This window comes from Streptomyces sp. NPDC088747, assembly GCF_044751025.1.
Lineage (GTDB): Bacteria > Actinomycetota > Actinomycetes > Streptomycetales > Streptomycetaceae > Streptomyces.
The window spans coordinates 114,578-171,156 of the sequence record NZ_JBIVKZ010000023.1 but is presented as its reverse complement, the minus strand read 5'-3'; the positions used below and the strand labels follow the sequence as shown (position 1 = coordinate 171,156).

General features: G+C 71.6%; 51 protein-coding genes and 2 pseudogenes (2 of these 53 running past the window's edge). 36 read left to right on the top strand and 17 right to left on the bottom strand.

The window, feature by feature from the left end:
- The 5 genes from ACIP79_RS38430 to ACIP79_RS38410 form a co-directional block, all read left to right on the top strand.
- A protein-coding gene (locus ACIP79_RS38430) for a hypothetical protein (protein WP_401231535.1) crosses the window boundary here: on the top strand, positions 1-119 show its final stretch. The gene continues 187 nt to the left of window position 1, outside the view; 119 of the gene's 306 nt are visible here — the last part of the coding sequence; its start codon lies beyond the left edge, outside the window; it ends in the stop codon at positions 117-119.
- Between the two features lie 7 nt (positions 120-126).
- Positions 127-942: a TlyA family RNA methyltransferase gene (locus ACIP79_RS38425; protein ID WP_401231532.1), complete on the top strand. Its 816-nt coding sequence runs from the start codon at positions 127-129 to the stop codon at positions 940-942.
- Positions 939-1,844, top strand: a complete 906-nt coding sequence (locus ACIP79_RS38420) for an NAD kinase (RefSeq protein ID WP_383682880.1) — start codon at positions 939-941, stop codon at positions 1,842-1,844. The genes ACIP79_RS38425 and ACIP79_RS38420 overlap by 4 nt, the downstream gene beginning before the upstream one ends.
- Positions 1,845-2,019: 175 nt before the next feature.
- Complete coding sequence (gene recN, locus ACIP79_RS38415) at positions 2,020-3,762, top strand: DNA repair protein RecN (protein WP_401231529.1); 1,743 nt, start codon at positions 2,020-2,022, stop codon at positions 3,760-3,762.
- Between the two features lie 589 nt (positions 3,763-4,351).
- A complete protein-coding gene (locus tag ACIP79_RS38410; RefSeq protein ID WP_401231526.1) occupies positions 4,352-5,488 on the top strand; it encodes a glycosyltransferase family 4 protein in 1,137 nt (378 codons plus the stop codon).
- Between the two features lie 7 nt (positions 5,489-5,495).
- On the opposite strand, the gene ACIP79_RS38405 is transcribed toward ACIP79_RS38410, so the two are convergent.
- The 4 genes from ACIP79_RS38405 to ACIP79_RS38390 form a co-directional block, all read right to left on the bottom strand.
- Positions 5,496-7,124, bottom strand: a complete 1,629-nt coding sequence (locus ACIP79_RS38405) for a PucR family transcriptional regulator (RefSeq protein ID WP_401231525.1) — start codon at positions 7,122-7,124, stop codon at positions 5,496-5,498.
- An 80-nt stretch (positions 7,125-7,204) separates the two neighbouring features.
- A complete protein-coding gene (locus ACIP79_RS38400; protein WP_401231522.1) occupies positions 7,205-8,593 on the bottom strand; it encodes an FAD-binding oxidoreductase in 1,389 nt (462 codons plus the stop codon).
- Between the two features lie 266 nt (positions 8,594-8,859).
- Positions 8,860-9,102, bottom strand: coding sequence for a DUF6243 family protein (locus ACIP79_RS38395; RefSeq protein ID WP_401231520.1), 243 nt, complete (start codon positions 9,100-9,102; stop codon positions 8,860-8,862).
- 233 nt (positions 9,103-9,335) lie between these two features.
- Positions 9,336-11,144, bottom strand: a complete 1,809-nt coding sequence (locus tag ACIP79_RS38390) for a glycoside hydrolase family 15 protein (RefSeq protein ID WP_387187864.1) — start codon at positions 11,142-11,144, stop codon at positions 9,336-9,338.
- A gap of 466 nt (positions 11,145-11,610) precedes the next feature.
- On the opposite strand from ACIP79_RS38390, the gene ACIP79_RS38385 reads away from it, so the two are divergent.
- The 13 genes from ACIP79_RS38385 (at position 11,611) to ACIP79_RS38325 (ending at position 26,385) form a co-directional block, all read left to right on the top strand.
- Positions 11,611-13,287, top strand: a complete 1,677-nt coding sequence (locus tag ACIP79_RS38385) for a CTP synthase (protein ID WP_401231517.1) — start codon at positions 11,611-11,613, stop codon at positions 13,285-13,287.
- Between the two features lie 122 nt (positions 13,288-13,409).
- Entirely contained in the window at positions 13,410-14,036 is a 627-nt protein-coding gene (locus tag ACIP79_RS38380; protein ID WP_401231514.1) for an NUDIX domain-containing protein, read from the top strand.
- A 182-nt stretch (positions 14,037-14,218) separates the two neighbouring features.
- Positions 14,219-16,300 carry a tetratricopeptide repeat protein gene (locus tag ACIP79_RS38375; RefSeq protein WP_401231511.1) on the top strand — a complete coding sequence of 694 codons (2,082 nt, stop codon included), beginning with the start codon at positions 14,219-14,221 and terminating at the stop codon, positions 16,298-16,300.
- A 173-nt stretch (positions 16,301-16,473) separates the two neighbouring features.
- A complete protein-coding gene (ald, locus tag ACIP79_RS38370) occupies positions 16,474-17,589 on the top strand; it encodes an alanine dehydrogenase (protein ID WP_387187866.1) in 1,116 nt (371 codons plus the stop codon).
- A gap of 389 nt (positions 17,590-17,978) precedes the next feature.
- On the top strand, positions 17,979-19,106 hold the full coding sequence (locus tag ACIP79_RS38365; protein WP_401231508.1) for a ParA family protein: 1,128 nt from the start codon (positions 17,979-17,981) through the stop codon (positions 19,104-19,106).
- Positions 19,091-19,660 carry a hypothetical protein gene (locus tag ACIP79_RS38360; protein WP_401231505.1) on the top strand — a complete coding sequence of 190 codons (570 nt, stop codon included), beginning with the start codon at positions 19,091-19,093 and terminating at the stop codon, positions 19,658-19,660. Before ACIP79_RS38365 ends, ACIP79_RS38360 begins: the two co-directional genes overlap by 16 nt.
- 19 nt (positions 19,661-19,679) lie before the next feature.
- A complete protein-coding gene (locus ACIP79_RS38355; RefSeq protein WP_401231502.1) occupies positions 19,680-20,816 on the top strand; it encodes a segregation/condensation protein A in 1,137 nt (378 codons plus the stop codon).
- Entirely contained in the window at positions 20,813-21,469 is a 657-nt protein-coding gene (scpB, locus tag ACIP79_RS38350) for an SMC-Scp complex subunit ScpB (RefSeq protein WP_401231499.1), read from the top strand. The genes ACIP79_RS38355 and scpB overlap by 4 nt, the downstream gene beginning before the upstream one ends.
- On the top strand, positions 21,469-22,725 hold the full coding sequence (locus tag ACIP79_RS38345; RefSeq protein WP_401231496.1) for a pseudouridine synthase: 1,257 nt from the start codon (positions 21,469-21,471) through the stop codon (positions 22,723-22,725). Before scpB ends, ACIP79_RS38345 begins: the two co-directional genes overlap by 1 nt.
- A gap of 353 nt (positions 22,726-23,078) precedes the next feature.
- On the top strand, positions 23,079-23,678 hold the full coding sequence (locus ACIP79_RS38340; RefSeq protein WP_401231493.1) for a TIGR03086 family metal-binding protein: 600 nt from the start codon (positions 23,079-23,081) through the stop codon (positions 23,676-23,678).
- A 176-nt stretch (positions 23,679-23,854) separates the two neighbouring features.
- Entirely contained in the window at positions 23,855-24,613 is a 759-nt protein-coding gene (locus ACIP79_RS38335) for an NUDIX hydrolase (RefSeq protein ID WP_401231490.1), read from the top strand.
- On the top strand, positions 24,610-25,632 hold the full coding sequence (locus tag ACIP79_RS38330; protein ID WP_401231487.1) for an ADP-ribosylglycohydrolase family protein: 1,023 nt from the start codon (positions 24,610-24,612) through the stop codon (positions 25,630-25,632). Before ACIP79_RS38335 ends, ACIP79_RS38330 begins: the two co-directional genes overlap by 4 nt.
- Before the next feature lie 3 nt (positions 25,633-25,635).
- Positions 25,636-26,385 (top strand): DNA polymerase beta superfamily protein, encoded by a 750-nt coding sequence (locus tag ACIP79_RS38325; protein WP_401231485.1) that lies wholly within the window; start codon positions 25,636-25,638, stop codon positions 26,383-26,385.
- On the opposite strand, the gene ACIP79_RS38320 is transcribed toward ACIP79_RS38325, so the two are convergent.
- The 4 genes from ACIP79_RS38320 to ACIP79_RS38305 are packed head-to-tail and all read right to left on the bottom strand — an operon-like array spanning position 26,311 to position 28,808.
- The gene (locus tag ACIP79_RS38320; RefSeq protein ID WP_401231483.1) at positions 26,311-27,054 is read right to left on the bottom strand and encodes a DNA polymerase beta superfamily protein; all 744 of its coding nucleotides are present in this window, start codon (positions 27,052-27,054) and stop codon (positions 26,311-26,313) included. The genes ACIP79_RS38325 and ACIP79_RS38320 overlap by 75 nt on opposite strands.
- A 22-nt stretch (positions 27,055-27,076) precedes the next feature.
- Positions 27,077-27,481 carry a Rieske (2Fe-2S) protein gene (locus tag ACIP79_RS38315; protein ID WP_401231480.1) on the bottom strand — a complete coding sequence of 135 codons (405 nt, stop codon included), beginning with the start codon at positions 27,479-27,481 and terminating at the stop codon, positions 27,077-27,079.
- Positions 27,478-28,059: a DUF6529 family protein gene (locus ACIP79_RS38310; RefSeq protein ID WP_401231478.1), complete on the bottom strand. Its 582-nt coding sequence runs from the start codon at positions 28,057-28,059 to the stop codon at positions 27,478-27,480. Before ACIP79_RS38310 ends, ACIP79_RS38315 begins: the two co-directional genes overlap by 4 nt.
- A gap of 50 nt (positions 28,060-28,109) precedes the next feature.
- Complete coding sequence (locus tag ACIP79_RS38305; protein ID WP_401231475.1) at positions 28,110-28,808, bottom strand: hypothetical protein; 699 nt, start codon at positions 28,806-28,808, stop codon at positions 28,110-28,112.
- Positions 28,809-28,996: 188 nt separating this feature from the next.
- On the opposite strand from ACIP79_RS38305, the gene ACIP79_RS38300 reads away from it, so the two are divergent.
- The 6 genes from ACIP79_RS38300 (at position 28,997) to der (ending at position 34,093) form a co-directional block, all read left to right on the top strand.
- Positions 28,997-29,461: a YidB family protein gene (locus ACIP79_RS38300; RefSeq protein WP_401231472.1), complete on the top strand. Its 465-nt coding sequence runs from the start codon at positions 28,997-28,999 to the stop codon at positions 29,459-29,461.
- 117 nt (positions 29,462-29,578) lie between these two features.
- Complete coding sequence (aroH, locus tag ACIP79_RS38295) at positions 29,579-29,941, top strand: chorismate mutase (RefSeq protein ID WP_383689019.1); 363 nt, start codon at positions 29,579-29,581, stop codon at positions 29,939-29,941.
- Positions 29,938-31,023 carry a prephenate dehydrogenase gene (locus ACIP79_RS38290; RefSeq protein WP_401231469.1) on the top strand — a complete coding sequence of 362 codons (1,086 nt, stop codon included), beginning with the start codon at positions 29,938-29,940 and terminating at the stop codon, positions 31,021-31,023. The genes aroH and ACIP79_RS38290 overlap by 4 nt, the downstream gene beginning before the upstream one ends.
- A gap of 148 nt (positions 31,024-31,171) precedes the next feature.
- Positions 31,172-31,867, top strand: a complete 696-nt coding sequence (cmk, locus tag ACIP79_RS38285; protein WP_401231466.1) for a (d)CMP kinase — start codon at positions 31,172-31,174, stop codon at positions 31,865-31,867.
- The gene (locus ACIP79_RS38280) at positions 31,864-32,556 is read left to right on the top strand and encodes a lysophospholipid acyltransferase family protein (protein ID WP_401231464.1); all 693 of its coding nucleotides are present in this window, start codon (positions 31,864-31,866) and stop codon (positions 32,554-32,556) included. Before cmk ends, ACIP79_RS38280 begins: the two co-directional genes overlap by 4 nt.
- Before the next feature lie 61 nt (positions 32,557-32,617).
- Positions 32,618-34,093 carry a ribosome biogenesis GTPase Der gene (der, locus tag ACIP79_RS38275; protein WP_401231461.1) on the top strand — a complete coding sequence of 492 codons (1,476 nt, stop codon included), beginning with the start codon at positions 32,618-32,620 and terminating at the stop codon, positions 34,091-34,093.
- Positions 34,094-34,179: 86 nt separating this feature from the next.
- Here der and ACIP79_RS38270 read toward each other — a convergent pair whose 3' ends face one another.
- A complete protein-coding gene (locus ACIP79_RS38270) occupies positions 34,180-34,563 on the bottom strand; it encodes a hypothetical protein (protein ID WP_401231565.1) in 384 nt (127 codons plus the stop codon).
- Between the two features lie 170 nt (positions 34,564-34,733).
- Positions 34,734-35,507, bottom strand: coding sequence for a hypothetical protein (locus ACIP79_RS38265; protein ID WP_401231458.1), 774 nt, complete (start codon positions 35,505-35,507; stop codon positions 34,734-34,736).
- A gap of 533 nt (positions 35,508-36,040) precedes the next feature.
- Here ACIP79_RS38265 and ACIP79_RS38260 point away from each other — a divergent pair.
- Together ACIP79_RS38260 and ACIP79_RS38255 are read left to right on the top strand one after the other, a co-directional pair.
- On the top strand, positions 36,041-36,715 hold the full coding sequence (locus tag ACIP79_RS38260) for a transglycosylase family protein (protein ID WP_401231456.1): 675 nt from the start codon (positions 36,041-36,043) through the stop codon (positions 36,713-36,715).
- A gap of 161 nt (positions 36,716-36,876) precedes the next feature.
- Positions 36,877-37,383, top strand: a pseudogene (locus ACIP79_RS38255) (transglycosylase family protein); the annotation flags it as partial.
- A 52-nt stretch (positions 37,384-37,435) separates the two neighbouring features.
- On the opposite strand, the gene ACIP79_RS38250 reads toward ACIP79_RS38255, so the two are convergent.
- The 3 genes and pseudogenes from ACIP79_RS38250 to ACIP79_RS38240 all read right to left on the bottom strand — a co-directional run bounded on the left by ACIP79_RS38250 (position 37,436) and on the right by ACIP79_RS38240 (position 41,926).
- Positions 37,436-38,200 carry an ATP-binding cassette domain-containing protein gene (locus ACIP79_RS38250; RefSeq protein ID WP_401231453.1) on the bottom strand — a complete coding sequence of 255 codons (765 nt, stop codon included), beginning with the start codon at positions 38,198-38,200 and terminating at the stop codon, positions 37,436-37,438.
- A pseudogene (locus ACIP79_RS38245) lies at positions 38,197-41,444 on the bottom strand (ATP-binding cassette domain-containing protein). Before ACIP79_RS38245 ends, ACIP79_RS38250 begins: the two are co-directional and overlap by 4 nt.
- Positions 41,444-41,926 (bottom strand): hypothetical protein, encoded by a 483-nt coding sequence (locus tag ACIP79_RS38240; RefSeq protein WP_401231450.1) that lies wholly within the window; start codon positions 41,924-41,926, stop codon positions 41,444-41,446. The pseudogene ACIP79_RS38245 and the gene ACIP79_RS38240 overlap by 1 nt, the downstream one beginning before the upstream one ends.
- A gap of 136 nt (positions 41,927-42,062) precedes the next feature.
- On the opposite strand from ACIP79_RS38240, the gene ACIP79_RS38235 reads away from it, so the two are divergent.
- From ACIP79_RS38235 to ACIP79_RS38220, 4 genes are all read left to right on the top strand, one after another.
- A complete protein-coding gene (locus ACIP79_RS38235) occupies positions 42,063-42,605 on the top strand; it encodes a hypothetical protein (protein ID WP_401231448.1) in 543 nt (180 codons plus the stop codon).
- A complete protein-coding gene (locus ACIP79_RS38230; RefSeq protein WP_401231445.1) occupies positions 42,580-43,866 on the top strand; it encodes an ABC transporter substrate-binding protein in 1,287 nt (428 codons plus the stop codon). Before ACIP79_RS38235 ends, ACIP79_RS38230 begins: the two co-directional genes overlap by 26 nt.
- 252 nt (positions 43,867-44,118) lie before the next feature.
- Positions 44,119-45,120, top strand: a complete 1,002-nt coding sequence (locus ACIP79_RS38225) for a helix-turn-helix transcriptional regulator (protein WP_401231443.1) — start codon at positions 44,119-44,121, stop codon at positions 45,118-45,120.
- Positions 45,121-45,465: 345 nt separating this feature from the next.
- On the top strand, positions 45,466-45,681 hold the full coding sequence (locus tag ACIP79_RS38220) for an I78 family peptidase inhibitor (RefSeq protein WP_401231440.1): 216 nt from the start codon (positions 45,466-45,468) through the stop codon (positions 45,679-45,681).
- A 106-nt stretch (positions 45,682-45,787) separates the two neighbouring features.
- Here ACIP79_RS38220 and ACIP79_RS38215 read toward each other — a convergent pair whose 3' ends face one another.
- Positions 45,788-46,825, bottom strand: a complete 1,038-nt coding sequence (locus tag ACIP79_RS38215) for a phosphatase PAP2 family protein (protein WP_401231437.1) — start codon at positions 46,823-46,825, stop codon at positions 45,788-45,790.
- Between the two features lie 376 nt (positions 46,826-47,201).
- Between ACIP79_RS38215 and ACIP79_RS38210 the strand changes: the two genes are divergently transcribed.
- The gene (locus tag ACIP79_RS38210) at positions 47,202-48,077 is read left to right on the top strand and encodes a helix-turn-helix domain-containing protein (protein WP_401231434.1); all 876 of its coding nucleotides are present in this window, start codon (positions 47,202-47,204) and stop codon (positions 48,075-48,077) included.
- A 138-nt stretch (positions 48,078-48,215) separates the two neighbouring features.
- Here ACIP79_RS38210 and ACIP79_RS38205 read toward each other — a convergent pair whose 3' ends face one another.
- Positions 48,216-48,608, bottom strand: a complete 393-nt coding sequence (locus ACIP79_RS38205) for a hypothetical protein (RefSeq protein WP_383683532.1) — start codon at positions 48,606-48,608, stop codon at positions 48,216-48,218.
- A gap of 416 nt (positions 48,609-49,024) precedes the next feature.
- Between ACIP79_RS38205 and ACIP79_RS38200 the strand changes: the two genes are divergently transcribed.
- Both ACIP79_RS38200 and ACIP79_RS38195 read left to right on the top strand, forming a co-directional pair.
- Positions 49,025-50,632 (top strand): MFS transporter, encoded by a 1,608-nt coding sequence (locus ACIP79_RS38200; protein WP_401231431.1) that lies wholly within the window; start codon positions 49,025-49,027, stop codon positions 50,630-50,632.
- A gap of 214 nt (positions 50,633-50,846) precedes the next feature.
- Positions 50,847-52,037, top strand: coding sequence for an acyl-CoA dehydrogenase family protein (locus ACIP79_RS38195; protein WP_401231430.1), 1,191 nt, complete (start codon positions 50,847-50,849; stop codon positions 52,035-52,037).
- A 47-nt stretch (positions 52,038-52,084) separates the two neighbouring features.
- Here the strand turns inward: ACIP79_RS38195 and ACIP79_RS38190 are convergent, their stop codons facing one another.
- Complete coding sequence (locus tag ACIP79_RS38190; protein WP_383683526.1) at positions 52,085-52,525, bottom strand: cell division protein SepF; 441 nt, start codon at positions 52,523-52,525, stop codon at positions 52,085-52,087.
- A gap of 290 nt (positions 52,526-52,815) precedes the next feature.
- On the opposite strand from ACIP79_RS38190, the gene ACIP79_RS38185 reads away from it, so the two are divergent.
- Entirely contained in the window at positions 52,816-54,000 is a 1,185-nt protein-coding gene (locus tag ACIP79_RS38185) for a DUF5685 family protein (RefSeq protein WP_401231426.1), read from the top strand.
- Between the two features lie 91 nt (positions 54,001-54,091).
- On the opposite strand, the gene ACIP79_RS38180 is transcribed toward ACIP79_RS38185, so the two are convergent.
- Complete coding sequence (locus ACIP79_RS38180; RefSeq protein ID WP_401231424.1) at positions 54,092-55,054, bottom strand: ABC transporter substrate-binding protein; 963 nt, start codon at positions 55,052-55,054, stop codon at positions 54,092-54,094.
- A gap of 537 nt (positions 55,055-55,591) precedes the next feature.
- On the opposite strand from ACIP79_RS38180, the gene ACIP79_RS38175 reads away from it, so the two are divergent.
- Both ACIP79_RS38175 and ACIP79_RS38170 read left to right on the top strand, forming a co-directional pair.
- Positions 55,592-56,437, top strand: coding sequence for an amino acid ABC transporter permease (locus ACIP79_RS38175; RefSeq protein ID WP_401231421.1), 846 nt, complete (start codon positions 55,592-55,594; stop codon positions 56,435-56,437).
- A protein-coding gene (locus ACIP79_RS38170) for an FAD/NAD(P)-binding protein (protein ID WP_401231418.1) crosses the window boundary here: on the top strand, positions 56,434-56,579 show its beginning. It continues 1,681 nt past the right edge of the window; the window shows 146 of its 1,827 coding nt (coding positions 1-146); its start codon is at positions 56,434-56,436; its stop codon lies beyond the right edge, outside the window. The genes ACIP79_RS38175 and ACIP79_RS38170 overlap by 4 nt, the downstream gene beginning before the upstream one ends.

Sequence of the window (56,579 nt, the reverse complement as noted above, 5' to 3'; positions counted from 1 at the left end):
CGGACGGACACGTCGAGGTGTACGAGGATGTACACCGGGGGCTGCGCGACGCGCTCACCGCGCTCGACGTCCGCCCGGGACCCCCGGCGCCCCCATCGCCGTACGACCGCAGGAGCTGAACCGAACGTGGCAGGAGTGGCACGCCGCCGCCTGGACGCCGAGTTGGTCCGCCGCAAGCTCGCCCGCTCGCGTGAGCACGCCGGACAGCTGATCGCCGCGGGGAGGGTCTCCGTCGGCAAGACCCTCGCGGTCAAGCCCGCCACGCAGGTGGAGACGGCGGCCGCGATCGTGGTGACACGGGACGACAACGACCCCGACTACGTCTCGCGCGGCGGGCACAAGCTCGCCGGCGCGCTGGAGGCCTTCGTCCCTCAGGGGCTCAAGATCGAGGGCCGGCGGGCGCTGGACGCCGGAGCGTCCACCGGCGGCTTCACCGACGTACTGCTGCGCGCGGGCGCCGCTCATGTGGTCGCCGTCGATGTCGGCTACGGTCAACTCGCCTGGTCTCTGCAGAGCGATGAACGCGTCACCGTCAAGGACCGTACGAACGTACGCGAGTTGACGTTGGAGGCGATCGATGGGGAGCCCGTGGATCTTGTTGTCGGGGATCTGTCCTTCATCCCGCTCGGCCTGGTGCTGCCCGCCCTCGCGCGGTGCACGGCGCCCGACGCCGATCTGGTGATGATGGTCAAGCCACAGTTCGAGGTGGGGAAGGAACGGCTGGGCAGCGGCGGTGTCGTGCGCAGCCCGGAGCTGAGGGCGGAGACCGTGCGCGCGGTGGCCGAGCGTGCCTGGGGACTCGGGCTCGGGGTGCGGGGGGTCACGGCCAGTCCGCTGCCGGGGCCTTCCGGCAATGTCGAGTATTTTCTGTGGCTGCGTGCCGGAGCACCCGAACTCGACCCGGCAGACGTTGACCGTGCAGTGGCGGAGGGGCCGCGTTGACACAGACCCGAGCTCGTACAGTTTTCCTGCTCGCCCACACCGGGCGGCCCGCTGCGATCCGCAGCGCCGAACTCGTCGTTGAGGGGCTGTTGCGCTCCGGGATCGGCGTGCGGGTGCTGGAGGCGGAGGCGGCCGACCTGCCTCTGCCGTCGGCCGTGGAGCTGGTGAAGGAGGCCACACCGCAGTGCCTCGACGGCTGCGAGCTGCTGATCGTGCTCGGCGGTGACGGGACGCTGCTGCGCGGCGCCGAGTTCGCCCGCGCGTCCGGGGTGCCGATGCTCGGCGTCAACCTCGGCCGCGTCGGCTTCCTCGCGGAGGCCGAGCGCGACGACCTCGACAAGGTCGTCGACCGGGTGGTGACCAAGGCGTACGAGGTCGAGGAGCGGATGACCGTCGACGTCGTCGTGCACCAGAACGGCAACATCGTGCACACCGACTGGGCGCTCAACGAGGCCGCCGTGCAGAAGGTGTCCGCCGAGAAGCTCCTCGAAGTGGTGCTGGAGATCGACGGACGGCCGGTGACCGGCTTCGGCTGCGACGGGATCGTCTGCGCGACGCCGACCGGCTCGACGGCGTACGCGTTCTCCGCGGGCGGGCCCGTGGTGTGGCCGGAGGTCGAGGCGCTCCTGATGGTGCCGATCAGCGCGCACGCGCTGTTCGCGAAGCCGCTGGTGACCTCGCCCGACTCGGTGCTCGCCGTGGAGGTGCTGCCGCACATTCCGCCGGGGGTGCTGTGGTGCGACGGCCGGCGCACGGTGGAGCTGCCGCCCGGCGCCCGGGTGGAGGTCCGGCGCGGAGCCGTGCCGGTGCGGCTGGCGAGGCTGCACCACGCCTCGTTCACCGACCGGCTGGTGGCGAAGTTCGCGCTGCCGGTCTCCGGGTGGCGTGGGGCGCCGCACTGAGGGTCGGCGGGGGCCACCCCCGTGTGCGCGGGGAGCAGAGTATCCGGAACTCGTCCAGGACGGAGACGACCGGATCATCCCCACGTGCGTGGGGAGCCGCGCTGTCAACGAGTGCTGCATCCAGGAGTGACGCCCCGGGGTGGGGTCGCGTCGCGCCGGGCGGGGAAAACCTCGTATGGTCGGGGGCGTGTTGGAGGAGATGCGGATACGGTCGCTCGGAGTCATCGACGACGCGGTGGTCGAGCTGTCGCCAGGCTTCACCGCCGTGACCGGTGAGACCGGTGCGGGCAAGACGATGGTGGTCACCAGCCTTGGGCTGCTGCTGGGCGGTCGCGCCGACCCCGCCCTGGTGCGGATCGGCGCCAAGAACGCGGTCGTGGAGGGGCGGATCACCCTGCCCGTCGGCGGCACGGCGGTCGTACGGGCAGAGGAGGCCGGGGCCGAACTCGACGACGGGGCGCTGCTGATCAGCCGTACCGTTTCCGCCGAGGGGCGCTCACGGGCCCACCTGGGCGGGCGCTCGGTGCCCGTGGGGGTGCTCGCCGAGCTCGCCGACGAACTCGTCGCCGTGCACGGCCAGACCGACCAGCAGGGGCTGCTCAAGCTGTCCCGGCAGCGGCAGGCGCTCGACCGGTACGCGGGGGACGCGGTCGCCGTGCCGCTCGCCAAGTACGCGGGCGCCTACCGACGGTTGCGCGCCATCTCGGCCGAGCTGGACGAGATCACCACTCGCGCCCGTGAACGGGCCCAGGAAGCCGACCTGCTGCGCTTCGGGCTCGACGAGATCGCGGGAGTCGAGCCGCGCGAGGGCGAGGACGTGGAGCTGGCCGCCGAGGCCGAGCGGCTCGGCCACGCGGAGGCGCTGGCGTCGGCCGCCACGGTCGCGCACGCGGCGCTCGCCGGAAACCCGGAGGATCCCGAGGGCATCGACGCGGCGACACTCGTCGCGGGGGCGCACCGGGCGCTGGAGGCCGTACGTTCGCACGACTCCTCGCTCGCCGCGCTGTCCGGGCGGATCGGGGAGATCGGGATCCTGCTGGGCGATGTGGCGGGCGAACTGGCCGGTTACGCCGACGACCTGGACGCCGACCCGCTGCGGCTCGCGGCGGTCGAGGAGCGCCGGGCCTCGCTCACCCAGCTCACCCGGAAATACGGCGAGGACATCAACGCCGTGCTGGCGTACGCCCAGCGGGGCGCCGCGCGACTGCTCGAACTCGACGGCGACGACGAGCGGATCGGCGAACTGACCGGCGAGCGGGACGCCCTGCGCGCCGAACTGGGCGGACTGGCCCAGGGGTTGACGGAAGCCCGTACGGAAGCCGCGGAGCGGTTCGCCGCCGCGGTGACCGCCGAACTCGCCTCCCTCGCCATGCCGCACGCGCGCGTGTCGTTCGAGATCCGGCAGACCGACGACCCCGAGGGCGTGCAGCTCGACGGACGGACGGTCGCGTACGGTCCCGCGGGCGTCGACGAGGTCGAGCTGCTGCTCGCCCCGCACCCCGGCGCGCCGCCGCGGCCCATCGCCAAGGGCGCCTCCGGCGGTGAGCTCTCGCGCGTGATGCTCGCGGTGGAGGTCGTCTTCGCGGGTACGGACCCCGTGCCCACGTATCTGTTCGACGAGGTCGACGCGGGCGTCGGCGGCAAGGCCGCGGTCGAGATCGGCAGGCGGCTCGCCCGCCTCGCCAGGACGGCGCAGGTCGTCGTCGTCACGCACCTCCCGCAGGTCGCCGCCTTCGCCGACCGGCAGTTGCTGGTGGAGAAGACCAACGACGGGTCCGTGACCCGGTCCGGCGTCAAGGTTCTGGAGGGCGAGGACCGCATCCGCGAGCTCTCCCGGATGCTGGCCGGCCAGGAGGACTCGGAGACGGCACGGGCACACGCGGAGGAGTTGCTGGCCACGGCTCGGGCGGACGGCTGACTCTCGGGGCGTGCCGGTGATCGGGCCGGTGACCGGGCCGATCACCGCGCTGGGGGCGCGGTCGGGGGCTCGCGGGAGGGGGCGCGTGCCGGTTTCACGCCGGTGCGCGGATCTCCCCGGTGGCGTCGATCTCACGCCGGTGGCGGCGGTGGTGCCGATGCCACGCCGTGGTGCCGGTCTCAGGCGGGTGGCGGCGGTGGTGCCGATGCCACGCCGTGGCGCTGAGCTCACACGGGTGGCGCCGGTGATGCCGGTCGGCCTGCGGGTCGCGCGGGTGATGCCGATCCCACGCCGGTGCTGCCGATTCCACGACGGTGGCGCCGGTGTCGGCCATCCGGCGGTCCGGACGGACGTGATCGTGTGCCGGGGGCGGCGCCTGTCACTCGTGTGAGTGACTCCGACCAACTAGTTGGGCCCGAAGCCGTGTCCTCGACCGGGCGGTGGTGCCGGAACGGGTGTGCGGCCTGGCATCCTTGGCGTTGGACGCGGAGCGCGATGTGCGGTACACCCCCTCTGTACGTTTCTCCGCACGATCCTTCTGTCCGTTTCCTCGTGACCGTCCGACGCCGAAACCAGGAGCCCCGGCCACGTGAGCCACGTGAGCAGCCACTCACCGCACGGCCAGTCGCCGCTGCGCACCGTGCAGGTGCTCGGCGGCGGGAGCGCGCGCAGCGGCGCGCATGTGCGGTCGCTGACCTCCGGGCTCGTCGCCCGGGGCGTGCGGGTCACCGTGTGCGCCCCCAGTGATGCCGACCGCGCCTACGGGTTCACCGGCGTGGGCGCGCGGCACGTCCCCGTGCCGCGCAGCAACGACCCGGCTTCGGTGGCCGCGCTGCGGACGGCCTGCGCGGACGCCGACCTGGTGCACGCGCACGGGCTGCACGCCGCGCTGCGGGCCACGTTGGCGCTGAGCGGCCGGCACACCCCGCTCGTCGTCACCTGGCACACGCGTCCGCACGCCGAGGGTGCGCGGGCGCGTCTGCTGCGGCTGCTGGAGCGGCGGGTCGCCAAGGCCGCCGCCGTCGTTCTCGGCACGTCCTCCGACCTGGTGGACCGGGCCCGTGACAGGGGCGCTCGCGACGCGCGGCTCTCCGCCGTCGCGTCTCCGGTGCCGCGCGGTGTCGTCGAGCACGGGGACCCCGACCTGCTACGGCACAAGGCGCGGGCCGAACTCGGTGCCACCGGCAGGCCGTTGCTGATGGCGGTCGGCTCGCTGGACCCGCACCGCGGATACGGGACGCTGCTGGACGCCGCGCGCGTGTGGCGCGACCTCGATCCCCTGCCGCTGCTCGTGGTCGCGGGGGAGGGGCCGCTCAGGGCGGTCCTTCAGCGCCGCATCGAGGACGAAGGGCTGCCCGTCCGGCTGATCGGGCGGCGCGAGGACATCACGGAGCTTCTGGTCGCGGCCGATCTCGCGCTGCTGCCCAGCAGTTGGGAGTCGCGGTCCGTGCTCGCGCAGGAGGCACTCCACGCGCGCGTGCCGCTCGTCGCGACCGCGGTCGGCGGAATCCCCGAGCTGGTCGGCGACGCGGCGGAACTCGTCCCGTACGGAGACGCGAAGGCGCTCGCCGAAACCGTCGTTGCCCTGCTCGACGACCCCGCGCGCCGGGAACTCCTCAAGGACAGGGGCTCCCACCAGGCCGCCACCTGGCCGACCGAGGACGACACGGTGGCCCAAGTGCTCAGTGTCTACGACGAGTTGACCGAAGCGCGACCGCTGCCCTGAGCGAGCCCTACGGCGCATGCCTTCGCGCGCGCAGCGCCAGGCTCAACGCCAGTACCGTCTGCGGGTCGTCAAGATCCGTGCCCAGCAACTCCCCGATCCTGGCGAGTCGGTTGTAGAGCGTCTGACGGTTGAGGTGCAGCTCGCGGGCCGTCTCCGCCTTGCGGCCCGCGTGCGCCAAGTAGGTCTCCAGGGTGGGGAGGAGCGGCGGTCGTGAGCGGTTGTCGTGCTCCCGGAGGGGGCCGATGGCGCGGTCGACGAAGGCCGCCAGGTCCGGGTGCTCGCGAAGCCGCCACAGGAGCAGGTCGATGTCCAGGCGCCGGGCGTCGTACCAGGGCCGGTCGGTCAGACCCTGTGCGGCCGTCGCCGTCTCCGCCGCGTGCCGCAGACCCGCCGAGGCCGCCGCCCAGCCGCCCGCGACGCCGACGACCACCACCGGCGGCAGCGCGCCGGGTCGCTGCATGCCCGCCCGCTCCACGCCCGCCCGCAGCGCCGCCGCGACCCGGTCGGCGACCGCCGCGCGTTCGGACTCCGAGCGCAGGCCCAGCAGCAGCGGGACACGGCCCTCGACCGGACGTACGCCGAGCAGGACGGGCACTCCGACGGAGGCGAGCTCCTCGGCGACCGCGCGGGCCAGCACCGCCCAGCCGCCGCCGGGGGAGAGGCCGTCGGCGAGCCGCATCACGACCGGCAGGAGTGGGCCGCCGCCGGGCTTGAAGCCGAGCACCCGGGCCTGCGCCGGAGCGTCCTCGGCCTCGATACGGCCCTCGGCGAGGTCGGTGAGGAAGTCACCGCGTCCGCGCGCCGCGAGCTCCTCCTCCTGGCGGGCCTGCATCAGCACGACGGCCAGGATGCCGGCGGCCCGCTCCGCCGCGAGCCGGTGCACCGGGGCGACCGGGGAGCTGACGGGCAGCAGGACCAGCCGCGCCCGTACCGAACCGGTGCCGGGGCCGCCCCCCGGCACGTCCACGAGGGTCGTCCCCGTCGGCGGCTCCTCCTTGTGCTGGCCGCGCAGCCCCTCCCACACCTGGAGCGGATCGGCGCCCGGTCCGCCGGACCCGGCGGCGTACAGCAACTGCCCCTCAGCCGTCTCCAGGAACACCGGATTGCCGCTGAAGTCGGCGAGGATTCCGAGGACCTGGGGCACTCCGCCGCCGCCGAGCAGCGCCTCGGTACAGCGTCTGTGCACCTCCTCGGCCCGCTGGAGGAGGGCGTAGTGGCCGTTGACGATCTCGGTGTGGATCTCCTCCGTGACGGCCACGAAGGGCACCTCGCGGTGCAGCTGGACGAGCGGGAGACCGGCGGACCTGGCCGTCTCGACGAGGGCCGCGGGCAGCCTGGTGAAGCGCGGGCCGAGCTCCACCACGAGGGCCGCGATGCCGCGCTCGGCCAGTGTGCGGACGAACGCACGCTGTTCGGCGGGGCGGGTGCCGAGACCGTATCCCGTGGTCAGGAGCAGTTCGCCGCCCTTGAGGAGCGAGGCGATGTTCGGGACCTCGCCCGCGTGCACCCAGCGCACTGTGCGCTGCAGCCGGTCGGCGCCCGCGAGGATCTCCGGCAGCCCGCCGCGCAGTCCGGGCAGCTCCAGCGCCCGCTGCACGGTGATTCCGGCGCCCTGGGTGTCGTAACGGCTGTCCATGGTTGCGGACGCTACCCGCCCGCACGGTCCGGAACATCTCCGGCCCGTCGGGGGAGCGGGCACGGGAGCGGCCGGCGCGCTCAGCCGGGCACGGGAGGGATGTTGTGGTTGAAGCGGAAGACGTTGTCGGGGTCGTACGACGCCTTCACCGCGGCCAGTCGCCGGGTGTGCTCGGTGCCGAGGCCCGCCACCACCCGGTCGCCGCCCTCGTCGCCGATGAAGTTGAGGTAGACCGCGCCGGTGCTCCACGGCTGGACCGCGGCGCGGACGCCCTTGACCCACTGGACGCAGCGTTCGTCGTCCGCCGGGTCCTCCCAGACGCCGAAGGGGTGGACGGCCCACGGGGCGTTGCGGTAGGGCACCGGGTACTCGGCGGGTCCTTCGGCGATCGCGCCGCCCTGCGGGAAGAGGACGTGCTGGGTGCCCGTGGGCACGGGCATCGTGTCTCCGAGGGCGCAGTAGACGTCCACGAGGTCGTCGGGCAGGCCCGTGAGGTACTCGGCGGACCAGTGGTTCCGCAGGCCGGGCGGGTCGTCGAGCATGCACTGGAAGTCGGCGTAGGGGAGGGCGGCGACCATCTCCACCTCGTGCGGTACGGCGAGCAGCGGCTCGGCGAGTTCGCGCAGGCCCTCCTCGCCGCCCGCGTACGTGAGGAGAACGCCGCACACCCGTTGGCCGACCACGTGCTCGGGGACGAACTCCTCGGGCGGAGCGGTCAGGTGGATGACGGCGCCGCTCGCCTCGGGCGGTCCCGTCGCGATGATGTCGCGGTAGCGACGGACCGCCTCCGGGCCGTTCTCCGGGGGATACATCAGCAGGGCCATCGAGAACTCGGGCAGTTCGTGCAGCCTCAGGGTCAGCGCGGTGGCGATGCCGAAGTTCCCGCCGCCGCCGTGCAGGGCCCAGAACAGCTCCGGGTTCTCCTCGGCGGTGGCCCGGACCGTCGTGCCGTCCGCGGTCACCAGCTCGACGCCGAGCAGGTTGTCGACCGCCAGGCCGAACCGCCGGTCGAGCCAGCCGCTGCCACCGCCCAGCACGAAGCCGCCGACACCGGTCGTCGAGACCCGGCCGCCGGTGGTCGCCAGTCCGTACGGCTGGGCGGCACGGTCGAGATGGCTCATGAGCGCGCCGCCCTGGACCCGTACCGACCGGGATCCGGGGTCGACCGTCACCTCGTGCATCCGGCGCAGGTCGACGACCAGACCACCATCGTTCAGGGCCATGCCTGCCACGCTGTGGCCGCCGCCGCGCACCGCGATCGGCAGGTCGAGCTCCCGCCCGAAACGCACGGAACGGATGACGTCGGCCTCGTCGGCGCACTGGGCGATCACCGCCGGGCGCCGGTCGATCATGCCGTTGTGGACCTTCCGGGCCTCGTCGTAACCCGGGTCCTCGGGAGCGAACGCGTCGCCGGCCAGATCCGCGCGGAACGCGGCGAGAGCCGCGCCCGCCTTGGAGAAGGGAGCCATGGCAGCCGCCCCTTTCAGCAGGGGACAGGACTGCTTCCAGCCTAGGCGGGCAGGGCGGATCGGGCGCGTTCAGGTGTAATCAGGCCCGTTCGGACTTTTTCGGCCGTATTTCAGCCGACTTGGGCAGGATTCGGCCTGGCAAAGCCGCCTGGCAAAGCCGCCGATTCGGCGGTGACTGCCCCCGGGTGGTCAGCCGAGGCGAGCGCGAAGGGGGGCAGAGAGCTGAGCGGGACCGGCCGCGTGCGGTGCCGTCCGGCGGCGGTGCGTCAGTTCTGTGCGGCGTCGTCGGCCGTCGTCTGGGCGGTCTGGGCGTCCTCGGCCTGTCCGGTGCCCTCGGTCGTGCCGGTCTTCTCGCGCATCTTGCGCACCAGCTCCGCCTTCAGGTCGGCCGCGCCCTGGCGGTCGAGGTTGCGGTGCGGACCGTGGTTCTGCCGTTCGGCGCGGGACTGCTTCTTGCGCTGGCCGCCGCCCATGCCCACAGGGTTGTTGATGTTCTTGCTCACGGTCACGGGTTCTCCCGGTAATGATGCGAAGTGATCTGCGGACTCATTGGTGGGGGACGGGCGGCGATGTCGAAGGACGTCGGCGGGGGCCCGTCACGCCTCACTCGTGAATCGGCGTCTGGAAGAACATGACAAAGACGTTACCCGGTTCCGTCGGCCCCGCGCACCAGCCCCTTCGCCGCCCCGGCGGGAAGAGGACACGGGATCCGGGAATCGAGGTCCGGATCCCGCGCTCCCGTTCAGCCGCCGTACGCGCCCGAAGCGGTCAGCCTCAGTGCCGTGTCGATCAGCGGAACGTGACTGAAGGCCTGCGGGAAGTTCCCGACCTGGCGCTTGAGCCGGGGGTCCCACTCCTCGGCGAGCAGGCCCAGGTCGTTGCGGAGGGCGAGCAGCCTCTCGAAGAGCTTGCGGGCCTCGTCGACCCGCCCGATCATCGCCAGGTCGTCCGCCATCCAGAACGAGCAGGCGAGGAAGGCGCCCTCGTCACCCTCCAGGCCGTCCACGCCCGCGTCCTCGCCGCTGGTGGGGTAGCGCAGGATGAAGCCGTCCGAGGTCGACAGCTCGCGCTGGATGGCCTCGATGGTGCCGATCACGCGCTTGTCGTCCGGCGGCAGGAAGCCCATCTGGGGGATGAGCAGCAGCGAGGCGTCCAGCTCCTTGGAGCCGTACGACTGCGTGAACGTGTTGCGCTCCTTGTCGTAGCCCTTCTCGCACACGTCCCGGTGGATGTCGTCGCGCAGCTCGCGCCACTTCTCCAGCGGACCGTCCGCGTCACCGGACTCGATGAGCTTGATCGTGCGGTCGACCGCGACCCAGGCCATCACCTTGGAGTGCACGAAGTGGCGGCGCGGGCCGCGGACTTCCCAGATGCCCTCGTCCGGCTGGTCCCAGTGGTCCTCCAGGTAGCGGATCAGCTTGAGCTGGAGGAGCGAGGCGTAGTCGTTGCGGGACAGGCCCGTCATGTGGGCGAGGTGCAGGGCCTCGGTGACCTCGCCGTAGACGTCGAGCTGGAGTTGGCCCGCGGCGCCGTTGCCGACGCGGACGGGTCCCGAATTCTCGTACCCGGGAAGCCAGTGGAGCTCCGCCTCGCCCAACTCCCGTTCGCCGGCGATGCCGTACATGATCTGGAGGTTCTCCGGGTCGCCGGCGACCGCGCGCAGCAGCCACTCGCGCCAGGCGCGCGCCTCCTCGCGGTAGCCGGTGCGCAGCAGCGACGACAGGGTGATCGCCGCGTCACGCAGCCAGGTGTAGCGGTAGTCCCAGTTGCGTACGCCGCCGATCTCCTCCGGGAGCGAGGTCGTGGGCGCGGCGACGATGCCGCCGGTGGGCGCGTACGTCAGGGCCTTGAGGGTGATCAGCGAGCGTACGACGGCCTCGCGGTAGGGGCCGTGGTACGTGCACTGGCCGACCCAGTCCCGCCAGAACTCCTCGGTCGCCTCCAGCGACTGCTCGGGCTCCGGCAGCGCGGGCGGCACCTTGTGCGAGGGCTCCCACGAGATGGTGAACGCGATCCGGTCACCGGGCGCCACCGTGAAGTCGGCGTACGTGGTCAGTGCCTTGCCGTAGGTCTCGCAGGCGGTGTCGAACCACACCGAGTCGGGGCCGGCGACGGCGACCGTCCGCCCCTCGTGCTTGTGCACCCAGGGCACGACCCGGCCGTAGCTGAAACGCATCCGCAGCGCGGAGCGCATCGGGACCCGGCCCGTGACGCCCTCCACGATGCGGATCAGCTGCGGCGCGCCGTCGCGCGGGGGCATGAAATCGGTCACGCGGACCGTGCCGCGTGGGGTGTCCCACTCGGATTCCAGGATCAGCGAGTCGCCGCGGTAGGTACGGCGCGCCGCCGTCGGCGGTGGGGCGTCGGCCGCGTGCGCCGGCCCCAGCCGCCAGAATCCGTGTTCCTCCGTGCCGAGCAGTCCTGCGAAGACGGCGTGGGAGTCGAAGCGGGGCAGGCACAGCCAGTCGACCGTGCCGTCCCGGCAGACCAGCGCGGCTGTCTGCATGTCTCCGATGAGTGCGTAGTCCTCGATGCGCCCGGCCACGTGCATCTCCAGTCGAACGGCCACGTCGCCCCCGGAGGGGCGGTCGCTCTTGCGGTCAAGGGAACGTTGGTATTGCGTCGCTACGAAACGTCAATAGTCGGTGCGATTGTCGTTGCGAAACGAACTGACGAGCTCTCGTGTTCCGGGATACGGACGGGGATGGTGCCGTGTGTCGGCCGGGCTCGGCAGCAAGTGTCCGAGCAGGATACGACGCACCTGGAAGATCCGCGTGCCGGTCCCGGTAACCCGGCTCCGCCGATCGAGTGAGACTCCAGTGTGTGGCGTGTGGGGTACGTGTCGACGTGTGTGCGGAGCGTGGCCGGAAGCAGCCTCCCTGAGGCGCTGATACCCTGGTAGCCCGTGGACCGGTGGGAGAAAAACCCCCGAACCGCAGCGACGGCACCTCCGGAGAACTCCGGACCCCACGCCGGTACGCACCCCAGACCGCGACCACGGGAGCCCCCTCTTGGCCATGACGCCCGCTGCTTTCCGAAACAGCACAGCCACGACGACCAAGCACATCTTCGTCACCGGGGGTGTCGCCTCCTCCCTCGGCAAGGGCCTCACGGCCTCCAGTCTGGGTATGTTGCTCAAGGCGCGGGGCCTGAGAGTCACGATGCAGAAGCTCGACCCGTACCTGAACGTCGACCCGGGCACCATGAACCCGTTCCAGCACGGTGAGGTGTTCGTCACCAACGACGGCGCCGAGACCGACCTGGACATCGGCCACTACGAGCGCTTCCTCGACGTGGATCTGGACGGCTCGGCCAACGTCACCACCGGCCAGGTGTACTCGACGGTCATCGCCAAGGAGCGGCGCGGCGAGTACCTGGGCGACACCGTGCAGGTCATCCCGCACATCACCAACGAGATCAAGCACCGCATCCGCCGGATGGCCACCGACGACGTCGACGTGGTCATCACGGAGGTCGGCGGCACGGTCGGCGACATCGAGTCGCTGCCCTTCCTGGAGACGGTCCGTCAGGTCCGTCACGAGGTCGGCCGCGACAACGTGTTCGTGGTCCACATCTCGCTCCTCCCGTACATCGGCCCCTCCGGGGAGCTGAAGACGAAGCCGACCCAGCACTCGGTCGCCGCGCTGCGCAACATCGGTATCCAGCCGGACGCGATCGTGCTGCGGGCCGACCGCGAGGTGCCCACCGCCATCAAGCGCAAGATCTCGCTGATGTGCGACGTCGACGAGGCGGCCGTGGTCGCGTGCATCGACGCCAAGTCGATCTACGACATCCCGAAGGTCCTGCACACCGAGGGCCTGGACGCGTACGTCGTCCGCAAGCTGGACCTCGCCTTCCGCGACGTGGACTGGACGGCCTGGGACGACCTGCTCGACCGCGTCCACAGCCCGCGGCACGAGATCACCCTGGCGCTGGTCGGCAAGTACATCGACCTGCCCGACGCCTACCTCTCGGTCACCGAGGCACTGCGCGCCGGCGGTTTCGCGAACAAGGCCCGGGTGGCGGTCAAGTGGGTCACCTCGGACGACTGCAAGACCCCGGCGGGCGCGGCCAAGCAGCTCGGCGACGTGGACGCGATCTGCATCCCCGGCGGCTTCGGCGACCGCGGCGTGTCCGGCAAGGTCGGCGCCATCCAGTACGCCCGTGAGAACGGGATCCCGCTGCTCGGCCTCTGTCTGGGCCTCCAGTGCATCGTCATCGAGGCCGCGCGCAACCTGGCCGGCATCACCGACGCCAACTCCACCGAGTTCGACTCCGGCACCTCCCACCCGGTCATCTCCACCATGGCCGAGCAGCTCGACATCGTGGCGGGCGACGGCGACATGGGCGGCACCATGCGGCTGGGCATGTACCCGGCCAAGCTCGCCGAGGGCTCCATCGCGCGCGAGGTGTACGACGGCAAGGAGTACGTCGAGGAGCGGCACCGGCACCGCTACGAGGTGAACAACGCCTACCGCGCGGAGCTGGAGAAGAAGGCCGGTCTCCAGTTCTCCGGGACCTCGCCGGACGGCAAGCTCGTCGAGTACGTCGAGTACCCGCGCGACGTCCACCCGTACCTGGTGGCGACCCAGGCCCACCCCGAGCTTCGGTCCCGCCCGACCCGCCCGCATCCGCTCTTCGCGGGCCTGGTCAAGGCCGCGGTGGAACGCAAGACGGGCAAGACAGCCAAGTAACGCGAGGGTTGTACGGTGTTCGGGGTGTGTGCCTTTTGAGGCGTGCACCCCGTTTTCCGTCACGGGTTCCGGTAACGGTTCCTGTGCGGGGCCAGTTTCTTGCACGTGTGGGAGGACAGGGCATGAGCATCAAGGACACCGCCGAGGCCTGGGAGATCAGGGCGAGCGAGACCCCGTTCGTCGGCAACAAGACCTCGGTCCGCACGGACGACGTGGTCATGCCCGACGGATCGGTCGCCCGCCGCGACTACCAGGTCCATCCCGGCTCCGTCGCCATCCTCGCCCTCGACGACGAGGACCGCGTGCTTGTGCTGCGCCAGTACCGCCACCCCGTGCGCCACAGGCTCTGGGAGATCCCGGCCGGTCTCCTCGACATCCCCGGCGAGAACCCCCTGCACGCCGCGCAGCGCGAACTCTACGAAGAGGCGCACATCAAGGCCGAGAACTGGCGGGTTCTCACCGACGTCTACACCACGCCCGGCGGCTGCACCGAGGCCGTCCGCGTCTTCCTCGCCCGTGACCTCTCCGAGGCGGAGGGACTGCGCTTCGAGGTCGAGGACGAGGAGGCCGACATGGAGCTGGCCCGGGTCCCCGTCGACGAGCTCGTCCGCCGGGTACTCGCCGGAGACCTGCACAACACCTGCCTCGCCGTCGGCGTGCTCTCGCTGGTCGCCGCACGGAACGGCGACGGCCTCGACGTGCTGCGCCCGGCGGAGGCGCCCTGGCCGGCCCGCCCCTTCGAGGTCTGACAGCCGTCTGACACCCGCCTCACACCCGTCCGACGCAATCAGTCCTACGATCGCCTGATCCGATCGGGGGACCTGTCCGCCGCGCTCCGCACGGATCGTCGCAGAGCGTGAACTAGGCTCTGAAAACGCCCCGTCCGGAGTCCCGGCGGGTTTGCGCGCGCAGTGGGACGGGAGTGTGGCCCGTGACGGATCAGGCGGTGGACAACGGCGGCACGAAAGTGTCGGCAGAGGGGCAGCGCCCGGCTGCCGAGTCCGCTCCTACGGAGAGTCAGTTCCTGGGTCGCACAAGAGAGTTGAAGGAACTCCGGGCCGACATCGAGCGAGCGGGTCTGGACACCATCTCGGGCCGGAAAGCGCCACGCGCGCGCGTGCTGCTCATCGCGGGCAAGCCCGGTTCGGGCCGCACCGCCCTCGCCGAGGAACTCGCGCGGCAGGTCGCCGAGAGTTACCCCGACGGCGTGCTGCGCGCCCGTCTCTCCGAAGCCGACGGCACCCCCGTACCCACCGAGCGCACCGCGCGGGAACTGCTCACCGCCCTGGAACGGCCCACCCCGCCCGGCGCGGACGCCGACGCCCTCGGCGAGGCGCTGCGCGAGGCGCTCGCCGTCCGCCGGGTCCTGCTCGTGCTCGACGACGCGGCGGACGCCGAACAAGTCGACGCCCTGCTGCCCGACACCCCAGACTGCCTGGTCATCGCCGTCTCCGGCGGGCCGCTGACCGGCATCGCGGACGTCCGCCCCTGCACCCTCGGCGGCCTGGACACCAAGGCGGCGCTCGAACTCCTCGGCCGCTTCACCGGCGAGGTGCGCATCACCGTCGACCCGCTCTCCGCCGAGAACCTGGTCGAGCTGTGCGCCGGCCAGCCCGCCGCCCTGGTGCTCGCCGGCGGCTGGCTCGCCGCACGCCCCCAGTCGGCCGTCGCCGACCTCGCCAAGCACCTGCGCGGCGAGGGCGAGGACGGCCCGGCGCCGGCCCGCATGTTCCGGCTGACCTACGCCTCGCTGCCCAGCGCCGCCGCGCGGATACTGCGACTGCTCTCACTCGCCCCGGCCGGTCTCGTCGACCCGCACACCGCGTCCGCGCTCGCCGGCTGCTCGGTGAGCGCCGCCCGCACCACCCTGGACGACTTCGCCGCGCTCGGCCTGCTCCGGCCCGTCGAGTCACCGCTCCCGCAGTACGAGGTACCCGGCTGCCTGCTGCCGCTGCTGACCGCGCTCACCGAGGCCCACGACCGCCCCGCCGAGCTCCAGCTGGCCCGCGCCCGGATGCTGGAGCGGACCGTACGGCTGCTGGTGTCCTGCCGCGCCATCACCGAGACCGACAGCTCGCCCGCCCGCGAGAAACTCGCCGGAATGCCCCGCGCGCTGCGCTTCCCGAACCCCCGGGCCGCCGCCGACTGGCTGCGCATCCGGCAGCCCGCGCTGCTCGCCTCGGCCCGGCTCGCGGTGGCCGACGGAGAGCTGGACACACTGGCCCGCCGTCTCATGGCCGCGCTGGTGCGGGCGATGGTCGCGCACGTCGGCACGCAGGCCGCCGCGCCGGAGCTGTACGGCATCCACCGGCTCGTCCTGGACGTCGCCGAGCGCCGGAAACTGCCCAGGGAGAGGGCCGCGGCCCTGCTGAACCTCGCGGACCTGGACGCGCAGACCGGCCGTACGCCCGAGGCGCTGGCCCGCTACCGGGCCGCGCTCGACGCCGGACGCGAGGCGAACGACCTGTATGCGACCGGCCGCGCGATGGAATCCGTAGGCGGCGCGTACCAGGAACTCGGCGACTACGACCGGGCCGCCGACTGGTACGGGCGGGCGCTCGGCGAGCGGCTCGCCCGGGACGAGCGGGTGGAGGCCGCCCGGCTGTACGGCCGTATCGCCACCGCGCACACCTACGCGGGCCGCTACGGCGAGGCGCTGCGCAACTGGCGGGCCGCCGTCACCGGGCACCGCAAGAACGGCGACCTGGCAGCTCAGGCAAGGGCGTTGAGCGAACTGGCGCGGGTCCAGGAGTACGCCGGGCGGCCCGAGGAGTCGCTGCGCACCTGCCAGGAGGCGGCCGAGCTGGCGCGCCGCGCGGACGAGGTACGACTCCAGGCCGCGCTTCAGCTCAGGCTGGCCGACACCCTGGACCGGCTCGGCGACCCCGCCGCCGCCAAGCTGCACCGGGTGGCGGCCGGGCGAATGCTGGGTGACGAGCTCCCGGAGAGCGCGTCAGCCAGGGAACAAGACGCTAACGCCTACGAAATCCGCAGTACACCCGAAGAAGATTGATGCATTGAAAGGCTAGACAGAGAGAATCCCTTCATTAGACTGGCTCCGCCGCGTTCTTTCGTGGTGTCTCCCGGTGTGCTCCCTCGCGTCGGGTATGACCTGCAATGCCCCGGCTCGCATCGCCCCGGCTTGCACACCCCCCAGAACCCTCTGAGCCAAGGACCGTGATCGACGTGAAGGTCGGTATCCCCCGCGAGGTCAAGAACAACGAGTTCCGGGTGGCCATCACCCCCGCCGGTGTGCACGAACTGGTGCGCCACGGCCACCAGGTCCTCATCGAGCAGCACGCCGGTCTCGGCTCCTCGATCACGGACGAGGAGTTCGTCGCCGCCGGCGCGCGGATCCTCCCCACCGCCGACGAGGTCTGGGCCTCCGCCGACCTGCTGCTCAAGGTCAAGGAGCCCATCGCGGAGGAGTACCACCGCCTGCGCAAGGACCAGACGCTCTTCACCTACCTGCACCTGGCGGCCTCCAAGGAGTGCACCGACGCGCTCGTCGGGTCCGGTACCACCGCGATCGCCTACGAGACCGTCGAGCTGCCCGGTCGCGCCCTGCCCCTGCTCGCCCCGATGTCGGAGGTCGCGGGCCGGCTGGCCCCGCAGGTCGGCGCGTACCACCTGATGCGCTCGGTCGGCGGCCGCGGCGTGCTGCCCGGCGGCGTCCCCGGCACGCAGCCCGCGCGGGCCGTCGTCATCGGCGGCGGTGTCTCCGGCTGGAACGCCACGCAGATCGCCGTCGGCATGGGGTTCCACGTCACGCTGCTCGACCGCGACATCAACAAGCTGCGCGAGGCCGACAAGGTCTTCGGCACCAAGGTCCGGGCGATCATGTCCAACTCCTTCGAGCTGGAGAAGGCCGTCCTGGACGCCGACCTCGTGATCGGCGCCGTCCTCATCCCGGGCGCGAAGGCGCCGAAGCTCGTCACCAACGAACTCGTTTCCCGAATGAAGCCGGGAAGTGTTCTTGTCGACATCGCGATCGACCAGGGTGGCTGCTTCGAGGACTCGCGTCCCACCACCCACGCCGAGCCGACCTTCCCGGTGCACGGTTCGGTCTTCTACTGCGTCGCCAACATGCCCGGCGCCGTGCCCAACACGTCGACGTACGCGCTCACCAACGCGACTCTCCCGTACATCGTCGAGCTGGCGAACCGCGGCTGGGTCGAGGCGCTGCGCCGTGACGCGGCTCTCGCCAAGGGTCTCAACACCCATGACGGCAAGGTTGTTTACCGCGAGGTCGCCGAGGCGCACGGACTTGAGCACGTCGAGCTGGAGACCTTGCTCGGTTAAGTCATCAACGGGTAAAAAGGCGATACGTCAACACGGCTCGTCAACACCGCACACCCGGCCGGACCTTGCCCGACAAGGTCCGGCCGGGTGTGTGTCGGGTCACTTTGTGACACTCGTTCAACTCGCCGCGAACGTAACCCTTTAACCGATTCGTACACCGGTGAAACCTGCTGTGCGACGGGCTTACGCCCTTGACAGAGGGGTGTTCGGTTGCCGACACATCGGGTCGGGTCCGGCGGATTGTGTTGCTGCGGAGCGGTGACACGCCATAGAGTCGCCAACCGTCGGCATGGTGCCACGCTGACCTATCGAGAAGTTTCCTGGTCACCAAGGAGGTAAGACGACTTGTGAATGAGTCGACATTTACTCCCGGGGGTGGTCAACCAGGAATGCCGACGCGGGGCCAGGCCCCCACGGGGCTCGAGGCTGTCGGCTCCGTCGCTGTCCGCACCTTCGCAGCCCAGAAGAGTCCCCGTATGACTCAGACAGCACACCCGAGCATGGATGGCCATCACGTGAACGCCATGGCCGGCAACGGAAGTGGCGAGAACCGCACCCACTTCGCCGACTACGACGAACTGCCCGAGGGGCACTTCTACGACCCCGACGCCGAGTACGAGCCGGATCCCGAGTACGCGGCCACGCTCGCGCCCGACGCCGCCCGTCAGCGTCGTGAGCGCGTCGGCCCGACAGGGCGTCCGCTGCCGTACTTCCCGATCCCGGGCCCGCTGACCGACCACGGCCCCGCGACCATCGTCGCGATGTGCAACCAGAAGGGCGGCGTGGGCAAGACCACGTCGACCATCAACCTGGGTGCCGCGCTCGCGGAGTACGGACGCCGGGTCCTGCTCGTCGACTTCGACCCGCAGGGCGCGCTCTCGGTCGGCCTCGGCGTCAACCCGATGGAGCTCGACCTCACCGTCTACAACCTGCTCATGGAGCGGGGGATGTCGGCCGACGACGTGCTCCTGAAGACGGCGGTCCCGAACATGGACCTGCTGCCGAGCAACATCGACCTGTCCGCCGCCGAGGTGCAGCTGGTGAGCGAGGTCGCGCGCGAGTCCACGCTCCAGCGCGCCCTGAAGCCGCTGATGGCCGACTACGACTACATCGTGATCGACTGCCAGCCCTCGCTCGGCCTGCTCACCGTGAACGCCCTCACGGCGGCCCACAAGGTGATCGTGCCGCTCGAGTGCGAGTTCTTCGCCCTGCGCGGGGTCGCGCTGCTCACCGAGACCATCGAGAAGGTCCAGGAGCGGCTCAACCCCGAGCTGGAGCTCGACGGCATCCTCGCGACGATGTACGACTCCCGCACGGTGCACAGCCGTGAGGTGCTCGCGCGCGTCGTCGAGGCGTTCGACGATCACGTCTACCACACGGTCATCGGGCGCACGGTGCGCTTCCCGGAGACCACCGTCGCCGGTGAGCCGATCACCACGTACGCCTCCAACTCCGTCGGTGCCGCCGCCTATCGCCAGCTCGCCAGGGAGGTGCTCGCCCGGTGTCACGCCGAGTGAGTCTGCCGGGGGCCGACGAACTGTTCCGTACCACCGGGGGAATGGCGCTCCAGGCGTCCTCGCCCTCGCGCCGGACCAACGGCGAGGCCCGGGTACCGGCTCCCGCGGGCGAGAGCGACACGGCGGCCGCCGGGGACGACGCGCCGCAGGGGGTGCCCGTCCAGGGCGGTGACGGCGAGGGTGACGAACACGTCGCCGCCGACTCCGACCCCGACGCGGGATCCCGCAGCCGTGGCGCCACCGCGGAGCGCTCGGGGCGAGGTCAGGCGATGCAGGAAGGTTCTGCCGCCGGACAGTCCTCGCGCAAGCGCGGACGGGGCCAGGGACAGAACCGGCGGCCCAGCGGGCGCGAGCGGCACGACGAGAAGATCACCGTGTACGTGTCCGCGGAAGAGCTCATGGACCTGGAGCACGCCCGGCTGGTGCTCCGGGGCGAGCACGGGCTGGCCGTCGACCGCGGGCGGATCGTCCGCGAGGCGGTCGCCGTGGTGCTCGCCGATCTGGAATCCCGTGGGGACGCGAGCATTCTCGTGCGACGGCTTCGTGGGCGGTAGGAGGTAGCCTGCGAGCGCTATGCCCTCGTATGACGCCTCCGTTCCCCCCTCCGGCCCCGGTGCCGGCCGTCGGCGTGTTCTGGGGCGGGGGCCCGGGGCGGCGCCCCCGGCTCCTGCCGAGGAACAGGTACCGCCGCTTCCCCCTGAGTCGGAGCCCGCGGTGCCCGTCGAGCCGACGGTTCCTGTGGAGCCCGAGGTCGCTGTGGAGCCCGAGGTTCCTGCCGGACCCGAGGTCGCTTCGGAGCCCGAGGCTCCTGTCGAGTCCGCGCCCGAGGTTCTCGACGGGGCCGTGCCCGAGATTCTCATTGAGCCCGACCCCGTGCCCGATCCCGACGACGGGAGCGACGACGGCGTCTTCAAGGTGCGGCTCGCGAACTTCGAGGGCCCCTTCGACCTGCTGCTCCAGCTGATCTCGAAGCACAAGATGGACGTCACGGAAGTGGCGCTGTCCCGCGTCACCGACGAGTTCATGGCGCACATCAGGGCGATGGGACCGGACTGGGACCTCGACCAGACGACCGAGTTCCTCGTCGTCGCGGCCACCCTTCTCGACCTCAAGGCGGCGCGGCTGCTGCCGTCGGCCGAGGTCGAGGACGAGGCGGATCTGGCGCTCCTCGAAGCCCGGGACCTGCTCTTCGCCCGGCTGCTCCAGTACCGCGCGTACAAGCAGATCGCGGACATCTTCCAGGCCCGCCTGGACCGGGAGGCCCGCCGCTATCCCCGTACCGTCGGACTTGAGGACCACCACGCGGCGCTGCTGCCCGAGGTGGTCATCAGCATCGGGGCCGAGGGGTTCGCGAAGCTGGCCGTGAAGGCGATGCAGCCCAGGCCCAAGCCGCAGGTCTACGTCGACCACATCCACGCGCCGCTGGTCAGCGTCCAGGAGCAGGCGGGGATCATGGTGGCCCGGCTGAAGGAGCTGGGGGCGGCCAGTTTCCGCGACCTCGTCGAGGACACCGCCGACACCCTGACCGTCGTGGCCCGGTTCCTCGCGCTGCTGGAGCTGTACCGCGAGAAGGCCGTGGCGCTGGACCAGGAAGAGGCCCTCGGGGAGCTGGTCGTGCGCTGGACCGGCGGGGACAGTGACGAGCAGCCGAAGGTGACGGACGAGTTCGACCGGCCGCCTGAGGTGCCCAAGGAGGAGAAGAAGGCGTGAGCGAGGACACCACCGAGACCGCGGCCGGACCGCGCACCGTCGCCGACCTCGATCTCAAGCCCGCCCTTGAGGCCGTCCTGATGGTCGTGGACGAACCCGCGACCGTGGAGCACCTCTCGAAGATCCTGGAGCGGCCCAAGCGCCGGATCGCGGCCGCGCTGCGGGACCTGGCCGACGACTACGCCGTGCAGGGGCGAGGCTTCGAGCTGCGGCTCATCGCCGGGGGCTGGCGGTTCTACAGCCGGCCGGAGTACGCGATGGCCGTCGAGCGCTTCGTGCTGGACGGCCAGCAGGCCCGGCTCACCCAGGCGGCCCTGGAGACCCTGGCGGTCGTCGCGTACCGCCAGCCGGTCAGCCGATCCAGGGTCTCGGCGGTCCGCGGAGTCAACTGTGACGGCGTGATGCGCACCCTCCTCCAGCGCGGTCTGGTCGAGGAGGCGGGCACGGAACCCGAAACAGGTGCGATCCTGTACAGGACGACGAACTACTTCCTGGAGCGAATGGGCCTGCGCGGCCTGGACGAGCTCCCGGAGCTCGCGCCCTTCCTCCCCGAGGCGGACGCGATCGAAGCAGAGACGCTGGAAGGGGTCCCGTCGTTCGATCCGGACGCACCGGATGCAGATGCAGACGACACGACGACGACGGAACTTTGATGCGAAGCAGTGGCAGTGGCAGTGGCGGTAACAGCGGGCGCGGCAACCCCCGCGGGTCCGGCGGGGGCTCCAGCTCCCGCGGCTCCGGCGGCGGAGGCGGCTCTCGCGGGTCCGGCGGCGGGGGTGGCTCCCGCGGCGGGTCCGGCGGAGGCGGTAACTTCCGCGGGTCCGGCGGGAGCGGTGACTCCCGTGGATCCGGCGGGCGCGGCGCCCCCCGGGGAACCGGCGGGGGCAACTCCCAGCCGAGGAGCGCGGCAGGGCGTGACGAGCAGCCCAAGCGCCCCGGCAAGCCCCGTCCCGAGGAGCGCCGCTACGACGTAGGCCCCGCCGCGTCCCACGAGGGCCCGAAGTCAGGGCGCGGCAACGCGGCCCGCGGCGGTGCCAAGGGCGGTCCCAAGCAGGGCCAGCAGCGTGGCGGCCGTACGGAGCCGGCGCGGTCGCGCGAGTACGAGACGCGGGCCGAGGAGCGCAACCGGGACCGGTACGCCGGCAAGCCCGAGATCAAGACGCCCAAGACCCACCCCGGGGCCGAGGAGGAGGGCGAGCGCCTGCAGAAGGTGCTCGCGCGCGCGGGCTACGGTTCGCGGCGTGCCTGCGAGGAGCTGGTCGAGCAGGCCAGGGTCGAGGTCAACGGCGAGATCGTCCTGGAACAGGGCATGCGCGTCGACCCCGAGAAGGACGAGATCAAGGTCGACGGGCTGACCGTGGCCACGCAGTCGTACCAGTTCTTCTCGCTGAACAAGCCCGCCGGTGTCGTCTCGACCATGGAGGACACCGAGGGCCGTCAGTGCCTCGGCGACTACGTGACCAACCGCGAGACGCGGCTCTTCCACGTCGGGCGGCTGGACACCGAGACCGAGGGCGTCATCCTGCTCACCAACCACGGTGAACTGGCGCATCGCCTGACCCACCCCAAGTACGGCGTGAAGAAGGTCTACCTCGCGCACATCGTGGGCCCGATCCCGCGCGACCTGGGCAAGCAGCTCAAGAACGGCATCCAGCTGGAGGACGGTTACGCGAAGGCGGACCACTTCCGGGTCGTCGAGCAGACCGGCAAGAACTACCTGGTCGAGGTGACCCTGCACGAGGGCCGCAAGCACATCGTGCGCCGCATGCTCGCCGAGGCCGGCTTCCCGGTCGACAAGCTGGTGCGCGTCTCCTTCGGCCCGATCACCCTGGGCGACCAGAAGTCGGGCTGGCTGCGCCGCCTGTCGAACACCGAGGTCGGGATGCTCATGCAGGAGGTCGATCTCTAGGAGCGCCTGGCGCTTGTCGCCTGCCGCCCGTCGTCAGGTGTGCCAGTCGTTTTCGGCCGGTTCCGGGATCGTTCCGGAACCGGCCGATGCCTTTTCCGCTTCCCGGCCGTCTGTACGGGTGAGGGAAGGGAGCGCGCGATGGGCGCAGCGAGAGAACACGGGGACCGGTCGCCCTTGCGGGGCGGGACGTGGCGGATCCTCACGGAAGGGCGCCCGGCGGCCCTGGAGGGCCCTGTGCGGCGTCCGGGGCCTCGCGGGCCCGGAGAGGCGGCGGGCGAGCCCCGAGGGCTTCTGGGGTCCGCTGAGGCGCACGACGGATGCCGGGGGCGGCGTGGCACGGCGGGGGTGCGCTCGTGAACTCCGGAGAACTGCTGGAGCGTTCGCTCGCCTACGCGCTGGGGAGCGTCGCCGTCGTGGCGCCGGGGAGCCTGGGACGGCCGACGCCCTGCGCCCGCTGGGACCTGGGGGAACTGCTCGGGCATCTCGACGACTCGGTGGACGCGCTCTACGAAGGGGTCGCCGAGGGGCGGGTGGGCCTGTGCCCCACCCCGAGGGCGGCCGATCCCGTGTGCGCCTTCCGGGAACGGGCCTGCGCGCTGCTCGGCGCCTGGGCCGTGGTGTCGGGCGCGGTGCCGTCGGCCGAGCCCTCCGTGCGGGTGGGGGACCAGTCACTGGACATCGGGCCGCTGGCGGCCGTCGGCGCCGTCGAGATCGCCGTACACGGGTGGGACGTCGCCCAGGCGTGCGAGAGGTCGCGGCCGATTCCGCCGGCGCTCGCGGGCGAACTGCTCTTCGTGGCGCGGGAGTTCGTCGGGGACGCGGACCGGGGGGTGCGCTTCGCCGAGCCGGTCGGCGTGCCGTCCTCCCGGTCCGGGCCCGAGGACCGGCTGCTGGCCTTCCTGGGGCGGCGACCGGGCCCCGCGCGCTTCCTCTCGGGGCCCGGTCCGCACTGAGGGGGCCTACGGGTGGGGCCGCTGCGGCGGGAGCGGCGGTGGCGGCCTCCGGTCGCCCGAGCCCGTCAAGAAGCCCTCGAATCAGGTCAGTTGGAGGGTTGTGTGAGCACGCTCACCTCTCTTATAGTCGTGGTGACTATTAGTCGTTCTGACTATTAAGTGGGGAGAGGGTGGGCGTGCTCGCACGCGAAGGTCGAGCGCCGGGGGGCAGCGCACCCGAGGGTTACGACAAGTACGCGTTCGAGCCCTTCGCCGTCACCGTCGACCTGGCCGTCCTGACGGTCCGTGCGGGCGTGCTCCAGGTGCTGCTCGTCGAGCGCGGACAGGAGCCGTACCTCGGCCGCTGGGCGCTGCCCGGCGGCTTCGTGCTGCCGCACGAGTCCGCCGAGACGGCCGCCCGGCGCGAACTCGCCGAGGAGACGGGCCTGTCGGACATTTCCGGGCTCCACCTCGAACAGCTCAGGACCTACAGCGAACCCCGCCGTGACCCCAGGATGCGCGTCGTCTCCGTCGCCTTCGCCGCGCTGCTCGCGGACCCTCCCGAGCCGCGCGGCGGCGGTGACGCGGCGCAGGCCCAGTGGCTGCGGTACAACGCGCTCGGTCCTCTTGCCTTCGACCACGACCGGATCCTCGCCGACGCCCACGAACGCGTCGGCTCCAAGCTCGAGTACAGCTGTCTCGCCACCTCCTTCTGCCCGCCCGAGTTCACCCTCGGGGAGTTGCAGCAGGTGTACGAGACCGTGTGGGGAACCGTCCTGGACCGGCCCAACTTCCGGCGCAAGGTGCTCGCCACGCCGGGCTTCGTCGACCAGGTCCCGGGTGCCGCGCGTCTGACGGGAGGCCGTGGCAAACCCGCCGCGGTCTACCGCGCGGGCGGCGCCACCACCCTGCACCCGCCCCTGATGCGTCCCACTCAGGAAGGACGACCCACATGACCACCACGACGCTCGCGAAACGTGCCGCCACCGGATCCCTGCTCGGCCTCGCCCTCGGCGACGCGATGGGGTTCCCGACCGAGTTCAACTCCGTACCGGCGATCCTCGCCAAGTGCGGTCCCTGGCGCGAGATGGATTTGCCCACGCCGGCGATCGTCACCGACGACACCCAGATGACGCTGGCGCTGGCCCGCGGACTGCGCACGGCCATGGACCGCGGACTGCTCGGCCCGCTGCGGATGGAGCGGCCGGTGCGCGAGGAGTTCGTGAACTGGTACCAGTCGCCCGACAACAACCGCGCGCCCGGCCGCACCTGTCTCGTCGCCTGCAACCTCCTGAGGAACGAGAAGCGGCCCTGGCAGGAGGCGAGCCAGATCGGCTCCAAGGGCTGCGGCGCCAACATGCGCGTGGCGCCCGTCGGGCTCGTCCGCGGGCTGAGCGAGGAACAGCGCGCGGGCGCGGCCCAGTTGCAGGCCGCCCTCACCCACGGCCACCCCACGGCGCTCGCCGCCGCCGACCTCACCGCCCACGCGATCTGGCTCCTCGCCGAGGGGACCGAGCCGATGGGCCTGATCGGCCGACTGCGGTCGTACGCGTACGAGAACCGCCACCGCTATCACGCCCGTTGGCTCGGTGACCTGTGGACCCGCGGCCAGGACCCCACGCCCGAGCACTTCATCGGGCGCGGCTGGGACGAGTGCCTGGAGATCCTGGACCACCTCAGGCACGCCGTGCGCACGGTCTCGCCCGAGGCCGACCCGTGTCTGGCCACCGGCGGCGGCTGGATCGCCGAAGAGGCGCTCGCCACCGGCCTGTTGTGCTTCCTGCTGTTCGTCGACGAACCCCTGACCGCCGTACGCCGGGCCGCCTGCACCTCCGGCGACTCCGACTCCATCGCCTGCCTGACCGGCGCCTTCGCCGGGGCCTACCACGGCTCGGACGCGTGGCCGACCTCGTGGGCCGACCGCATCGAGTACCAGGGTGACCTCATGTCGCTGGGGGCGCTCTGGGACGCTTGAGGGATGACCGATCTCCTCGACGTCGACCTCATGTCCGTGGTGGCCGAACAGCCCGATCCAGTGCTGTTCGCCACCGTCTCGGGTGCGCACCTCTACGGCTTCCCGTCCCGCGACTCGGACGTCGACCTGCGGGGCGTCCACCTCCTTCCGGCGGCCGATCTGGTCGGGCTGCGCGATCCGGAGGAGACCCGGTCCCGGATGTGGGTGCGGGACGGGGTCGAACTGGACCTCGTCACGCACGACCTGCGCAAGTTCGTACGGCTGATGCTGCGCCGCAACGGCTATGTGCTGGAGCAGCTGCTCTCGCCGCTCGTCGTGCACACCACCGAGGCCCACCGGGAACTGGTTTCCCTCGCGCCGGGCGTCCTCACCCGCCATCACGCCCACCACTACCAGGGGTTCGCGACCACCCAGTGGCGGCTTTTCGAGAAGACCGGCGAACTGAAGCCGCTGCTCTACACGTTCCGGGTGCTCCTCACCGGCATCCATCTGATGCGCAGCGGCGAGGTACGGGCGGATCTGCGCACCCTGCTGGGGGAGGCCGGGGCACCCGACTGTCTGCCGGACCTGATCGCCGCGAAGGCGGAGCGGGAGCACGGGGCCGCGGACGTCCCTCACACCCGCGTGGCGGACGATGTCGAGCGGCTGCACGGACTGCTGGCGGAGGCCAGGGACGCGTCAGCTCTGCCGGAGACCGCGACCGCGTACGACGCCCTGCACGCCTTCGTCGTCCGGGTCCGCCTGGAGCGCTGACGCCCGGCGCGCGCGGATGAGGAAGTCCTCGACGCGCGGCCGGTCCGGCTCGGCGGGCAGTGGGCTCCCGTCGACCGACTCGTCCGCCTCTGTCGCGAGCCGGGCCATCCAGGCCTCGACGTGCGGCCAGGGGACCTCGCCCCGTTTCACCGCGAGCAGCGGCTCACGCTGATCGCCGACGTCGAGGGTGAGCCTGCCCGTGCGCAGCAGGTCGCGGGCGCTCATCAGCAGGCGGAGCAGGTGCATGGCGTGTTTCCAGCGGGGGGCGCCCTGTTGGCGTACGTCCGCCTCCAGCTTCCGGCGCTGGCCGAGCGCGTACCGGGTGAACGTGTCGTGCGCCTGGAGGGACAGGAACGCTTCGCGCAGGGCGAGGAGTTCGCGGCCCGTGTCGTCGGCGTACTCCACGACGGGGGAGTGCAGGCACTCCAGGATGTTCGGGTTGGCACGCAGGGCGAGCTCGCAGAAGCGCTCCAGTTCCCAGCTGAACTGCTCCTCGGCCGGGCCCTCGACGTGGGTCGGCGGCTTCTCGAAGTGCCAGAAGAGCGGGGTCGGGGCGACGAACACGCCCCGGCGGTCCGTGTCGCTGGTGTCCGTGGCCAGGCCGAAGGCGCGCGAACCCATCACGCAGGAGTAGATCGTGTGGTCGCGCACCAGGGCCTCGGAGTCCATGTCCCGGAGCGTACGGGCCCGATCAGGCCAGGCTGATCGAATTTCCCCGCACCGTGATCTGCTTCTCGGGCAGCGGCTTGGTGGCCGGCGGGTTGGTGACCGAGCCGTCCGTGATGCTGAACTTGCTGCCGTGGCAGGTGCAGTTGATGGTGCCGTCCGAGACGTTGGCCACCGGGCAGCGCTGGTGGGTGCAGATGCTGGAGAAGGCCTTGAACTGATCCTTCTCCGGCTGCGTCACCACGACCTGCTCGTCCTTGAAGATCTTGCCGCCGCCGACCGGGATGTCGGCCGTCTTCGCCAGTTCCTGTCCGGGGGAGGCGGCGGCGGACGAGGAGTCGCCGCTGTCGCCGTACTCACTGCACCCCGCGACGAGAGCCGCCGCGCCGCTCGCGAGAAGAATCGTGCGCCGCGTGGGGCGATGGGTCATGTCGTCACTCCGAAGGTGCGGAAGAACCAGAGGGCGGACGTCAGCCAGATGACGGTGAGGAGGGTGAACACCAGTCCGCCGACGATCGGCAGCAGCCAGCCGGGCAGTCGCTCCGAACGGAGCAGCAGCATTTTCGCACTGAAGGCACCGAAGAAGAAGCAACCCAGGAGAGAGTGCCACAAAACGCGTGTTTCGTACGTCTGATAGCCCAGCGCGTACAGGCAGTGCACCGCGACCGGTACCGACACCAGGAACGCGATCCGACCCGACCAGCGGTGCAGCGCCGACGACCAACTCGGCCCGGGCAGCTTCCCGTACACCATGAGGGCCGAGACGACCTGGACGAGCGCGAAGGCGAACGCCGCCGTCGCCAGCCAGGACTTCACGGCTCCCGTGCTGCTGAAGCCGGCGAGGTTGAAGGCGGTCCCCGCCGGATCGTGGACCTTGCCGTACACGCCGAGGCCGACCGCCACCGCCGCGGCGACCAGGGCCGGAACGAGATAGCGGGCCGGGCTCGGAGCGCGTCCGGGCGGTCGGAGCGGGAAGCCCCGGGTGGCGGCGTTCCGATCCACGGTCATGAACGGCTCCCTGCGCGAGAGGGGGTCGGATGATGGGGACGAGCGGGAGGTCAGGGCGTGACGGGCCGGGCGGTGAGCTGTTCGCCGTCGATCGTCACGGCGCCGGTCTCCGGGTCGATCTCCGGCGCCGGCGCGGGCTTGTCGTCGCGTTTGAGGATCCCGACCTGATCGCCACCGGGCAGCACGATCCAGCCGCCGTCGACGGTGGCGCCGCGCACGGTGGCCGTCGCCCGGTACAGCCCGGACGGCTTGACCGCCTTGTCCGCGGTGAATCCGTATCGCTGCCCGCCCAGGTCGACGGTGCCGCGGATCCGCCTGTTGTCCTGGAGCCTGCCGTTGAGCTCGTCGCCCTTCTTCTTGCCGGTGAGCCTCATCGTGCCGTCGTCCTCGACGTCGCCCTTCAGCCAGGACTCCTTGTCGTGGCCGTCGCAGAAGTACGCGATCGCCTTGCCGCCCCGCACGGTGACCGCGATCGCCGAGGAGTCGTCGTCGGTACGGCCCGCGTAGTCGGCGTTGGACGGCGCGTTCCTCGACGGAGACGGCGAAGGCGACGCGGTGGACTTCGTGGGCGCCGGGCTCGGCGTGGCGCTCGGCTTCGGGCTGGGCGACGTGGACGCGGCGGGCGCGACCTCCTGGGCCGACGACGCGGGCTTGGTCCCCGTCGTCGCGTTGAGCGACAGCAGGAACAGGCCGAGCACCAGCCCCACGAGAAGGGTGACAACGGGTCCTGGGCGCTTCGTACGGGCCATGCGGGCCTCCCCCGAGGCGAGTCTCCTGCTATCAGAGCGGACCCTCGCCCCGGCGTCCAGAGGCGCACGGATGCGTTCTCACTACACGGGGGACGAGTGGCGGAAGAGGACGGTTCGAGTGACATTGGCAGGGTCTGAGGCCGGACGGTGACGTGCCCCCGGCCCGCTCTCGAAAGGCGTGACCAACCATGGCGGGTAACGATCTCGGCAGTCTGCTCGGGGGCCTCCTCGGCGGCGGCAAGGGCGGAACGGCCGGTGGTTCCGGCGCGGGCATCCTGGGGGCGCTGCTCCAGTCCCTGGCCGGCGGTTCGGGCAGTGGTCATGGCGGTGCTCCTGGCGGTGCTCCAGGCAGTGCTTCGGCCGGCGGCAACCCGCTGGGCGGGCTGCTGGAGATGCTCACCAGGTCCGGGCTCACCGAACAGAAGAACTCCTGGGTCGGCACCGGCGAGAACCAGCCCGTGACCGGCGCGCAGATCCAGCAGGCGGTGCCCGACGAGACCCTCAAGCAGGTCGCCGACCAGGCCGGCGTCACCCCGGACCAGGCCGCGACCCAGATCGCCGAGACCCTGCCGCAGGCGGTCGACAAGCTGTCCCCCAACGGCCGACTGCCGTCCGCGTCCCTGGAGGACCTCATCAAGGCGCAGCAGGTCTGACCCCCGTTCCGGGTGCGCGGCCCCCGTCTCGGCAGGCGGGCGCCGCGCACCGGCGTGTCGGGGGCTGACTACGCTGGTGTGACAAGACGTACACGTACATCAGCAAGGAGCATCACCGTGGCGGTACGAGCGGTCCGGGGCGCCGTCCAACTGGAGCGGGACGAGGCCGGCCACATGGACGAGCAGGTCAGCGAGCTGCTCACCGCCGTCCTGGACCGGAACGGCCTCACCACCGACGACCTGATCAGCATCTGGTTCACCGCGACGCCCGACCTGCACAGCGACTTCCCGGCCGCCGCCGCGCGCAAGCTCGGCATCGTCGACGTGCCGCTGATCTGCGCGCAGGAACTGGCGATCGACGGCGCGATGCCCCGGGTCGTACGTGTCCTCGCACACATCGAGTCCGACAAGCCCCGCGCCGACATCGCCCACGTCTACCTGGGCGCGGCGGGCGCACTGCGCAAGGACATCGCCCAGTGAGGACCGCCCTCGTCATCGGCACCGGGCTGATCGGCACGTCCGCCGCCCTGGCCCTGACCGCACGCGGCGTCGTGGTCCACCTCACCGACCACGACCCGGAGCAGGCCCGTACGGCGACCGCGCTCGGCGCCGGCACGGACGAGGCCCCGGAGGGTCCCGTCGACCTCGCGATCGTGGCCGCGCCGCCCGCGCACGTGGCCGCGACCCTCGCGGACGCCATGCGGCGCGGGCTCGCGCGCGGCTACCTCGACGTGGCGAGCGTGAAGGGCGGCCCGCGCCGTGAGCTGGAGGCGCTCGGCCTCGACCTGTCGGCGTACATCGGCTCGCACCCCATGTCCGGCCGGGAGAAGTCGGGACCGCTGGCCGCCACCGCCGACCTCTTCGAGGGGCGCCCGTGGGTCCTGACGCCCACCCGGGACACCGACACCGAGGTGCTCAACCTCGCCCTCGAACTCGTCTCGCACTGCCGTGCCGTACCCGTCGTGATGGACGCGGACGCCCACGACCGGGCCGTCGCGCTCGTCTCCCACATGCCGCACCTGGTGTCCAGCATGGTCGCCGCACGCCTGGAGCACGCCGAGGAGGCCGCCGTACGCCTCTGCGGGCAGGGCATCCGTGACGTGACCCGGATCGCCGCCTCCGACCCCCGAATGTGGATCGACATCCTGTCCGCGAACCCCGGACCGGTCGCCGACCTCCTCGCCGACGTCTCCGCCGACCTCGACGAGACGGTCCAGGCCCTGCGCTCCCTCCAGTCCTCCGACGAGGCCAAGCGGCGCGAGGGCGCCACCGGCATCGAGGAGGTCCTGCGCCGCGGGAACGCCGGGCAGGTGCGGGTGCCCGGCAAGCACGGTTCCGCGCCGCGCCCCTACGAGGTCGTGGCCGTCCTCATCGACGACCAGCCCGGCCAGCTCGCCCGCATCTTCGCCGACGCGGGGATGGCGGGGGTCAACATCGAGGACGTACGCATCGAGCACGCGACCGGGCAGCAGGCCGGTCTGGTGCAGCTGATGGTGGAGCCGAAGGCGGCGCCGGTGCTGAGCGCGGCGCTGCGGGAGCGGGGCTGGGCACTGCGGCAGTAGCGGCCCGTTGTGAGGGTCCGCGCGAGGGCGCTGTCGCGACGGCCCAGGAAGGGCCAGTAATACGGGGTCCGTGAAGCCAGTAACCTTGTGCGGGGCGCGATCGTGTCCCGTACAAGCCTCCGCCCCGCACCAGGAAGGTGTTCCCACCGTGGAAAACGGCGCCGCCCGGACCGTACCGGCTGTGATTGTCGCGATTGACGGCCCCTCCGGCACGGGTAAGTCGAGCACCTCGAAGGCGGTGGCCTCGCAGCTCGGACTGAGCTACCTGGACACGGGCGCCCAGTACCGGGCGATCACCTGGTGGATGGTGAGCAACGGGATCGACGTCACGGACCCCGGCGCGATCGCCGCCGCGTCGGGCAAGCCGGAGATCGTCTCCGGCACCGACCCGCTCGCGCCGGCCATCACCGTCGACGGCACGGACGTCGCGGGCCCGATCCGCACGGACGAGGTCACCTCCAAGGTCAGCGCGGTCAGCGCGGTGCCCGAGGTACGTGCGCGGATCACCGAGCTCCAGCGCTCGATCGCCGCCGACGCGCGGGGCGGGATCGTCGTCGAGGGGCGCGACATCGGGACCACCGTGCTCCCGGACGCCGACCTGAAGATCTTCCTCACCGCCTCCGCGGAGGCGCGGGCCGCCCGGCGCAGCGGTGAGATCAAGGGCGCCGACATCAACGCCACCCGCGAGGCCCTGGTCAGGCGGGACGCGGCCGACTCCAGCCGCAAGACGTCCCCGCTCGCCAAGGCCGACGACGCGGTCGAGGTGGACACCTCGGACCTGACACTCCAGCAGGTCATCGAGTGCGTCGTCACCCTCGTCGAGGAGAAGCGGGACGCGAAGTGACCGAAGCACCGTCGGCACGGGGTGCCGAGGTCGGGCGCCGTATCGGCGTCGGACTGATGTACGGCCTGTGGAGGCCGCGCGTCCTCGGCGCCTGGAAGGTTCCCGCGAGCGGTCCGGTGATCCTGGCCGTCAACCACTCGCACAACATCGACGGCCCGATGGTCATCGGGGTGGCGCCCAGGTCGTCGCACTTCCTGGTCAAGAAGGAGGCGTTCGTCGGCCCGATCGGCTCCTCCATGCGAGCCCTCGGTCAGCTGGAGGTCGACCGCTCGACCGCCGACCGTACGGCCGTCACCCGGGCGCTGGGGGTGCTGTCGAACGGCGGTGTCCTCGGCATCTTCCCGGAGGGCTCCCGCGGTGAGGGCGACTTCGCGTCGCTGCGGGGCGGCCTCTCGTACTTCGCCCTTCGCAGCGGGGCGCCCATCGTGCCGGTGGCGGTACTGGGAAGTTCCGGGAAGAGCAGCCGGTTGATAAAGGGGCTGCCCCCGCTGCGCAGCAGGGTCGACGTCGTCTTCGGCGACCCCTTCGAAGCGGGCGACGGCAGCGGACGGCGTACGCGCAAGGCCCTCGACGAGGCGACCGTACGCATCCAGAAGCAGCTCACCGCGCACCTGGAGCACGCCAGGCGCCTCACCGGGCGCCGGGAAAACGCCGGGCGCCCCACCGGGCACCAGGCGACACTTGAGTAGTGGACCGCCCGATTTGCGGGCGTCCACCGATCACCACGATGAACGACGAGGTACGGACTTCATGAACGACCACATCCAGCCCGACGGCTCCGCGGAGCAGGAGCACGGGGCGCTTGGCGATGCCGAGTACGCGGAGTTCATGGAGCTCGCCGCGGAAGAGGGCTTCGACGTCGAGGACGTCGAGGGCGCGCTCGGGGAGGCCGGCCACGGCCCGCTGCCGGTGCTCGCCGTCGTCGGCCGCCCCAACGTCGGCAAGTCGACCCTGGTGAACCGGATCATCGGCCGCCGTGAGGCGGTCGTCGAGGACAAGCCGGGCGTCACCCGCGACCGCGTCACCTACGAGGCCGAGTGGGCGGGCCGCCGCTTCAAGCTCGTCGACACCGGCGGCTGGGAGCAGGACGTCCTCGGCATCGACGCCTCGGTGGCCGCCCAGGCCGAGTACGCGATCGACGCGGCCGACGCGGTCGTCTTCGTCGTCGACGCCAAGGTCGGCGCCACCGACACCGACGAGGCGGTCGTACGACTGCTGCGCAAGGCCGGCAAACCCGTGGTCCTGTGCGCCAACAAGGTCGACGGCCTGAGCGGCGAGGCCGACGCCTCCTACCTCTGGGCCCTCGGCCTCGGCGAGCCGCACCCCGTCTCCGCGCTGCACGGCCGCGGCACCGGCGACATGCTGGACGCCGTCCTGGAGGCGCTGCCCGAGGCCCCGGCGCAGACCTTCGGCACCGCGGTCGGCGGCCCCCGGCGCATCGCCCTGATCGGCCGCCCGAACGTGGGCAAGTCCTCGCTGCTGAACAAGGTGGCCAACGAGGACCGGGTCGTCGTCAACGAGGTCGCGGGCACCACCCGTGACCCGGTCGACGAGCTCATCGAACTCGGCGGCATCACCTGGAAGTTCGTCGACACGGCGGGCATCCGCAAGCGCGTCCACCTCCAGCAGGGCGCCGACTACTACGCCTCGCTCCGGACGGCCGCAGCCGTCGAGAAGGCCGAGGTCGCCGTCATCCTGATCGACGCCTCCGAGTCCATCTCCGTCCAGGACCAGCGCATCGTCACGATGGCCGTCGAGGCGGGACGGGCGATCGTCCTCGCCTTCAACAAGTGGGACACCCTCGACGAGGAGCGCCGCTACTACCTCGAACGCGAGATCGAGACCGAGCTCCTCCAGGTGGCCTGGGCGCCGCGGGTGAACGTCTCCGCGCGCACCGGACGGCACATGGAGAAGCTCGTCCCGGCGATCGAGACCGCCCTGGCCGGCTGGGAGACGCGCGTGCCGACCGGCCGTCTCAACGCCTTCCTCGGCGAGCTGGTCGCCGCCCACCCGCACCCGGTCCGCGGCGGCAAGCAGCCGCGCATCCTCTTCGGCACGCAGGCGGGCACCAAGCCGCCGCGGTTCGTGCTCTTCTCCTCCGGCTTCATCGAGCACGGCTACCGGCGCTTCATCGAGCGCCGGCTGCGCGAGGAGTTCAGCTTCGAGGGGACGCCGATCCACATCTCGGTGCGGGTGCGCGAGAAGCGCGGCGCGAAGAAGAAGTAGCGCCGCTGAGGCGTAGGTGGCAGTGACTGTGACGGTGAAGGGGCGGCTCCATGAGGAGCCGCCCCTTCACCGTTCTGCCGCTCCCCTCAGGGCTCTCGGCGCGGCGCGGGCGGCAGTGCGGCCGGGACGTGGTGCGTTCCGGTGCCGGGCTGCTGGCGGCCGTTCGTCTGCCGGCGCGCGGAGTAGGCGCCCGCGCTGTACGAGCTGTAGGAGTTGTGCGGGCTGTACGAGCCGTAGGAACTGAACGAGCTGAAGGAGTTCGTGGCCTGCGGGAGGTGGCCGAAGGCCTCGAAGCCCAGTTCCTCCTCGCCCTGGCGGTCGCCGGGCAGGGCCCGGTAGGACCTGACCCACTCGGCGTAGAGCGCGTCGTAGATCGGCGTGGCGGAGGGGCCGCCCGGGGAGTCCTGGGCCGCTCGCGCGGCGGGGACCGGCTGGAAGGGCCGGCGGCGGGGGGCGTCGTAGGTGTGCACGTACGTGCCAACGAACACGGCCCGCCACGGATGCGGCCAAGGCGTCGCTTTCGCAGGTCACCGGGAGCGTGCGGCCGGTCCCGACGCGGGCGCGGGGAACCGCGCGATCCCCGCTGACGGTCCGCCGTCAGCGGGGATCGCGCGGTTCCCCGGTCCTGCCGGTGGTGTCCTCAGGTCCCGGCGAGCGGCAGCGCGCTGGCGACGAGCTTGCAGTTGGCGGCGGCCTTGTCCAGGGCGTCGCGCAGCAGGTCCTCGCGGGGCTGCCGGCCGATGGAGCCGACCGGCGCCGCGAACAGGAGCACCTGCTGGTGCTTGTTGGCGGCGGCACGCCAGCTGTCGGCGACCTGGAGCGCCTGGTGGGCCTGCCACCAGGCGACCGGTGAGCCGCCGCCGGTACCCGGCTGGAGTACGGCGTGCAGCTGGCCTGCGGCGAGCAGCACGGACCAGCCGTGCAGCACGGGCGGCACCGAGTTCAGCTCGGTCACCGGCATGAAGCCCTGCTCGATGAGGAGGGGCAGGAAGTCGTCGCCGATGTCGGTCGAGCCGGGGCGGACGATGGGCCCGGTCGGCTCGACGACGAGCGCCGGGTGCAACTCGCCCTTGATCAGGACGAGTCCGCTGGTCACTCCGAGTACGGCCTGCTCGGGTCCGGCGCCCGCCGGGCCGCCCTCGGCGGTGATCGAGCGGACGGCGCCCTGGAGCTGCTCCTCGGTGACCTGCACGACCTGCGAGGGCAGGCAGGTGGCGTGGGCGAAGGCCAGAACGGCCGTCTCGTCGCCGATGAACAGGACGGTGCTGGTGCGCTCCTGTTCCGAGTCGCCCTGGGTGCGGCAGGACGTGCAGTCGTAACTGCCCGGGGCGTTCTCTCCGGCGAGCAGACGGTCGGCTTCTTCGTCGCCGATCTCGGCGCGTACGTCGTCGCTGACGTCGAGCATGCGCGGCACGGTGGCTCCTCGGGATGCGGTGCGTGGTGATGCCGGGTGGCCCCCGGCAGCTGAGATCCGGGGGTCCCCGGCTCATGAAGATGACAACGGGCTATCTGTGGCCGGAGTCACGCCCGGAAGCGAACGGAATCGAACCATCCGAAGCGCAGCGTGAGATCACCTACGGAATCCGTCACTCCGAGTCAACTTCGCGGGTGCCTGGGGAAGTTGGTCCGGTGAAGTGGGTCACAGGCCGGAGAGGTGACAGGCCGACATATCAGGAAATCCCCCAATGAAGTGGGTGGCCGGATCTCGCCGCTACCCTTGGTAATGGCGAACTGGCCTCGTATGACAAGGAGTTGGTTGATATCGGTCGGCGCGCTCCATAGATTCCTCCGCCGTGTGCACAGAGCACCGCTCGGGTACGTCCGCCGCCGAACGAACCGGCTCACAGCAGAGCCATCGGCGGACGGGGCGGAGCGCGACCACCCGCGTCATACACGCGGGGGCCGCGCCCTGCCTGGGGGAGCCCGGGTACGTGGAGAGGGAACTACATGACCGCATGTGCCGAGAACAGCACTCCCAAGGGCCGTACGACACGTACGGCCGCGGTCCTCGCCGGGGCGGCCCTGCTCGCCCCGCTGGGACTGCTCGCCGCGAGCGGTGACGCCGCCGCGGCCGACAGCGGGGTGTGGGACCGCATCGCCCAGTGCGAGAGCGGCGGAAACTGGCACATCAACACCGGCAACGGCTACTACGGGGGACTCCAGTTCTCCGCCGGCACCTGGAGCGCGTACGGCGGTGGCGCCTACGCGGCGACCGCCGACCAGGCCTCCAAGGACGCCCAGATAGCCGTCGCCACCAAGGTCCAGCGCGCACAGGGGTGGAGCGCGTGGCCCACGTGTTCGGCGCGGGCCGGCGCGTACGGAGGGGCGCCGACCTCCTCGGGCGGCGGCTCGACAGGAGGATCGGGCACGACGAAGTCGGCACCCGAGGCGGCACCCAGGTCCACGCCCGAGGCGGCGCCGTCGAAGACTCCGGCGCGTCCGTCGGGCGAGCGCACGAACCGGAGTTCGTCGCGCGGTGACTACACCGTCCGCAGCGGCGACACGCTGAGCACCATCGCGGCGTCGCACGGGACCGACTGGCGGGAGATCTACGCCGCCAACCAGGCCGTCATCGGCGGTGACCCCGACCTGATCGTGCCCGGCCAGCGGCTCGACCTCTGAGTTCCCCGTCCCTGAGTTGCCGCCCCGTCGTTCCCTCCGGAGCGCGGGACGCCGGAGACCCGGTGGGGCCCTGTCCGGTCGGTGCGCCGACCGGGTGGGGCCCCGGCCCGGCCGGGCGCGGCTGGACGGCCGGGCCGGGGACCGCTGCTTAGCGTGTGCCGATGCATCCCATGTGGCTCCCGCCGACCATGTCGAGCAAGTGCGTCCGGTACGCGGCCGCGGTCGCCGCCGCGCTGTCCGTGCTGGCACCCTCCAGGGCGGCCGCCGCGCCACCGCCTCCGCTGCCCGGCTCCGCGACGACGCGGTTGCCGTACGAGTGCGCGGACGACCAGTGGCCCTGGGGCTGTCTCGCCGAGTGCGAGAGCAGTGGCCGCTGGAACGCGAACACCGGGAACGGCTTCTACGGGGGGCTGCAGTTCTGGCAGCCGACCTGGAAGGAGTTCGGCGGTCTGAAATACGCCGCGCGCGCCGATCTGGCCACCCGTGCGGAGCAGATCAAGGTGGCCGAGGCGGTGCTGGCCGTCCAGGGCTGGGGGGCCTGGCCCGTCTGCTCCAAGAGATACAAACTCCAGGGCCGTATGCATGTGGTGAAGCGCGGCGACACGCTGTCGTCGATCGCCCGCAAGTACCGGATCAAGGGCGGCTGGCGGACGCTCTACAAGGCCAACAAGCAGATGATCGGGGCTTCTCCGGACCGGCTGAGCGTGGGCATGCTGGTGGTCATCCCGAAGGGCTCCGCGGGTGGCGTCCGGACCGCGACCCGGACCCTGTTCGGCCCGCCGGAGGAGACCCGCTCGCCGTCGGTCCGGCCGGTTCCCGTCCCGTCTCGGCCGCCTCTCCGCTGAACACGACCGCGCCGCGCCGCAGTTCATGGACGTACGTCGTCCGGCCGGGCCTCTCGCCCGGACCGGGCCTCTCGCGCAGGCCGGGCGGCAACCGTTGTTCCGCGATGACCACGCAGGCGTCGAGGCCGCCCAGGAGTTCGTACGTCCGCGCCGCGACCGTCGGGGACATGCCCTGGGCGGGCTCGTCGACGAGGATCACGCGTGCGCGGGTCAGCAGGGCGCGGGAGAGGGCGAGCATGCGCTGTTCGCCGCCGGAGAGGGTGCCGGCGCGGCGGGGGAGGAGGGGGAGGAGCCCGGGGTAGGCGTCGAGGGCCGGGGTGAAGTCCTCCCCGGGGGCGGCGAGTTCGAGGTTCTCGCGGACCGTCAGTGAGCCGAAGACGGCCCGGCGCTCGGGGACGAAGCACAGGCCGCGGCGGGCGCGTTCGTAGGCGGGCAGCCGGGTGACGTCGGTGCCGTCCCAGACGACGGCGCCGCCGGACAGGGGTACCGCGCCGGCGAGGGCGCGCAGGGCGGTCGTGCGGCCGGAGCCGTTGCGGCCGAGGAGCACGGTGAGGCCGGGGCCGGGTGCCACCAGGGTCACGCCGTGCAGGGCCTCCAGGGGGCCGTAGCGCACGCGCGCCCGGCGCAGGGCGATGGTCATCCGGCGGTTCCCGTCTCCAGGACGCGGTCGGCGGGTCCGGAGGCGACGATCCGCCCCGCCGCCATCACATGGACCGTGTGGGCGAGGTCGGCGACCAGGTCGAGGTCGTGCTCCACGACGAGCAGGGCCATGCCGTCGGCGGCGAGGGCCCGCAACACGCGGGCGAGGGCGGCCACTTCGCCGTCGTCGAGGCCCGCGGCGGGCTCGTCGAGCAGCAATACCCGGGGACTCCCCGCGAGCGCCCGCGCCAGCTCGACCCGCCTCAGCGTCCCGGTCGGCAGCCCCGCCGCGGGCAGCGTCCGCACCGGCCCGTCGAGCCCGAAGAGCCGCAGCGCCCGCTCCACCGCCCCCGGATCCGGGATCCTCCCCTGCTCGGCGCCCACCCGGACGTTCTCGGCCACCGTCAACGACGGGAAGACCGCCAGCTGTTGGAAGGTCCGCGCCATCCCGAGCCGCGTGCGGACGTGTGCCGGCCGCCGGGTGATGTCACGTTCCCCGAGCAGCACCCGCCCGCCGCCCGGCCGCAACGTCCCGGCGAGACAGTGGAAGAGGGTGCTCTTCCCGGCCCCGTTCGGGCCCACGACAGCGGTGACCCGGCCGGCCCTGACGTCGAGGTCGACCCCGTCGAGGGCGGCGAAACCCCCGTAGGCGACGCGGAGTCCACGGGCGCGGAGGGTGGCGGCCTCCGGGGGCGGGGGAGGCGACCGTCGCGGGGAGCGGGGGCCGCTCCCGGGCTCGTCCGGGGGGCGAGCGGGGGTGCGCGGGTCCTGGGTGGGAGGGTTCCCCGGCGGTGCGGGCGCGTCCGCGGGGACCGGGCCACCGGGTCGGTCGAGTCGCGTTCGTGGGCGGGTTCCCGGCGGTCCGGGTCGGTCGAGTTCTGTCGGTGGGCCGGTGTTGGCCGGCCGCTCGGGTCGGTGGAGCCGCGTTCGTTGGCGGGTGGTGTCCGGCCGCTCGGGTTGGTTGAGTCGCGTTCGTGGGCGGGTTCCCGGCGGTCCGGGTCGGTCGAGCCGCGTGGGTTGGCGGGTCCCCGGCGGTTCGGGTTGGTCGAGTTCTGTCGGTGGGCCGGTGTTGTCCGGACGCCCGGGTCGGTGGAGCCGCGTTCGTTGGCGGGTGGTGTCCGGCCGCTCGGGTCGGTTGCGGCGCGTTCGTGGGCGGGTTCCCGGCGGTCCGGGTCGGTTGAGTTCTGTCGGTGGGCCGGTGTTGTCCGGACGCCCGGGTCGGTCGCGCCGCGTTCGTTGGCGGGTGGTGTCCGGCCGCTCGGGTCGGTCGTGCCGCGTCGGTGGGCGGGGATTGGCAGGAGGCGGTGGTCCCGTCCGTCCGGTACGAGTCGGCCCGTGGTCGGCGGGGTGGCGGTTCCGGCCGGTATCAGCGGGACCGTTCTCCCCGGCGGGACCGGCCGGAGCCGTCGGCGTGCTCGGGCGCCCAGCGGCGTGAGGGTGACCCGGCGGCCCAGGCGCAGACGGGCGGCGGCGGCGCGCAGGGCCTCGTACGGGCCGCCGGGGAAACGGCCGACGAGGACGGCGAGTACGCCGATGAGGGCCGCCGCCACCCCGCCGCGCGCCCCGGCGTCGAGGCCCACGAGCAGGGCCGCGGCGGCGAGCGCGCCGAGCATGCTGTCGGCGCCGAGGACGACGACCGCCGCGAACCAGAGGAGGCCGCGGACGGGGTCGTACGCCGTCGCGTCGAACGCGCGCAGGCCCATGCCGAGCATGCCGCCACCGAGGGCGGCCAGCGCGGCGCCCGCCACGAAGGCGGTGAGTTTCAGGGCCGGGACACGGACTCCCGCCGCCGCCGCGCCCCCCTCGTGGTCCCGCATCGCCGCCAGGGCGCGGCCCGCGCGACCACGGCGCAGCGCACCGGCCGCGAGCAACGCGCAGGCGAGCAGGGCCAGTTCGAGCAGGTAGTACGCGCGGTCGCCGTCGAAGCCCGCCGGGCGGTCGAGGGACAGGCCGGAGACGGCGTAGGGCTGGGCGAAGACGAAGCGGCTGACGCCGACGCCCACCGCGAAGGTGGCCAGGGCGAGCGCCAGGCCGTGTCTGCTGATGGCGGGCCATCCGGTCAGCAGACCGAGAGGGGCGACCAGCAGCACCGCCACCGCCAGCGCGGCCAGTTCCGGCAGTGGGGGCAGGCCGGGGAAGCGGCCCGCCGCGAGCAGAGCGGTGAAGAGGGCGCCGAGACCGGCGTACGCCGACTGCCCGAGCGAGATCTGGCCGCCCCGCCCCGTCACCACGACCAGCGAGAGCAGCACCACGCCCAGCGCGGGGACCTGCACCGACGTGTGCAGGTCCGAGCCCGCGAAGCCCAGGGGCAGCAGGAAGAGGACGACCGCCACGATCCACGCACCCGGAGGCGTCGCCACGCGGGCCGTCGCCGTGCGCGGGAGCGCGTCGCGGGCGCCGATGCCCGGGAGGACGAGGGCCGCGACCAGGAGCGCGACCACGAACAGGTTCGCGCCGACGGCCTGGAGCAGGGGTTCCCCCCAGCCGGACGGGTGCAGCCGGGTCAACTGGCTCTGGCCGACGCCGACGCAGAGCGCCACCACGACCGCCACCGGCAGACTCCGCATCCGGGCGACCACGGCGACCGCGAGCACCTCCATGACGAGCAGGGGCATGCCGTACGGGTCGAGGCGTACGTAGGGAGCCAGGAGTACGCCGGTCAGGCCGGCCGTGAACGAGCCGAACGCCCAGCCCGCCGCGGCCACCCGGTCCGCGTCGATTCCCCCGAGCGCGGCCAGCGGACGGTCGTCGACGACGGCACGCGACTCCTTGCCGACACGCGTCCGGCGCGTCACGGCTCCGACGCCCACCGCCAGCGCGACGGCCACCGCCAACTGCCCCCACGGATCAGCCGACACCAGCGTCGGCGCGTCCGCGCGCGCACCCGTGCCCCACACCAGAGCGGCGCCGCCGACGAGCAGCACGAAGACGCCGATGGACGCGACCAGCGTCTGCGCCGGGTCGCCGCCGAGGACGGCCAGTGGGCGGAAGACGAAACGCTCCAGGGCGACGCCGATCGCAGGGGCCACCAGCAGCAGCGTCACCGCGGCGCCGAGCCAGAGCGGCCAGCCCCACTCGACCGTCAACTGGCGCAGCAGGTACGCGCACACCATCGCGATCGCCCCGTGCGCGAAGTTGAGGACGCCGGTCGCCCGGTGGGTCACGATCAGCCCGATGCCGGTCAGGGCGGCGGCACCGCCGACCGAGAGGCCGGCGAGGGTGAGGTCGTACGTCAGTGACGCCATCAGTCGTCCGGGTCGGCGGCGGACGGTTCGCAGATCGGACACGGACCCAGTTCCCCGCTCGCCAGCAGCAGCGCGTCCACCGGCACGGCCTCCGCCTTCCCGGCGACCAACGGGCAGTCGGCGCGGTGCCACAGCGTGCCGCCCGGCACCGTCAGGAGCTCACCGCTGACGGCCACGGGGGTGGTGGCCGCCTGTCCGGACTCGTCCGCGTCGGCGGGGCCGGCCGCGACCAGGAGTCGGTACAACTCCTCGACGCGCGCCGCCGCCAGCGCGTTCCTGCCGTGGGTGAGCAGTACCGCGGCCGCGATGATGAGCGCCGCGCCGGGGACCGTGCACGACGCCAGGAACGGCAACTGCCGCTCCGCGTACCGCTCCCCGGAGACGCCGTACCAGCCGATCACGCACAACACCGCTCCGGCGGCGAGCGCGGCCCACCCGGCCCACAGGACGGGGTGCACAGTCCGCAGTCGAGCTGTCCGCATCCGGGGCTCCAACACGTCGTGTGTTTTGGTCCGTTGACTGTCCATGTCAGGCAATGGCTTGCACTATGCCTTCTGCAAGCTGACCCTGAAAGCACCGGGCGCACCTGGTCCGGTCCGACACCCGGTGGTGAGCCAGATGGTTCTCGGGAGCGACCTCAGGTGGGGGAACGGCCGGGGGGTGGCGGCGGCGGTTCTGTTGCTGGCCGCGGCCCTCACGGCGTGCAGCGACGAGAGCGGCGGCGATGAGACGAACCCGCCCACCCCCTCCGTGGAACAGTCCGTACGACCCACCAGCGCGGAGCCCAGCCCCGCTGGACCCTCCGACGCCGCCGCGGCCGAGCAGGAGGTCACGGAGAACTGGGAGAAGTTCTTCGACCCGGCCGTCGCCCTGAAGGACAAACAGGCCGTGCTGGAGAACGGCGAGGAGATGGCGCCGGTCCTTGAGGGCTTCAGCGGTGACCAGCGCGGGCAGCAGGTGCAGGCCGAGGTGCAGAAGGTCGAGTTCACCTCGCCGGCCGACGCGAACGTGACGTACTCGCTGATCCTTGAGGGCGCCACCGCGCTGCCGGGTGCCTCCGGAACGGCCGTCGAGCAGGACGGCACCTGGAAGGTGTCCGTGAGCACGCTCTGCGCACTGGTGCAGCTGAGCGGCAATGCCTCGCCGGCGCCGGGCTGTTGAGGTACTCGCCGCGGGTCTGCTGCTCCTGCTGAGCGCGGCCTGCGGCAGCCGCCTCCCCGAGAGCGACTTCGGGAACCGGTCCGCACCCGCCCCGGGCCAAGGCGCCACCCCGATCCGCGTCGGCATCATCACCAGTGTCACCAGCCCCGTCGGCGGCGCCGCCTTCACCGGGCCGCGCGACGGGGCGAAGGCCTACTTCGACCGGCTCAACGCGCGCGGGGGCATCGGCGGGCGGCCGGTGGAGGTGCGGCTGTGCGACGACGGCGGCAGCGGGGTCGGCAACAACGAGTGCGTGCACCGGCTCGTCGACGAGGACGAGGTCGTCGCCCTCGTGGCCACCACCTCCCTCGACTACGCCGGCGCCTCCCGCGTGTCCCGCGCGCGCGTGCCCGACATCGGCGGGCAGCCCATCGGGCCCGCCTACGACACGTATCCGCACCTCTACGGGATCTACGGCAGCCTCGCGCCCCGTGACGGTTCGCCCGGGTGGGACGGCCAGTTGTACGGCGGTACCGAGGTCTACCGCTACTTCAAGCGTGAACAGGGTGCCCGTACGGCCGCCGTGGTCTCCTACAACCAGGCCGCGTCGGCCGCCTACGCCCGGCTCGTCGTCCAGGGACTGAGGGCCGAGGGCTACCGGGTCGTCACCGAACAGGTCGACTTCGCGCTGCCTAACTTCCGGGCGGCCGCGGCCGATCTGAAGGAACAGGGCGCCGACCTCGTCTTCGACGCGCTCGACACGCACGGCAACGCACGGCTCTGCGAGGCCATGGACGACGTCGGTGCCGAGGTCGTCGCCAAGGTGACCAACGTGCAGAACTGGACGTCGGCCGTCGCCACGGACTACGCGGGCTCGCCTCGGTGCCGGAACGCTCTGTGGGCGACCGGGGCTTCCCGGAACCATGCCGATACCGGGGTCGGGGCCGTGCGGGAGTTCCGGGAGGCCACGGAGGGGCTGGAGGTCCATTCTCAGTGGCAGTTGGAGGGGTGGGCCGCCGCGATGTGGTTCTCCGATGCGGCGGAGGCGTGTGTGGGGGAGGGGGTCACTCGGGGATGTGTCGACCGGTTCATGGACCGGGGGGTGCCCTACAGCGCGGGTGGGCTGCTGGTTCCCGTCCGCTTCGAGCGGCGTGCGCAGGCGCCTTCGACGCGTCGGACGTGTGTGTCGGTGGCGCGCTGGGAGGACCACCGGGGCTGGGTCTCCCAGGGGGACATGGACAGCAACTGTTTCGAGGTGCCGCAGCTGGGTTATCGGCCGTGACGGGGTGGGGGTAGCGGGTTTTCGCCCCCTCCGCCCCTTCCCATCCCGTCTCTCGGGGGCTCCGCCCCCGAACCCCCGCTCCTCAAACGCCGGAGGGGCTATTTCTTAGCCTGTCCGGCGTTTGAGGACGAGCGCGTCAGCGCGATGCGGGGGTCTGGGGGCGGCAGCCCCCAGGAACGGGACGGGTAGGGGCGGAGGGGGCGAAGAAGATTGCGGACAGTGGCTGTCCGCAAGGGCTGGCAGACTCGGGGCATGTTGGAGACTTCGGCGCGGCTGCTGCGTCTGCTCTCGTTGCTTCAGGCCCATCGGGAGTGGTCGGGGCCGGACCTGGCGGACAGGCTCGGCGTCACGCCCCGTACGGTGCGCCGAGACGTGGACCGGCTACGGGAGCTGGGCTACCCCGTCAACGCGAGCCCCGGAACGGGCGGCGGCTACCAGCTGGGCGCGGGCGCCGAGCTGCCCCCGCTGCTGCTCGACGACGACGAGGCGGTGGCCGTGGCGGTGGGCCTGCGGACAGCCGCGGGCCAGGGCATCGAGGGCATCGGCGAGACCTCCGTACGCGCGCTGGCGAAGCTGGAACAGGTGCTGCCGCACCGGCTGCGCCGCCGGGTGGGAGCCCTGAACGCGTTCACCGTGCCGATGCTGCGCGGCCCGCAGCCGTCCGCCGTGGACCCGGCGGTGCTCACCGAACTGGCCAACCTCTGCCGGGACGCCGAACGGCTGCGCTTCGAGTACCGCGACCACGAGGGCGCGGTCAGCCGCCGTACCGTCGAACCGCACCGCCTGGTGTGCACCGAGCGCCGCTGGTACCTCGTCGCCTGGGACGTCGACCGCGAGGACTGGCGTACGTTCCGGGTGGACCGGGTCACGCCCACCCCGCCGCACGGACCGCGCTTCACCCCTCGTACGCCACCGGCCGAGGACCTGGCGGCGTACGTCTCCAGGGGCGTCTCCACGCGCGCGTACGCCTCGCACGCCGTCGTCAGGCTGCTGGTGCCCGTGGCGGAGGCCGCCGAGCGGATCTCGCCCTCCGCCGGGACGCTGGAGGCGGAAGGGGAGGACAGCTGCGTCCTGCGCACCGGGGCCGCGAACCTGGACGTGATGGTGCTTCACGTGATGATGACGGGCCTGGAGTTCGAGGTGCTCGAACCCGCCGAGCTCACCGGGGCGATCAGGACGGCGCGGGACCGGCTGTCCCGGGCTCTGGATCGGGCCGACGAGCCGGGGACACCGCCGCGTACGGCACTGTCGTGAAGTTGTGCGGGCCGCATGCGGGGGTTGTGTGCTGGAACCGTGTATTTCCTATGCGGTGTCAGCTTCCGGGGCGCCTACGGGAATCGGAATGAATAGGCCCGCCGCACCGGCGGATCAACCCATTCCATTGGGCTGACCGATGGGCTGTCCTAGGCGGCGACACCGCGGTCCAGAATTACGTTCGAAGGTGTGCGAAACGCGCGCCGTACCCCTCGTACGAGTGACGGAGTTAGGCCGAAACGGTTACTGCGATTCTGTGACAGAAGTGTGACCGCGGGGGGATAAGCGGCGCGTGGTGAGGGGTCGGGCTTCCCCGGTGGCGAAGGGCCGCCTAACGTGGCGTTCATGGCACCCATTCCCACTCCTCCCGCGGAGCCTCAGGACAGCACGGAACCCTATGTCGGGCTGGAGGCGAGCAGCGCGGAGCACCGGGCCAGGGAACACGGCTGGTCCACGGTGCGCTCGCTGCCGCCCGGCGCGATCATCACCATGGAGTACCGCGCGGGGCGGCTGAACTTCGAGGTCAGCGACGGCAGGGTGACCCGCTGCTGGAAGGGCTGACGGCGCCGCCGACGTGATGTGCGAAGGCCCCCGGCTCGTCAGGATCCGGGGGCCTTCGCGGTGCGGGGAGAGGCTGTGCGTACCGTCCCGCGGTTCTGGGTGTTCCTCAGGGCCCCGTCACGGGGCGGGCCGAGGTGTTCGTCGGCGTGCGCGGCGCGCGGTCCGGCTGCGGCGGGCGGCGGCTGCCGACCGGGGTCACGGGCGTGCGCTCGGAGCGTGCCGCGTGCGGACCGGGAGCCATCGTGCCCGCTGCCCGCGGCGCACGGGAGCCCGTCGCCTCGTGGGCCGGCGAGTCCCCCTCGACGAGGGTGGGCTGCGTGACCATGACGGGTGCGCCCGCCGGGGCCGGGGCGGGGGAGCCCGCCGATGCGGGCGCGGGGCGGGCGCGACGGGCACGCCAGGTGTCGCGCAGGCCGAAGATCCATACCTCGGCGCGGGCGATCAGCGGCTCGAACCAGGGCAGCGCCAGCAGGATCAGCAGACCCGCGGCCCAGCCCAGGACCACGTCGCTCAGCCAGTGGGTGCCGAGGTAGACGGTGGTCAGGCCGACGCCCAGGGAGACCACCGCGGAGACCGCGGACAGCCAGCGCCTGGCCTGCGGGGTCGAGGCCAGATAGGCGAGGATTCCCCAGGTCACAACGGCGTTCGCGGTATGACCGGACGGAAATATATCGCCGCCGAGCCACATCTCGTTCGAGCCGACCGTGGTCGCGTAGTGCGGGCCGAGGCGGCCCATGCCGATCTTGGCGGCACCGACCGTGATGTTCAGCAGCAGCAGTGAGGCCCCCAGCGTGAGCAGGGGACGCAGGGTGTGCTGCCGCCAGGACCGCCAGCCCAGCCACGCGGTGACCATCACCGCTGTAGGGCCGCGCTGGCCGAGCACCACGTAGTAGTCGAGGAAGGCGTGGATCTCCGACCACTGCTGGTAGGGGCGGAAGAACATGACCTGCCAGTCCAGCCGGACCAGCCATGAGGTGATCACGACGGCCCACACGATGGCCACGTAGAAGGCCAGGGTCGCGGTGAAGAGCACGACCCTGTGCCGGTTCATGACCGGCACATCGATGTGGGCCGGGCGTTCCGGCTCGCGGTCCAGCCGGGCGAAGACCCGCTCAAGACGAGTCAGCAATCGTTTGGTACGCACTCAATCGACGTTACAGCGAGTGAGCTGTGTTCCAGGTCGATTCACTCGCTTTGTGATGACGATGTGATGTGGGATTCCTCTCAGGATGATGTCAATTTCCAATGAATCGCTTATCCGCCATGGCTGAACCCTTCAATTCCATTGATCAGGTGTGAGTTCGATTTGCGGTTCTTATATTTCCGTTCACCTGAAGATTGGGTGAAATTATCCGTCCGCTCACCCGGCGTCACGGAGTCGATCATGGAAGACGGGGGGTCGGCTCCCGCTTCGGGGTCCCCGGGGTGAAGCCCAGGGAGTAATTAGGTGGACATGTCATGTACTGCCCATGAAGTATGGGTGTCGACCAGGTTTCGGAGGGGAAACGTACGGGGGCAAGATGATCAAGAAGGTGTTCCGCGCCGACCTGCCGTTATCGGTGCTGGACCTGGGCTCGATGGACGTCACGGAGCTGACCTGCCCGCCGTCCGAGGTGCGGCGTACGCCGAGGCTGACCCGGCACGCGCATCCCAGGCTGTGCTCGGTGGTGTTCGCCCAGTACGGGGGAGTGAGAGTGACGCAGGTCGGACGGGAGGCGGTACTGGGCGCGCGGGACTTCGCGCTCTGCGACGGGTCCCGGCCGTTCGGCGTGCGGCCGGCCGGCCGCGGCAGGGCCACGGTGGTGCGGGCCCATGTGCCCCGCGCGATGCTCCCGCTCTCGGCCCCGGAGATAGACCGCTTACTGGTGACGCGCCTGTCGGGACAGGAGGGGACCGGAGCACTGTTCACCCGGTTCCTCAGCGGCGTGGCCGCGGACTGCGACTCCTACCGGCCCGCGGACGTCGCCCGGCTGAGCGCGGTGGGCCTGGACCTGCTCGCCGCCGCGCTCGCCCATCACGCCGACACCGACGCCCAGGCACCGGACGAGTCCGTCCGCCGTGGTCTGCTGCTGAGCGTGGAGGCCTTCGTCCGCGAGCACCTGCACGACCCTGACCTCTCCGCGCGGACCGTCGCCGCCGCCCATCACATCTCCGTGAGCTACCTGCACCGTCTTTTCAGGACCCGCGGCACCACGGTCGCGGCGCTGATCCGCCGCCACCGCCTCGAAGGCGCCCGCAGGGACCTGACGGATCCACGGCTGCGGGAGGTTCCGGTGCACCAGATCGCCGCCCGCTGGGGCTTCAAGGGGCACGCCGCCTTCACCCGCACCTTCCGTACCGCCTACGACATCGTGCCCAGCCACTACCGCCGCCGGGCCCTCGGCCTTCCCGCATAGCCTCTCGGCCCGCCGGGTGCCGAGGAGTGCCCGCCGGTTGCGGAAGAGCTTCCGGCGGGCCGGAGGCACACACGCGGAAGTACCGGCGGCGCTTCCGCGCCGCCGGTACCACGTCAGGTCAGCCGCTCAAGGCCGCTGTCAGCCCGCCCACACTGCGCTGTCGCAGTAGGAGTCACCGCTGGTCTTGTGCAGACAGATCTTGAACGTGTACGCCGTGCCCTCGGCGAGGTTGTAGACGCCGCCGTTACTGGCGCTCACCGTCTTGCTGGTGCCCGCGGTGCCGGCCTGGACCGTGTACCGCGTCGTTCCGTTCGGGTTGTAGACGAACAGCTTGGCGGCGTACCCGTCCGCCTCCAGGTCGTCGACCCTGACGATGTCGCCGCCCGCGGTGAACTGGACCCGGCCGCCCGGGTCGCCGTCATCGGTGTGCATCTCGTGATCCACGGCGAGGGCGGGACTGCCCGCGGTGAGCAGGAGCCCCACGGCCGCGACGGGCGTTCCGACCAGGGTAAGAATTCGCTTTGCTCGCATGTGCACTCCTCTTCAGGACGATTCCAAGGTCAGGACGCCGGAACCACCTGGCGTCCGTTGCTCCGCCAGCCTTTCGTTATCTCCCCGGAGGAGTCGTTAGCGGCAAGTGGACGGTCCTGTGCATGGAGTCGACAGTGGGGACGGGTGCGCCGCCAGGTGCGTACGACCACGAGCTGTCACCCGGAACCGGTCGCCCCGGAAGGGCTAGCTTGGATACGGGGGAACGTGGCGTACGACACACCCTGCTGGAAGCAACGTGAGAGGTCCGCCACGCGTCAGTGGCCGGAACTCGCGTACGCTGACGGCTCACTCGCCTTTGTTGCGTGGGCCGGGACTCCGCTCTCCCAGGCCGCAGCCGCAGGGAGTCCCCACCCCGCGGTCCCGCCGAACGCGAGGGAACATCTGGGAGGTAGTGCATGTCCGGGACGACTACGGCCGCTGCGCGATGCCGTCGGGAGACCGGAGCCGGTGCCAACCGCTGGGTCGTCCTGGTCGTCCTCTGCGTCAGCCTGCTCCTGGTCGCCCTCGACGCCACCGTCCTGCATGTCGCGGTGCCCGCCGTCACCGAGGACCTCAGGCCCGGCGGGATAGAGCTCCTCTGGATCGTCGACGTCTACCCGCTCGTCTGCGCCTCGCTCCTCATTCTCTTCGGCACGCTGGGCGACCGCGTCGGCCGCCGCCGGATCCTTCTCCTCGGCTACTCGCTGTTCGGTGTCGCCTCCGGACTCGCGGCCTTCTCCGACAGCGCGCACATGCTCATCGGCGCGCGCGCCCTGCTCGGCGTCGGCGGCGCGATGATCATGCCCGCGACGCTCTCCATCCTCCGGCAGGTCTTCCCCGACCGGCGGGAACGGGCGCTCGCCATCGGGATCTGGAGCGCCGTGGCCGCCGTCGGCGCGGCGGTCGGGCCGCTGCTGGGCGGATTCCTGCTGGAGCACTTCTGGTGGGGCTCCGTCTTCCTCGTCAACATCCCGCTGATGCTGGTCAGCCTGCCCATCGGACGGCTGCTGCTGCCCGAGTCGAAGGGCGACGGCAAGGGACCCTGGGATGTCGTCGGCGCGCTGATGGGTGCCGCCGCGCTCTTCGGCCTCGTCCTCGGCGTGAAGCGGCTCGGCGGCGGCGAGGCGCCCTTCAGCCCGTTCACCCTGGTACCGCTGCTGGCCGGCGCGGCGCTGATGGTGGCCTTCGTACGACGACAGCGGCGGCGCGAGCATCCGCTGGTCGATCTGCGGATGTTCTCCCGGCCCGCGTTCAGTACGTCCGTCTGCTGCATCGTGCTCGCCATGCTCGCCCTGGTCGGGCTTGAGCTGATCGCCGCCCAGTACCTCCAGCTCGTGCTCGGGCTCTCGCCGCTGGAGACGGGGCTGCGGCTGCTGCCGCTCACCGTCGCCGCGATGGCGGCGGGGCTGGCCGGCGCGAAGCTGCTGCGACGGTTCGGGCCGCGCGCGATGGTCTGCTCCGGCTTCTGCGTCACCGCCGCCGCCGTGATCACGCTCCTCCCGATGGGCGGGCGGGACAACACGGGGCTGCTGCTCTTCGGGTTCGTGCTGCTCGGCTTCGGCCTGGAGATGACCCTCTTCGGGGCCTACGAGTCGATGCTCAGCGAGGCGCCGCCGGCCCAGGCGGGCGGGGCGGCCGCGATCGGGGAGACCTCCTATCAGCTGGGCGCGGGCATCGGCATCGCGCTGCTGGGGAGCGTGATGAACGCGGCGTACACGCCCCGGCTGTCGTCGGTTCCGGGGGTTCCGGCCTCCGATTCCAAGGCGGCGGGGCACTCGCTGGGAGAGGCGTACGAGGTCGCCGCGCGGCTCGGGGGGCATCCCGGCGCGGTCCTGCGGCAGGTGGCTCGGGACTCCTTCGTGCATGGGCTGCATGTGACGCTGCTGGTCAGTGCGGGGCTGCTGCTCCTCGGGGCGGTCATGGCGCTGCGGCTGCCGCGGGTCATGGAGTGCGAGGCGCCTGCGGCGGGCTCGGCGGAAATTCCGGCGCCCCGGGAAGTGGCGTCGTCCCGCGTCTCCGTGTAGTTCTCCCGCCCGCGCACCGCCGGTGCGGCCCCGACAACAAGTGCGGGTCTCCCGTGGGGGTCGCCCGCCGTGCGCGGCCGCGAGTTCGTGGGTCGGTCGGCCGCCGTCCGCGGCTGTGGGTTCGTGGGGCGCTGGACGTGCGGGACACCGCGTCGTAACGTCGGCGCACCAGTCGTAACTAGCGGTGCTAGTTTCAGAGTCCCGGAGGCTGTGCATGTCCGCGTCCTCGAAGTTGCCCCCCTTCGACCCGGCCGACCCGCTGGGTCTCGACGATCTGCTGGACGCGGAGGATCTGGCGGTCCGCGACACCGTGCGGGCCTGGGCCGCGGACCGGGTGCTGCCGTACGTCGCCGAGTGGTACGAGAAGGGGGAGCTGCCCGGAATCCGGGAGCTGGCGCGGGAGTTGGGCGGGATCGGGGCGCTCGGGATGTCGCTTCAGGGGTACGGGTGCGCGGGCGCCTCCGCCGTGCAGTACGGGCTGGCCTGTCTGGAGCTGGAGGCTGCCGACTCCGGCATCCGGTCGCTCGTGTCGGTGCAGGGATCCCTCGCGATGTACGCCGTCCACCGGTTCGGGTCGGAGGAGCAGAAGCAGCGGTGGCTGCCCGGCATGGCCGCCGGTGAGGTGATCGGATGCTTCGGGCTCACCGAGCCCGACCACGGATCCGACCCGGGCTCCATGCGGACGTACGCCAAGCGCGACGGCGGGGACTGGGTCCTCAACGGCCGGAAGATGTGGATCACCAACGGGTCGGTCGCCGGTGTCGCCGTGGTGTGGGCGCAGACCGACGAGGGGATCCGCGGATTCGTCGTGCCCACCGACGTGGCCGGGTTCTCCGCCCCCGAGATCAAGCACAAGTGGTCGTTGCGCGCCTCCGTCACCAGCGAACTGATCCTGGACGACGTACGGCTGCCCGCCGACGCCGTGCTGCCGGAGGTCACCGGGCTGAAGGGGCCGCTGGCGTGTCTGTCGCACGCGCGGTACGGGATCGTGTGGGGTGCGATGGGCGCAGCGCGGGCCAGTTTCGATGCCGCGGTCGAATACGCCAAGACGCGTGAGCAGTTCGGGCGGCCCATCGGCGGCTTCCAGCTCACCCAGGCCAAACTCGCCGACATGGCGGTCGAACTGCACAAGGGGATCCTGCTCGCCCACCACCTCGGGCGGCGCATGGACGCGGGGCGGCTGCGCCCGGAGCAGGTCAGCTTCGGCAAGCTCAACAATGTGCGGGAGGCGATCGAGATCTGCCGGACCGCGCGTACCGTTCTCGGCGCCAACGGCATCTCGCTCGAATACCCGGTGATGCGGCACGCCACGAACCTGGAGTCGGTGCTCACCTATGAGGGCACCGTCGAAATGCACCAACTCGTGCTGGGCAAGGCGCTCACCGGACTCGATGCCTTCCGGTAGACCCGTGAGGGGCCCCGGGCGAGGCAGGGCCGGTGAGCGGCCCTGCCTCAGCTCTGGTTGAAGAAGCCGTCGGTCGGACGGCTCGCGGCCTCGCCGCTGACGATCTCCGTGTTGGCAGGGGTCAGCAGGAAGACGCGGGTGGCGACCCGCTCGATGGTGCCGCGCAGGCCGAAGGTCAGGCCGGCCGCGAAGTCCACCACGCGCTTGGCGTCGGCGGGCTCCATGGACGTGAGGTTGATGATGACCGGGATGCCGTCCCGGAAGAGTTCGCCGATTCCGCGTGCGTCCCGGAAGCTGTCCGGGGTGACCGTGCCGATCCGGCGGCCCTTCTCCTCGGCCGTCTCGGAAGCGACCTTCACACGAGGGTCGGTGACCCAGGCATCTCCGGTCTCCTGGTTCTCGGCGTAGTTGTCGTCGTCGTAGTAACGCTCGTCATCGTTGTCGTCGACGAGGCCAAGCCAGGCACTCGCCTTGCGCACCGATCCCATGGACGCCTCCTCTCACAGCGGTCTTTCTTGCTTTCCGCATCCCCATGGTCGTCCATGATGCGGATGTAGCGCCAAGGGGATAGACGCCGCGCGGGGGTTTCGTGACGGTACTGGTGCACAGCGAATTCGTCGAGAGCCCGCGTTTCCCAAGGGTCCTGCTGTGCACGGCTGCTGACTGAGAGTGAAATATGATTCTCAACGGCGTTCGGGTGACGGATGGTGCGTACGGGTGAACGAGGTGGTCGATACGATGCCGCAGCTCAACTTCGTACGCATCACGGGGGAGTGTCGTGTTCGGGATTGTGAGGCCTTGCGCCCATCGCCTCGGTGAAGGACTCAAGACGCAGTGGATGGCGCATTTGTGCGGGCTGTGCCTCGCGCTGCGCGGGGACCACGGTCAGTTCGCCAGGGTCGTCACCAACTATGACGGCTTGCTGGTATCGGTTCTGACGGAGGCTCAGGCCGAACGTGCCACGGGGTGGCGGCGTACGGCGGGGCCCTGTCCGTTGCGCGGTATGCGCACGGCGTCCGTCGCGCAGGGCGAGGGTGCGCGGCTCGCCGCCGCCGTCTCGCTGGTGCTGGCCTCGGCCAAGGTGCGCGACCACGTGGCCGACGGGGACGGGCTGTTGGCGCGCAGGCCGGTTGCGCTCGCCGCTCGCCGGGTCGCCAGGAGCTGGGGGCGCGCGGGTGCGCGTACCGGCGCGGACGTCGGATTCGACACCGCGGTGCTGGTCGACGCGGTGGACCGGCAGCTCGGTGTGGAGGCGCTGGCCGGGCTCGGGACGCCGCTGCTGACCGTCACCGAGCCGACCGAGACGGCGACCGCAGCGGCCTTCGCGCACACCGCCGTGCTCGCCGGAAGGCGGGGCAACGCGGTACCGCTCGCCGAGACCGGACGGCTCTTCGGACGGCTCGCGCATCTCCTGGATGCCGTGGAGGACCGGGAAACTGACGCCGCGTCGGGCGCGTGGAACCCGCTCACGGGGACCGGGACGCCGCTCACCGAAGCCCGTCGGCTCGCCGACGACGCGCTGCACGGCATACGGCTGGCGCTGCGCGAGGTGGAGTTCACCGACGGCAGGCTGGCGCACATCCTGCTCGCGCACGAACTGCGCAACTCCGTGGACCGCGCCTTCGGTACGAGCTCGTGCGGGCACCGGGTGGACGTATACGGTCCGCCGCCGACGGGACCGTACGCGCCGCCCGGCGGCCCGGGTGGACCGCCGTTCCCTCCGGAACCGCCGCGCCGCGACCGCCGCGGGCTCCTCGCGGGCTGTCTGGTGTGGGCGGGGCTGGCCTGTACGTGCCAGATGTGCTGCGGCGAGTTCGAGGACCCGTGGAGCCGGCAGCGCAGGGACGGGCTCTGCAGCCAGAGCGACTGCGACTGCAGTGGATGCGGAGACTGCTGCCAGTGCTGTGACTGCTGCGGCAAGTGCTGCGAAGGGTGCGACTGCGGGTGTGACTGTGGCTGCTGACGGGCGTGTCTGCGGCTGGTGACGAGGCGCCGGGGTGCCGTCCCGCCGCCTGTGCAGGACGGCAGCCCGGGGTCGGAGGTGGACGTCCGTCTCAGTCCTTGATCTCCGGCGGGGAGATCTCCGACTTCTCGATCTCCGAGCCGGTCGTACCCCACTTCTTGAGGATCCTGTCGTACGTCCCGTCGGCTATCAGCCGGTTCACCGCGGCCTGGAAGGCGGGCGCCAGCTCGGTGCCCTTCTTGAAGGCGAAGCCGACGTCGAGGCGGTGGTACTCGCTGAGGAACTTCACGCCCTCCTGGTGGGCGACCGCGTAACGCAGGCCGTTGATCGTGCTCATCACGATGTCGCTGCGGCCCTGTTGCAGCGAGGACCAGATCGCGCCCTGCTCGCTGTACGTCTGCACCTTGTAGGCGTCCTCGCCCGCGTCCGTGCAGACCTTCTTGTTGTCCTCCAGCGTCGCCTCGAAGGTCGTGCCCGCGGCGGTCGCCACGTTCAGACCGCACAGCTGCTTCAGATCGGTGATCTTCGTCAGCTTGCTGTCGTCGCGGGTGGCGAAACCCTGGCCGTCGTTGATGTAGGTGACGAAGTCGATGGTGGCGCGACGCTCGTCGGTCACACCGAAGTTGCCGATCCCGAGGTCGTACTTGCCGCTGTCGAGGGCCGGCAGGATCGCCTCGAAGCTCGCTGCCTGGTAGTGCAGTTCGATGCCGAGGGTCTTGGCGACCGCGTTCGCGAAGTCGACGTCCTGTCCCGCGAGCGTCTTGCCGTCCTGCAGGTAGGCGGTGCCGGGCGGCTGGCCGGAGACGCTGACGGCGATGTCGAGGCCGCTGACGCCGGAGGGCAGCAGTTTCGCCGCCGCCGGGTCCTCCTTGACGGCCGAGACCACGTCGGTCGTCGGGATTCCGTCGCTGTTGACCGCGGCCTGGGCGCCGGTTCCGCCGGCGCCCGTGCTCTCCGGGTCACCGGAACCGCAGGCCGTGAGCAGCAGAGCCGCGGAGGTTACCAGGGCGAAAGGTATGAAACGGCGACTTCGGGGTCGCGAAAGCGTACTCATGGCGTACGGATCTCCTGAGCAGGCGGAGGCAGGGGGAGGCGTGTGGAAGCGGGCGGAGGCAGGCGGAAGCCGGGCAGGCGAGAGCGGGCAGGCTGAAGGCTGCGGGGAGCTGGGCTCAGTGCGCGAGGGGGGCGCGGAGAACGCGTGTGAAGGCGTGGGCGACGGTGCTCGGAAGGCACCGGGAAAACGCAGAAGGCGCCCGTCGGACAGGGCGCCGGAGGTCAGCTCAACAGGAAGAGGACCACACTCGACCGAAGTCGATGTGGGAGCGCGTGACCAGCCACTGCTGCGAGTGCATGGGCCAAGTGGAACAGGCATCCGTTTCCGCGTCAACTGACCTGAGACGTACGGCTCACAGTGTGGACACCCTTGACAACGAAGGGAATCGCGGCCGTACTCTCGTCGGACGGCCATGCTGAGGGGCTCGGCCGTGGGACGTCCTCGCGACGACTCGTGTGGCCCGCCCGGTCCTGGTGACCGTACGGCCTCGTGTGAAGGCACCACCGTGTTCGACTCGACGCATCACGGAGCCTTCGCATGTCGTCCGACACCCTCACCAAGGTGGCCGCACCGGAAGACGCGGCGCCCCCGCGCATCGTCCCGCAGCGCCGTCTCGGCCAGTGGACCGCCGCCGTCGTCGTCCTGGTCCTGCTCGGGCTCGCCCTCAACTCCGTGGTGCGCAACGACGCCTTCCAGTGGGACGTCGTGGGCGACTACTTCACCACCGCCGCGGTGCTGCGCGGGCTCTGGCTCACCCTCTGGCTGACCGTGCTCGTCATGGTGCTCGGCTTCGCCCTCGGGACCCTGCTCGCCGCGTTCCGGCTCTCCGCCAACCCCGTGCTGAGGGCGGTGAGTTGGGGATACGTCTGGCTGTTCCGGTCGATGCCGATCCTGGTGCAGCTGCTGTTCTGGTTCAACATCGGAGTGCTGTACCCGGAGATCCTCGGGATCAGGACGGTGAACCTGCTCGGCCCGGTCACCGTCGCCATCATCGGCCTCACCCTGCACGAGGCCGCGTACGCCGCCGAGGTGGTGCGCGGCGGCATCCTCTCCGTCGACCGCGGTCAGATCGAGGCCGCGCAGGCGCTCGGGCTGAGCCGGTGGCGCCGCTGGTGGAGGATCGTGCTGCCGCAGGCGATGCGCTCCATCGTGCCGCCGGCCGGGAACATGCTGATCGGCACCCTCAAGGGCACCTCCATCGTCAGCGTCATCGCCGTGCAGGACCTGCTCTACTCCGTCCAGCTCGTCTACCACCGCACCTACCAGGTCATGCCGTTGCTCATGGTGGCCACGCTCTGGTACGTCGTCGTCACCTCGGTGCTCAGCGTCGGCCAGTACTACGTGGAGCGGCACTACGCGCGCGGTTCGGAGCGCACCCGATGAGCGCCGGACGGCCCGCCCTGGTGATCGTCGGCGCCGGGCCGCGCGGCACCGGCCTCCTGGAGCGGATCGCCGCCAACCTGCCTGAGCTGTACGGCGGTTCGGGCGCGGCGGGAGGCGAGGGCGCCGGGGGGACAGGGGGAGT

Bases quoted from the DNA above. Each gene is read 5' to 3' on its own strand.
- recN (WP_401231529.1), top strand. From the start codon at position 2,020: ATGGTCGGGGGCGTGTTGGAGGAGATGCGGATACGGTCGCTCGGAGTC.
- ACIP79_RS38405 (WP_401231525.1), bottom strand. From the start codon at position 7,124: ATGGACAGCCGTTACGACACCCAGGGCGCCGGAATCACCGTGCAGCGG.
- ACIP79_RS38400 (WP_401231522.1), bottom strand. From the start codon at position 8,593: ATGGCTCCCTTCTCCAAGGCGGGCGCGGCTCTCGCCGCGTTCCGCGCG.
- ACIP79_RS38390 (WP_387187864.1), bottom strand. From the start codon at position 11,144: ATGCACGTGGCCGGGCGCATCGAGGACTACGCACTCATCGGAGACATG.
- ACIP79_RS38385 (WP_401231517.1), top strand. From the start codon at position 11,611: ATGACGCCCGCTGCTTTCCGAAACAGCACAGCCACGACGACCAAGCAC.
- ACIP79_RS38380 (WP_401231514.1), top strand. From the start codon at position 13,410: ATGAGCATCAAGGACACCGCCGAGGCCTGGGAGATCAGGGCGAGCGAG.
- ACIP79_RS38365 (WP_401231508.1), top strand. From the start codon at position 17,979: ATGCCGACGCGGGGCCAGGCCCCCACGGGGCTCGAGGCTGTCGGCTCC.
- ACIP79_RS38355 (WP_401231502.1), top strand. From the start codon at position 19,680: ATGCCCTCGTATGACGCCTCCGTTCCCCCCTCCGGCCCCGGTGCCGGC.
- ACIP79_RS38345 (WP_401231496.1), top strand. From the start codon at position 21,469: ATGCGAAGCAGTGGCAGTGGCAGTGGCGGTAACAGCGGGCGCGGCAAC.
- ACIP79_RS38330 (WP_401231487.1), top strand. From the start codon at position 24,610: ATGACCACCACGACGCTCGCGAAACGTGCCGCCACCGGATCCCTGCTC.
- ACIP79_RS38325 (WP_401231485.1), top strand. From the start codon at position 25,636: ATGACCGATCTCCTCGACGTCGACCTCATGTCCGTGGTGGCCGAACAG.
- ACIP79_RS38320 (WP_401231483.1), bottom strand. From the start codon at position 27,054: ATGGACTCCGAGGCCCTGGTGCGCGACCACACGATCTACTCCTGCGTG.
- ACIP79_RS38315 (WP_401231480.1), bottom strand. From the start codon at position 27,481: ATGACCCATCGCCCCACGCGGCGCACGATTCTTCTCGCGAGCGGCGCG.
- ACIP79_RS38310 (WP_401231478.1), bottom strand. From the start codon at position 28,059: ATGACCGTGGATCGGAACGCCGCCACCCGGGGCTTCCCGCTCCGACCG.
- ACIP79_RS38305 (WP_401231475.1), bottom strand. From the start codon at position 28,808: ATGGCCCGTACGAAGCGCCCAGGACCCGTTGTCACCCTTCTCGTGGGG.
- ACIP79_RS38300 (WP_401231472.1), top strand. From the start codon at position 28,997: ATGGCGGGTAACGATCTCGGCAGTCTGCTCGGGGGCCTCCTCGGCGGC.
- der (WP_401231461.1), top strand. From the start codon at position 32,618: ATGAACGACCACATCCAGCCCGACGGCTCCGCGGAGCAGGAGCACGGG.
- ACIP79_RS38260 (WP_401231456.1), top strand. From the start codon at position 36,041: ATGACCGCATGTGCCGAGAACAGCACTCCCAAGGGCCGTACGACACGT.
- ACIP79_RS38250 (WP_401231453.1), bottom strand. From the start codon at position 38,200: ATGACCATCGCCCTGCGCCGGGCGCGCGTGCGCTACGGCCCCCTGGAG.
- ACIP79_RS38240 (WP_401231450.1), bottom strand. From the start codon at position 41,926: ATGCGGACAGCTCGACTGCGGACTGTGCACCCCGTCCTGTGGGCCGGG.
- ACIP79_RS38235 (WP_401231448.1), top strand. From the start codon at position 42,063: ATGGTTCTCGGGAGCGACCTCAGGTGGGGGAACGGCCGGGGGGTGGCG.
- ACIP79_RS38230 (WP_401231445.1), top strand. From the start codon at position 42,580: ATGCCTCGCCGGCGCCGGGCTGTTGAGGTACTCGCCGCGGGTCTGCTG.
- ACIP79_RS38225 (WP_401231443.1), top strand. From the start codon at position 44,119: ATGTTGGAGACTTCGGCGCGGCTGCTGCGTCTGCTCTCGTTGCTTCAG.
- ACIP79_RS38220 (WP_401231440.1), top strand. From the start codon at position 45,466: ATGGCACCCATTCCCACTCCTCCCGCGGAGCCTCAGGACAGCACGGAA.
- ACIP79_RS38210 (WP_401231434.1), top strand. From the start codon at position 47,202: ATGATCAAGAAGGTGTTCCGCGCCGACCTGCCGTTATCGGTGCTGGAC.
- ACIP79_RS38205 (WP_383683532.1), bottom strand. From the start codon at position 48,608: ATGCGAGCAAAGCGAATTCTTACCCTGGTCGGAACGCCCGTCGCGGCC.
- ACIP79_RS38200 (WP_401231431.1), top strand. From the start codon at position 49,025: ATGTCCGGGACGACTACGGCCGCTGCGCGATGCCGTCGGGAGACCGGA.
- ACIP79_RS38195 (WP_401231430.1), top strand. From the start codon at position 50,847: ATGTCCGCGTCCTCGAAGTTGCCCCCCTTCGACCCGGCCGACCCGCTG.
- ACIP79_RS38190 (WP_383683526.1), bottom strand. From the start codon at position 52,525: ATGGGATCGGTGCGCAAGGCGAGTGCCTGGCTTGGCCTCGTCGACGAC.
- ACIP79_RS38180 (WP_401231424.1), bottom strand. From the start codon at position 55,054: ATGAGTACGCTTTCGCGACCCCGAAGTCGCCGTTTCATACCTTTCGCC.
- ACIP79_RS38175 (WP_401231421.1), top strand. From the start codon at position 55,592: ATGTCGTCCGACACCCTCACCAAGGTGGCCGCACCGGAAGACGCGGCG.